General features: G+C 65.7%; 49 protein-coding genes and 1 tRNA gene (1 of these 50 running past the window's edge). 18 read left to right on the forward strand and 32 right to left on the reverse strand.

The genetic code is table 11. The annotated features are described in order from the left end of the window. Nucleotides 1-82: 82 nt before the first annotated feature. The 4 genes from phnE (ACRWQA_RS21395) to phnD all read right to left on the reverse strand — a co-directional run bounded on the left by phnE (ACRWQA_RS21395) (nt 83) and on the right by phnD (nt 3564). Nucleotides 83-892 carry a phosphonate ABC transporter, permease protein PhnE gene (phnE, locus tag ACRWQA_RS21395; RefSeq protein ID WP_263581725.1) on the reverse strand — a complete coding sequence of 270 codons (810 nt, stop codon included), beginning with the start codon at nt 890-892 and terminating at the stop codon, nt 83-85. Then, nucleotides 886-1695: a phosphonate ABC transporter, permease protein PhnE gene (gene phnE, locus ACRWQA_RS21400; RefSeq protein WP_263581726.1), complete on the reverse strand. Its 810-nt coding sequence runs from the start codon at nt 1693-1695 to the stop codon at nt 886-888. Before phnE (ACRWQA_RS21400) ends, phnE (ACRWQA_RS21395) begins: the two co-directional genes overlap by 7 nt. Further along, nucleotides 1682-2488, reverse strand: coding sequence for a phosphonate ABC transporter ATP-binding protein (gene phnC, locus ACRWQA_RS21405; protein WP_263581727.1), 807 nt, complete (start codon nt 2486-2488; stop codon nt 1682-1684). The genes phnE (ACRWQA_RS21400) and phnC overlap by 14 nt, the downstream gene beginning before the upstream one ends. A gap of 68 nt (nt 2489-2556) precedes the next feature. Then, nucleotides 2557-3564 (reverse strand): phosphate/phosphite/phosphonate ABC transporter substrate-binding protein, encoded by a 1008-nt coding sequence (phnD, locus tag ACRWQA_RS21410; protein ID WP_263581728.1) that lies wholly within the window; start codon nt 3562-3564, stop codon nt 2557-2559. Nucleotides 3565-3735: 171 nt separating this feature from the next. Here phnD and ACRWQA_RS21415 point away from each other — a divergent pair, with 171 nt between their 5' ends. The 3 genes from ACRWQA_RS21415 to ACRWQA_RS21425 all read left to right on the forward strand — a co-directional run bounded on the left by ACRWQA_RS21415 (nt 3736) and on the right by ACRWQA_RS21425 (nt 6539). After that, complete coding sequence (locus ACRWQA_RS21415) at nt 3736-4326, forward strand: histidine phosphatase family protein (protein ID WP_434231396.1); 591 nt, start codon at nt 3736-3738, stop codon at nt 4324-4326. Between the two features lie 143 nt (nt 4327-4469). Further along, nucleotides 4470-4898: a hypothetical protein gene (locus ACRWQA_RS21420; RefSeq protein WP_263581730.1), complete on the forward strand. Its 429-nt coding sequence runs from the start codon at nt 4470-4472 to the stop codon at nt 4896-4898. A gap of 105 nt (nt 4899-5003) precedes the next feature. Continuing rightward, complete coding sequence (locus ACRWQA_RS21425; protein WP_434231400.1) at nt 5004-6539, forward strand: sensor domain-containing diguanylate cyclase; 1536 nt, start codon at nt 5004-5006, stop codon at nt 6537-6539. Here the strand turns inward: ACRWQA_RS21425 and ACRWQA_RS21430 are convergent. From ACRWQA_RS21430 to ACRWQA_RS21475, 10 genes are all read right to left on the reverse strand, one after another. Then, on the reverse strand, nt 6517-7245 hold the full coding sequence (locus ACRWQA_RS21430) for an amino acid ABC transporter ATP-binding protein (protein WP_263584033.1): 729 nt from the start codon (nt 7243-7245) through the stop codon (nt 6517-6519). The genes ACRWQA_RS21425 and ACRWQA_RS21430 overlap by 23 nt on opposite strands. A gap of 51 nt (nt 7246-7296) precedes the next feature. Next, nucleotides 7297-8397: an amino acid ABC transporter permease gene (locus ACRWQA_RS21435; RefSeq protein ID WP_263581732.1), complete on the reverse strand. Its 1101-nt coding sequence runs from the start codon at nt 8395-8397 to the stop codon at nt 7297-7299. Between the two features lie 10 nt (nt 8398-8407). Then, entirely contained in the window at nt 8408-9598 is a 1191-nt protein-coding gene (locus ACRWQA_RS21440; RefSeq protein ID WP_263581733.1) for an amino acid ABC transporter permease, read from the reverse strand. Between the two features lie 115 nt (nt 9599-9713). Further along, on the reverse strand, nt 9714-10742 hold the full coding sequence (locus ACRWQA_RS21445; protein WP_263581734.1) for an amino acid ABC transporter substrate-binding protein: 1029 nt from the start codon (nt 10740-10742) through the stop codon (nt 9714-9716). A 178-nt stretch (nt 10743-10920) separates the two neighbouring features. Beyond that, nucleotides 10921-11943 carry an amino acid ABC transporter substrate-binding protein gene (locus ACRWQA_RS21450; RefSeq protein WP_412031184.1) on the reverse strand — a complete coding sequence of 341 codons (1023 nt, stop codon included), beginning with the start codon at nt 11941-11943 and terminating at the stop codon, nt 10921-10923. 232 nt (nt 11944-12175) lie between these two features. After that, nucleotides 12176-13732, reverse strand: coding sequence for an alkyl hydroperoxide reductase subunit F (gene ahpF, locus ACRWQA_RS21455; protein ID WP_263581735.1), 1557 nt, complete (start codon nt 13730-13732; stop codon nt 12176-12178). A 173-nt stretch (nt 13733-13905) separates the two neighbouring features. Then, the gene (gene ahpC, locus ACRWQA_RS21460) at nt 13906-14469 is read right to left on the reverse strand and encodes an alkyl hydroperoxide reductase subunit C (RefSeq protein WP_263581736.1); all 564 of its coding nucleotides are present in this window, start codon (nt 14467-14469) and stop codon (nt 13906-13908) included. Nucleotides 14470-14596: 127 nt separating this feature from the next. After that, nucleotides 14597-15001 (reverse strand): ribonucleotide reductase subunit alpha, encoded by a 405-nt coding sequence (locus tag ACRWQA_RS21465; protein WP_263581737.1) that lies wholly within the window; start codon nt 14999-15001, stop codon nt 14597-14599. A gap of 113 nt (nt 15002-15114) precedes the next feature. Beyond that, nucleotides 15115-16272, reverse strand: coding sequence for a ChaN family lipoprotein (locus ACRWQA_RS21470; RefSeq protein ID WP_434231918.1), 1158 nt, complete (start codon nt 16270-16272; stop codon nt 15115-15117). Between the two features lie 57 nt (nt 16273-16329). Beyond that, nucleotides 16330-17634, reverse strand: coding sequence for an MFS transporter (locus ACRWQA_RS21475; protein ID WP_434231915.1), 1305 nt, complete (start codon nt 17632-17634; stop codon nt 16330-16332). 192 nt (nt 17635-17826) lie between these two features. Here ACRWQA_RS21475 and ACRWQA_RS21480 point away from each other — a divergent pair, with 192 nt between their 5' ends. The 8 genes from ACRWQA_RS21480 to ACRWQA_RS21515 all read left to right on the forward strand — a co-directional run bounded on the left by ACRWQA_RS21480 (nt 17827) and on the right by ACRWQA_RS21515 (nt 27774). Beyond that, complete coding sequence (locus tag ACRWQA_RS21480) at nt 17827-18249, forward strand: hypothetical protein (RefSeq protein ID WP_434231912.1); 423 nt, start codon at nt 17827-17829, stop codon at nt 18247-18249. 260 nt (nt 18250-18509) lie between these two features. Next, complete coding sequence (gene fdnG / locus ACRWQA_RS21485; protein WP_487247147.1) at nt 18510-21500, forward strand: formate dehydrogenase-N subunit alpha; 2991 nt, start codon at nt 18510-18512, stop codon at nt 21498-21500. 26 nt (nt 21501-21526) lie between these two features. After that, nucleotides 21527-22456, forward strand: coding sequence for a formate dehydrogenase subunit beta (gene fdxH / locus ACRWQA_RS21490; protein ID WP_434231907.1), 930 nt, complete (start codon nt 21527-21529; stop codon nt 22454-22456). Beyond that, a complete protein-coding gene (locus ACRWQA_RS21495; RefSeq protein WP_263581743.1) occupies nt 22453-23148 on the forward strand; it encodes a formate dehydrogenase subunit gamma in 696 nt (231 codons plus the stop codon). Before fdxH ends, ACRWQA_RS21495 begins: the two co-directional genes overlap by 4 nt. Continuing rightward, the gene (gene fdhE, locus ACRWQA_RS21500; RefSeq protein WP_434231904.1) at nt 23145-24074 is read left to right on the forward strand and encodes a formate dehydrogenase accessory protein FdhE; all 930 of its coding nucleotides are present in this window, start codon (nt 23145-23147) and stop codon (nt 24072-24074) included. Before ACRWQA_RS21495 ends, fdhE begins: the two co-directional genes overlap by 4 nt. Nucleotides 24075-24177: 103 nt before the next feature. Continuing rightward, entirely contained in the window at nt 24178-25725 is a 1548-nt protein-coding gene (gene selA, locus ACRWQA_RS21505) for an L-seryl-tRNA(Sec) selenium transferase (RefSeq protein ID WP_446326227.1), read from the forward strand. Then, entirely contained in the window at nt 25722-27650 is a 1929-nt protein-coding gene (gene selB / locus ACRWQA_RS21510) for a selenocysteine-specific translation elongation factor (RefSeq protein ID WP_434231900.1), read from the forward strand. The genes selA and selB overlap by 4 nt, the downstream gene beginning before the upstream one ends. 28 nt (nt 27651-27678) lie before the next feature. Continuing rightward, nucleotides 27679-27774, forward strand: a tRNA-Sec gene (locus tag ACRWQA_RS21515). 12 nt (nt 27775-27786) lie between these two features. On the opposite strand, the gene ACRWQA_RS21520 is transcribed toward ACRWQA_RS21515, so the two are convergent. The 6 genes from ACRWQA_RS21520 to ACRWQA_RS21545 all read right to left on the reverse strand — a co-directional run bounded on the left by ACRWQA_RS21520 (nt 27787) and on the right by ACRWQA_RS21545 (nt 34777). After that, nucleotides 27787-28437 carry a L,D-transpeptidase family protein gene (locus ACRWQA_RS21520; RefSeq protein WP_434231897.1) on the reverse strand — a complete coding sequence of 217 codons (651 nt, stop codon included), beginning with the start codon at nt 28435-28437 and terminating at the stop codon, nt 27787-27789. A gap of 307 nt (nt 28438-28744) precedes the next feature. Next, nucleotides 28745-28987: a formate dehydrogenase subunit delta gene (locus ACRWQA_RS21525; RefSeq protein ID WP_263581748.1), complete on the reverse strand. Its 243-nt coding sequence runs from the start codon at nt 28985-28987 to the stop codon at nt 28745-28747. Nucleotides 28988-28994: 7 nt separating this feature from the next. Beyond that, entirely contained in the window at nt 28995-29822 is an 828-nt protein-coding gene (fdhD, locus tag ACRWQA_RS21530) for a formate dehydrogenase accessory sulfurtransferase FdhD (protein ID WP_263581749.1), read from the reverse strand. Then, nucleotides 29815-32712: a formate dehydrogenase subunit alpha gene (gene fdhF / locus ACRWQA_RS21535; RefSeq protein ID WP_434231894.1), complete on the reverse strand. Its 2898-nt coding sequence runs from the start codon at nt 32710-32712 to the stop codon at nt 29815-29817. The genes fdhD and fdhF overlap by 8 nt, the downstream gene beginning before the upstream one ends. 17 nt (nt 32713-32729) lie before the next feature. After that, a complete protein-coding gene (locus ACRWQA_RS21540; protein WP_434231892.1) occupies nt 32730-34280 on the reverse strand; it encodes a formate dehydrogenase beta subunit in 1551 nt (516 codons plus the stop codon). Further along, entirely contained in the window at nt 34280-34777 is a 498-nt protein-coding gene (locus tag ACRWQA_RS21545) for a formate dehydrogenase subunit gamma (RefSeq protein ID WP_263581752.1), read from the reverse strand. Before ACRWQA_RS21545 ends, ACRWQA_RS21540 begins: the two co-directional genes overlap by 1 nt. 194 nt (nt 34778-34971) lie before the next feature. On the opposite strand from ACRWQA_RS21545, the gene ACRWQA_RS21550 reads away from it, so the two are divergent. Next, nucleotides 34972-36045, forward strand: a complete 1074-nt coding sequence (locus ACRWQA_RS21550; RefSeq protein ID WP_446326228.1) for a substrate-binding domain-containing protein — start codon at nt 34972-34974, stop codon at nt 36043-36045. Nucleotides 36046-36063: 18 nt separating this feature from the next. Here ACRWQA_RS21550 and gbcB read toward each other — a convergent pair whose 3' ends face one another. Then, a complete protein-coding gene (gene gbcB, locus ACRWQA_RS21555; RefSeq protein ID WP_263581754.1) occupies nt 36064-37170 on the reverse strand; it encodes a glycine betaine monooxygenase reductase subunit in 1107 nt (368 codons plus the stop codon). Nucleotides 37171-37503: 333 nt separating this feature from the next. On the opposite strand from gbcB, the gene gbca reads away from it, so the two are divergent. After that, nucleotides 37504-38790, forward strand: a complete 1287-nt coding sequence (gene gbca / locus ACRWQA_RS21560; RefSeq protein WP_263581755.1) for a glycine betaine monooxygenase oxygenase subunit — start codon at nt 37504-37506, stop codon at nt 38788-38790. Between the two features lie 110 nt (nt 38791-38900). Here the strand turns inward: gbca and ACRWQA_RS21565 are convergent, their stop codons facing one another. Further along, nucleotides 38901-39140: a hypothetical protein gene (locus tag ACRWQA_RS21565; protein ID WP_263581756.1), complete on the reverse strand. Its 240-nt coding sequence runs from the start codon at nt 39138-39140 to the stop codon at nt 38901-38903. A gap of 63 nt (nt 39141-39203) precedes the next feature. Beyond that, nucleotides 39204-40397, reverse strand: coding sequence for a formaldehyde dehydrogenase, glutathione-independent (gene fdhA, locus ACRWQA_RS21570; RefSeq protein ID WP_263581757.1), 1194 nt, complete (start codon nt 40395-40397; stop codon nt 39204-39206). 280 nt (nt 40398-40677) lie between these two features. On the opposite strand from fdhA, the gene ACRWQA_RS21575 reads away from it, so the two are divergent. Together ACRWQA_RS21575 and ACRWQA_RS21580 are read left to right on the forward strand one after the other, a co-directional pair. After that, on the forward strand, nt 40678-42252 hold the full coding sequence (locus ACRWQA_RS21575) for a BCCT family transporter (RefSeq protein WP_263581758.1): 1575 nt from the start codon (nt 40678-40680) through the stop codon (nt 42250-42252). A gap of 231 nt (nt 42253-42483) precedes the next feature. Further along, complete coding sequence (locus ACRWQA_RS21580) at nt 42484-43011, forward strand: invasion associated locus B family protein (RefSeq protein WP_263581759.1); 528 nt, start codon at nt 42484-42486, stop codon at nt 43009-43011. Between the two features lie 70 nt (nt 43012-43081). On the opposite strand, the gene etfB is transcribed toward ACRWQA_RS21580, so the two are convergent. From etfB to ACRWQA_RS21625, 9 genes are all read right to left on the reverse strand, one after another. Next, a complete protein-coding gene (gene etfB, locus ACRWQA_RS21585; RefSeq protein WP_434229020.1) occupies nt 43082-43900 on the reverse strand; it encodes an electron transfer flavoprotein subunit beta in 819 nt (272 codons plus the stop codon). Further along, complete coding sequence (etfA, locus tag ACRWQA_RS21590; protein ID WP_434229018.1) at nt 43890-45164, reverse strand: electron transfer flavoprotein subunit alpha; 1275 nt, start codon at nt 45162-45164, stop codon at nt 43890-43892. The genes etfB and etfA overlap by 11 nt, the downstream gene beginning before the upstream one ends. Continuing rightward, on the reverse strand, nt 45161-47128 hold the full coding sequence (locus ACRWQA_RS21595) for a (Fe-S)-binding protein (RefSeq protein WP_434229016.1): 1968 nt from the start codon (nt 47126-47128) through the stop codon (nt 45161-45163). The genes etfA and ACRWQA_RS21595 overlap by 4 nt, the downstream gene beginning before the upstream one ends. 205 nt (nt 47129-47333) lie before the next feature. Next, entirely contained in the window at nt 47334-49406 is a 2073-nt protein-coding gene (gene dgcA / locus ACRWQA_RS21600) for a dimethylglycine demethylation protein DgcA (RefSeq protein WP_263581763.1), read from the reverse strand. Nucleotides 49407-49416: 10 nt separating this feature from the next. Next, nucleotides 49417-49962: a DUF5943 domain-containing protein gene (locus ACRWQA_RS21605; RefSeq protein ID WP_434229015.1), complete on the reverse strand. Its 546-nt coding sequence runs from the start codon at nt 49960-49962 to the stop codon at nt 49417-49419. 66 nt (nt 49963-50028) lie between these two features. After that, nucleotides 50029-51006, reverse strand: coding sequence for a dipeptidase (locus ACRWQA_RS21610; RefSeq protein ID WP_263581764.1), 978 nt, complete (start codon nt 51004-51006; stop codon nt 50029-50031). A 272-nt stretch (nt 51007-51278) separates the two neighbouring features. Next, complete coding sequence (gene gbdR, locus ACRWQA_RS21615; protein ID WP_263581765.1) at nt 51279-52436, reverse strand: choline metabolism transcriptional regulator GbdR; 1158 nt, start codon at nt 52434-52436, stop codon at nt 51279-51281. A 292-nt stretch (nt 52437-52728) separates the two neighbouring features. Continuing rightward, nucleotides 52729-54387, reverse strand: a complete 1659-nt coding sequence (locus ACRWQA_RS21620) for a thiamine pyrophosphate-dependent enzyme (RefSeq protein ID WP_434229013.1) — start codon at nt 54385-54387, stop codon at nt 52729-52731. Between the two features lie 12 nt (nt 54388-54399). Continuing rightward, on the reverse strand, nt 54400-54717 hold the full coding sequence (locus tag ACRWQA_RS21625; RefSeq protein ID WP_263581767.1) for an NIPSNAP family protein: 318 nt from the start codon (nt 54715-54717) through the stop codon (nt 54400-54402). Nucleotides 54718-54930: 213 nt separating this feature from the next. Here ACRWQA_RS21625 and yiaK point away from each other — a divergent pair, with 213 nt between their 5' ends. From yiaK to ACRWQA_RS21640, 3 genes are all read left to right on the forward strand, one after another. Beyond that, nucleotides 54931-55950 (forward strand): 3-dehydro-L-gulonate 2-dehydrogenase, encoded by a 1020-nt coding sequence (gene yiaK / locus ACRWQA_RS21630; RefSeq protein WP_434229011.1) that lies wholly within the window; start codon nt 54931-54933, stop codon nt 55948-55950. A gap of 112 nt (nt 55951-56062) precedes the next feature. After that, on the forward strand, nt 56063-57034 hold the full coding sequence (locus tag ACRWQA_RS21635) for a Bug family tripartite tricarboxylate transporter substrate binding protein (RefSeq protein ID WP_263581769.1): 972 nt from the start codon (nt 56063-56065) through the stop codon (nt 57032-57034). Nucleotides 57035-57175: 141 nt separating this feature from the next. Then, nucleotides 57176-57324: the 5' end (the start) of a tripartite tricarboxylate transporter TctB family protein gene (locus ACRWQA_RS21640; protein WP_434229009.1), read on the forward strand. 337 nt of this gene lie beyond the right edge of the window; 149 of the gene's 486 nt are visible here — the first part of the coding sequence; it begins with the start codon at nt 57176-57178; its stop codon lies beyond the right edge, outside the window.

Below are 57324 nucleotides of genomic sequence, written 5' to 3' on the forward strand. Positions count from 1 at the left end.
ATCCCATCGCGGACATTCTTCTTCAACATGGCAACCAGACCCTCCAGGGTCAACCGACTCCCGACCTTACAGGGTCAACCCACTAGAGCACCTTGCTGCGCAGCAGGCTGGTAACCGCCTCGCCCATCAGCACCAGCACGATGATGGCGATCAGGATGGTGGCCACGGTGGGCCAGGCGAAGGTGTCGATGGCCCCCTGCAGAATCACCCCGATGCCGCCGGCGCCGACCAGGCCCAGTACCGTCGATTCGCGAATATTGATGTCCCAGCGCAGGATGACGATGGCGAAGAAGGCCGGCATCACCTGCGGCACGATGGCGTAGGCGATCACCTTGGCCTTTGAAGCGCCGGTGGCCTCCATGGCCTCCACCGGGCGGCGGTCGATCTCTTCGATCGCTTCGCCCATCAGCTTGCCGATGAAGCCCACCGAGCGAAACATGATGGCAAGTATGCCCGCCAGCACTCCGGGGCCGAAGATCGCCACGAACAGTAGCGCCCAGATGATGGTGTTCACCGAGCGGCTGGCGACCAGGATGAAGCGGCCCAGCCACAGGCAGGCACGGTTGGGCGTGGTGTTCTGGGCGGCGATGTAGGAGACGGGCAAGGCGATGAAGATCGTCAGCGCAGTGGCCAGCGTGGCGATGTGCACCGTCTCGAGCAATGCGTTGGTGATGGCCGCCAGCCGCGAGGGATCGGGCGGCCACATGCGCGCACCGAGGTTCGAGATCTGATTCGGCGCGTCCCATACCCAGGGCCAGAAAATGTCGATGTCTCGCACCGCCCAGTAGACCACCATCACGGTGGCCAGCAGCACGGCGTAGCGAATCAGGCGCTGCTTGCGGTCGTAGCGCTGCCACACGCGGTCGGCCAAGGCTCCGGCATGATCTACCATATCTTCTTCCTCACCCAACCGCTGATGCCTTCACTGATCAGGATCACGGCGATGATCGTGATCAGGATCGCAAAGGCGAAATCGTAGTCGTAGCGGCCGAAAGCGTTCATCAGCGTGCCGCCGATACCCCCGGCGCCGACGATGCCTACTACCGCCGAAGCGCGCAGATTGCTGTCGAGCTGGTACATGGAGAGCCCCACCTGACGCGGCAGGATCTGCGGGAACACGGCGTAGACAAGGGTGGCGAGATAGCCCGCTCCGGCGGCCTTCATCGCCTCCACCTGGCCCCAGTCGATCTCCTCGATCTCTTCCGCCAACAGCTTGCCGACGAAGCCGATCGAATAGATCGTCAGCGTGAGGATACCGGCCAGGGGACCGAAGCCGACCGCAGCGACGAACAGGATGGCGACGATCACCGGATGGAAGCTGCGCGAGACGATGATCACCGCGCGGCCGAGCAGATAGATGGGCTTGGGGGCGACATTCTTGGCTGCCATCACCGCGAAGGGGATCGATAATGCGACCCCCAGCAGCGTCGCCAGGATGGCGATCTGGAAGCTCTCCTTGAAGCCGGTGATCAGCAGGCCGCTTCGCTCGAAGCTGGGCGGAAAGCCGCCGCCGAAGATGCGTGCCGCCCGCGGCAGGCCTTCGGCGATGCGCGCCCAGTTGAACGGCAGCGAACCAAAGGCCCATACCAGGTAGACGATCGCCACCAGCCACAGCCCATAGCGCAGCAGCGGGTTGGCGATGAAGGGCGGCTTGCGCCAAGTGTGTGGCAAGGCCGAGCGGTCAGGTCGAGTCATGCGCCACCCCTTGCGTCGTTCGCCCGGGCTCCTCGGTGATCTCCTCCTCGGCCGTCTCGATACCGCCGTAGATGGCGTCCAGTGCTTCCTTGTCGAAGTCGGCAGGCGCGCCGTCGAAGATCATCCTGCCGTGACGCAACCCGACGATGCGTTCGGTGTAGGCCTTGGCCTGGGCCACGTTGTGGATATTGATCAGCACCGGCAGCGAGAGCTCACTGGCGAGACTCTGCAGCAGTTTCATGATCTGCTCGGAGGTGCGCGGGTCGAGCGAGGCCGTCGGCTCATCGGCCAGCAGGATCTCGGGTTCCTGCATCAGCGCCCGTACCACCCCGACGCGCTGGCGCTCGCCGCCCGAAAGTTCGTCGGCGCGCTTGTTGGCGTAGTGGGCGATGCCCACTCGCTCCATCAACTGGAAGGCGCGCTCGATATCGCTCTGGGGATAGCGCCGTGTGATCGCCTGGAACAGGTTGACGTAGCCGAGCCGCCCGGCCAGCACGTTCTCCATCACCGTCAGCCGGTCGATCAGGTTGAAGCCCTGGAACACCATGCCGATCTTGCGCCGGGCCCGGCGCAGCTCTCGCCCCCTGAGGTTGACAAGTTCAGTGCCGTTGAGCCTGATCGAGCCCGACGTGGGCTCCACCAGGCGGTTGATACAGCGCAGCATGGTGCTCTTGCCGGCGCCGGAGGCACCGACGATGGACACCACGCTGCTGCCCTCCACCGTCAGGTCGAGCCCCTCCAGCACAGGCGCGTCGCGGCCGTAGCGCTTGACCAGTTTCGAAATCTCCAGCATTCAACCACCTCACGTCACAGGAAAAGGAGCGCCCCCGGTCATGCCGAGGGCCCCAGCATTCGCCAGGCTCACTCCTGCTCCAGGTCCTCGCGGGTGTAGCTCACGCCGTTGGCTTCCTGAATGGTGCGAATGACCTTCCAGTGCTCTTGGTAGTTGATGGGGATGAACTTCTCGACGCCCTCGAACTCATCGCCCAGCTCGGTGCCGGCGAATTCGAAGCTGAAGAAGGCTTCCTCGATCTTGTCGACCAGGTCTGGATGCAGGTTGTGGGCATAGTTGTAGGACGTGGTGGGGAAGCGATCCGACTCGTAGATCATGCGCACTTCCGCGGGGTCGTAGAGGCCCCGCGCGGCCATGCGCTCGACCACTTCGGAGGCCACCGGGGCGGCATCGTAGTCGCGGGCGACCACGCCCAGCATCGACTGGTCGTGACTGCCGGAATAGATCACCTCGTAGTCCTCGTCGGGCACCACGCCTTCTTCGGGGAACAAGGCGCGCGGCGCCTGGTTGCCGGAGTTTGAGGTCGGCGAGGTATGGGCGATCCGCTTGCCCTTGAGATCCTCCATCTCCTCGATGTCGGAGTCGACATGGGTGTAAACCTGCAGGGTATAGCCGAACTGGCCGTCGTCGGAGCCCATCAGCGCGAAAGGCACTGCCCCTGCGAGATTGACCGCGAACGGCGTCGGGCCGGTTGAGAAACCGGCGATGTGGAGACGCCCGCTGCGCATGGCCTCGACCTGGGCCGAATTGGACTGCACGGCAAAGAAGCGCACGTTGCGTCCGGTCACTTCCTGCAAGTGGTCGATGAAGGGCTGCCAGATGTCCGAGTAGATGGCTGGATCCTCGACCGGGGTATAGGCAAAGATCAGTGTATCGGGATCGACCCACTCGGACTCATCGGCGGGGCGGTCGGCGACAAGATCGCCGTTTTCATCACAGTAGAGGTCGTCCAGGTCGCCACGGGGGCAGTCGGCCTGGGCCTGCGCGGACGCCGACATCACCAGGGCCAGCGGCAGCAACGAGGAGAGGGCCAAGGTGGCGAAGGGGGTACGGCCGAACGTCTTTGATATTGTCATTGGCGTGTCTCTCTGTATCACTGTAATTATTTGAGTCGTTGTCGTTCATAGGCATTATGGCAGGATCGAATGACTTGGGTGATCCCGCTTATCCTGCTCGAAAGCGAACATGCACAGGCCTTGATGATCGCAAACGAAACTAATCACCAATCTAGGTAGTATGACAAGACGATGTCAATCCGATTTCACTCCACCCCCAGTCAACGCCGCAATCGCTACCTGCTGATGCGACACGGCCATAGCCAGGCCAATGCCCGGCGACTGATCATCAGCACCCCGGCCAGGGGCCTGACAGCGTTCGGCCTTTCCGAGCAGGGCGAAGCGCAGTTGGAAGCGCTGCTCGCCGAATGGCGCTGGCCGATACCGACCCGCATCCTGCACTCGGACTTCCTGCGCACCACCGAAACCGCCAGGCGAGTGGCCGCTCACTTCGGCATTGCCCTGCAACCCGAGCCGCGTCTGCGCGAGCGCGACTTCGGCGACCTCGAAGGCCTGGAGGACAGCCACTACGAGGACGTCTGGACACATGACGAAATCGACCCCGAACATGGTGAATATGGTGTCGAAAGCGTGGCCAGCGTCGCCGCCCGCATGCAGGGCGTGATCGCCTCGCTGGAGCAGGCGCTGCGTGACGAAACCGTGCTGCTGGTGAGCCACGGCGACCCGCTGCAGATCATGCTGACCGCTCTCGAAGGTCGCCTCCTGACAGAGCATCGCGGCCGCGAAGCGCTGCTTCCGGCCAGCATCACGATGCTCGACTGAACCATGCCCGCCTGAACTATGCCCGACTGAGCGAGTGCCCCAACGTAACGGCTGACGCTCGTCGCAATCTGGGTTAGCATCGAATCGTCGGCAGGGATGTCGGCCAGTTCATCGTACTGCGATGCGTCAACGGGAGGAGCCCGATGCGACAGTTCCTGTTTCCCCGCCGCCCCATGTCCCGCGGCGTCCTGCTCTTCAGCCATTTCGTGCTGCAGCTCGGCCTGCTGGCAAGCGCCGCACTGTGGCTGCTGCCACGCACCCCCTGGTTCGCCGCCATCGACTGGCACCAGGCCTGGCCCAGCCTGGCGCTGGGTGCCGGACTCTGGCTGGCCGCCACCCTGGGCCTGCGTCTGCTCGTCGAGCTCTGCCTGCTGCCTCATCATCTGGGCGCCCGGGTCGGCTTCGCCCCCGGCGATGTGGTCACCCGCTCATTCGAACGCCGGCCGGCCGTGCATGACAGCCAGGCGGCCTGGACCAGCGAGGCACGTCCGGTGGAAACCGAGCCCAGCGTTCTGGGCAATGCACGCGTGACACGGCCCGCCGAGCCCCTCAAGCCCCAGGGAAGCCTCTGATCCACACGCCACGGCCACTTAGCCTATTCGCTAAGCAAGCCGCTATGTAATCCGAAAGTAAGCCTCTGTTATGATCGGTCTACCGCCTGACGGATGAGACTTCTCATGCCGGCACCGATCCATCCCGACGCCACACGCCTCCTCACTGCCCTGGCCAGGGGCAGTCAGGCGCTGATGCAGGGGCGCTTCTGGGGCAATGGCGTCGATGCCCTGCTGGGCGAAATCGGCCGGGCTTCCGGCGCCAGCCGCGTGTGGATCTTCCAGCTCCTCGAGCTGCAGGATGAAGCCGTCATTCAGGACTACGTCTTCGAGTGGGCTGCCGCACCGCACTACCGCCAGCTCACCCACAAGCGATTTCGCTTCTTCTCCACCCTCTTCGACGACCCCCTCTATCGAAGCATGGTCGAGGAGCGCCAGCGTGGCGTGGCGCAGCACTTCATCACCGAACGGATGCCGGACGGTACGCTGCGTGAAAACCTCGCCAGCCAACGAATTCGCTCGATGGTCACGGTCCCCATCATGGTGGACGGGCGCTGGTGGGGCACGCTGGGAATCGACGACTGCGAGCGACCGCTCGATTGGAAGGGCGCCGGCCTCGAAGCCTTGGCCGTGGCCGCCGAACTGATCGCTTCGGCCATCTATCGACACCAGCTCTCCAGCCGGCGACGTCAGCTGGAGCTCTTTCAGCAGGTCGCCGACTGCGGCATCTGGGAGATCGACCTGCACAGCGGTTCGACCTGGTGTTCCCGAGCCCTGCTGCGTACGTTGGGCTACCCCGACGACTACGCTTGCCTGCCGCTGCGACGCCTGCTGGTCCACATCCTCCCAACCGATCGCCAGCGGCTCTGGGCGCAGCTGCGCGAATGCCGTGCGGGCGCGCGAAAGAGTTGTCGTCTCGACGTACGGTTGCACCGTGGCGGCGAACCGCTGCGCTGGCATGAGATCGTCGCCGAGCTGGCCCTCGACGAGAACGGCCAGCCCACTATCATCTCGGGCCTGGCCATCGACATCACGCGGCGCAAGCAGGGCGAGCAGCGCGCCATGATCGCCGCCGAATACGACGAACTCACCGGTGTGATGAATCGACGTGGACTCACGCGTCGCACGCAAGCGCTCCTGAACGGTACGCCGTCCGCGCCGTGCCATCTGCTGCTGCTGGATATCGACAACTTCAAGGTGATCAACGATTGCTATGGACACCCCGCGGGCGATGCCCTGCTGAAACTGCTGGCCACCCAACTGAGTAATGAGCTGCGCGATCAAGACGTCCTGGCGCGTGTGGGTGGAGAGGAGTTCGCCCTGCTTGTCGGTGGTCTTGACGACACCCAGGTGCTGCAACTGGGGGAACGCCTAAGGGCCAGCATCGCCGATACGCCCTTTCCCCTGCAGCTGCTTGCCAGCGACGTGAAGACCCGCCATGTCGATATCACCGTCAGCATCGGCATCGCCAGACTGCCCCATGGGCAAGACCCGCAACACGCCCAGGCGCTGGCCACCGCCCAGGCCGACCAGGCGCTCTACGCCGCCAAGCACGCCGGACGCAACCGCGTATTGATCTTTGGACGGCATGACGCTCCGCCGGACCCGCAGGATGGTACGGGCCCGGCGAATCCCTCCCTCAGTGGCCCAGGATCTGGCTGAGGAAGAGCTGGGTGCGCTCGGACTGAGGATTGTTGAAGAAAGGCTCCGGCGCGTTCTCCTCGATGATCTGGCCCTGGTCCATGAAGATCACGCGGTCGGCCACGGTCTTGGCGAAGCCCATCTCGTGGGTCACGCAGAGCATGGTCATACCCTCCTCCGCCAGCTCGACCATGACATCGAGCACCTCCTTGATCATTTCCGGATCGAGCGCCGAGGTGGGTTCGTCGAACAGCATCACGTCGGGGTGCATGCACAGCGAGCGGGCAATCGCCACGCGCTGCTGCTGGCCACCGGAGAGCTGGCCGGGATATTTCGTGGCCTGCTCGGCGATCTTGACCCGCTCCAGGTACTGCATGGCGAGCTGCTCCGCCTCACGGCGCGGCTTCTTCTGCACCCACTTCTGTGCCAGACAGCAGTTCTCGAGCACCGTGAGGTGCGGGAAGAGGTTGAAGTGCTGGAATACCATGCCCACGCTGCGGCGGATCTGTTCGATGCGCTTGACGTCCTGGGTCAATGGTACGCCGCCGACCACGATCTCGCCGGCCTGGTGCTCCTCGAGGTGATTGATGCAGCGAATCAGCGTCGACTTGCCCGAGCCCGAGGGTCCGCAGATGACGATCCGCTCGCCACTCTTCACTTCGAGATCGATATCGCGCAGTACGTGAAAGTCGCCGTACCACTTGTTGACGCCGCGCATCTCGACCATCAGGGTCTCGGCGCCGGCCTGGGTTGCCTGTTCAGTCATTGTTCTCGTTCCTTACCGCTTGTGGCCGGTATGCAGTTTTCTTTCCAAATATTGGCTGTAGCGCGACATGCTGAAGCAGAAGATCCAGAACATGAACGCGGCGAACACGTAGCCCTCCAGGGAGAAGCCCAGCCAGCGGGAATCCGACAGCGCCGCCTGCACGATGCCCAGCAGATCGAACAGACCGATGATCATGACCAGGGTGGTGTCCTTGAACAGCGAGATGAAGGTGTTGACGATGCCGGGGATCATCATCTTCAACGCCTGGGGCAGCACGATCAGTCCCATGCGCATCCAGTAGCTCATGCCCAACGCCGCCGCCGCCTCCTCCTGGCCACGGGGTATGGCCTGCAGCCCGCCGCGGATGACCTCGGCCATGTAGGCGCTCTGGAACAGGGTGATACCGATGAAGGCCCGGATCAGGCGGTCGACGCTCACGCCGGTCGGCATGAACAGCGGCAGCATCACCGACGCCATGAACAACACCGTGATCAGCGGCACGCCGCGCCAGAACTCGATGAACACCACGCAGAAGCTCTTGACGATGGGCATCTGCGAACGGCGCCCCAGGGCCAGCAGGATACCGATCGGCAATGCACCGACCATACCCACTACGGCCAGCACCAGGGTCAGCATCAGGCCGCCCCAGCGATGGGTCGGCACCTGCGGCAGGCCGAAGTGACCGCCATAGAGCATGAAGTAGGCGAAAACCGGGAATGCCACCAGCACCGCCAGCGCCACCCAGCGCTTGAACGGCAGCCGCGGGATGGCCAGCCAGGCGATCAAGGCGGCAAAGGTGACGAACGTCACATCGACCCGCCAGATCTCGCCACGCGGATAGAGTCCGTAGATGAACTGGGTGAAACGGGCGCTGACGAACACCCAGCAGGCCCCCTCGCGGGAGCAGTCATCCCGCGTGGTGCCGATCCAGTCGGCATTGATGAAGGCCCACTGAATCGTTGGCGTCAACAGCAGGTAGAGCAGATAGATCCCCAGCAGGGTGAAGAAGCCGTTCACCGGCCCGCTGAACAGGTTGGCCCGCAGCCAGGCCACCGGCCCCACCGTGTTCTTCGGCGCCGGGCGCGCCTCGATCATCTTTTGTTGAATCGTCATGGCGCCTCTCCTAGCGTTCCACCAGCGCCACGCGGGCGTTGAACCAGTTCATGAACATCGACACCAGCAGGCTGATGGTGAGGTAGACCGCCATGGTCATGGCGATGACCTCTATCGCCTGACCCGTCTGGTTGAGGGTCGTGCCGGCAAATACCGACACCAGATCGGGGTAGCCGATGGCCGTGGCCAGCGAGGAGTTCTTGATCAGGTTGAGATACTGGCTGGTCAGCGGCGGGATGATCACGCGCAAGGCCTGGGGTACCACCACCAGGCGCAGCACCAGGTTCTGCGGCAGGCTGAGCGCCTGGGCCGCCTCGGTCTGGCCGTGGGGTATCGCCTGAATGCCGGAGCGCACGATCTCGGCGATGAACGACGCCGTGTAGATCGACAGCGCCAGCCACAGGGCCAGGAACTCGGGAATGATGGTAAAGCCGCCGCGGAAGTTGAAGCCGCGCAGCTCCGGTACGTCCCAGGTCACCGGCACGCCGGTCGCCACCAGCACAAGCAGTGGCAGGCCGACGATCAGGCCCAGCGAGATCCAGCCCGCCGGCAGGCGCTTGCCGGTTGCCTCATGGCGCCGCTTGTTCCAGATCATCAGCGCGATGCTGGCCACGATGGCCACGCCAAAGGCCAGGGGGATCAGGCCGAAGCCGGACTCGAACAACGGCTCCGGCACATAGAGGCCGCGCACGTTGAGGAAGATCACTTCGCCGAGGGAGTAGCTATCCCGTGCCGAGGGCATGGCGCGCAGGACGGCGAAGTACCAGAAGAAGATCTGCAGCAGCAGCGGGATGTTGCGGAATATCTCGATATAGCCCGTCGCCAGCCTGGCGATCAACCAGTTGGGTGAAAGCCGGGCAATACCGACGATGAAACCGATGGTGGTCGCAGCGATGATCCCCAGCGCGGAAACCAGCAGGGTATTGAGCAGGCCCACCAGGAAGGTTCGGCCGTATGTGCTCTGCGACGAGTAGTCGATCAGGCTCTGGACGATGCCGAAACCGGCGGTATTGGTCAGAAAACCGAAGCCGGTGGTGATGCCGCGGGCGGCCAGGTTGGCTTGGGTATTGCCGACGATGTAGAGCAGGAAGGCCACCACCGCCGCGATCAGCAGGACCTGGAAGATCAACGCCCGCTTGGCGCGATCGCGCCAGAAAGGCGGTTTTGGGCCTATGGATGGGGCCTTGGGTCGAACGGACATGAAGGGACTCTCCGCCTGGATCCGTCAAGCAGGTATCAGCCAACCGGCCCGGGGTGTATCCGGGCCGGAGGCAGTACGAGGATCGGGGCGTCACGCGATGCCCCGGGCGGTACGATCAGCGAATCGGCGGAGCGTACTGGATGCCGCCTTCGGTCCACAGGGCGTTGATGCCGCGCTCGATCTGCAGCGGCGAGCCCATGCCGACGTTACGCTCGTAGCTTTCGCCGTAGTTGCCTACCTGGCTGATGATGTTGTAGGCCCAGTTGGCGTCGAGGCCCATGCCTTCACCGTAGTTGCCGTCCTGCCCCAGCAGGCGGGCAATGTCCGGATCCTCGGAGTTGCGCATCTCGTCGACGTTCTCGCTGGTGACGCCCATCTCCTCGGCGTTGAGCATGGCGAACAGCGACCACTTGACGATGTTGAACCACTGGTCGTCGCCCTGGCGCACCACCGGGCCCAGCGGTTCCTTGGAGATGACCTCCGGCAGGATCACGGACTGGTCCGGGTCGGAGAGCTGGATGCGCAGCGCGGCCAGCTGCGAGGTGTCGGAGGTCAGCACGTCGCAGCGCCCGGCCTCGTAGCCGCCCACGGTCTGCTCGGAGGTGTCGAAGACGATGGGGTCGAACTGCATGCCGTTGGCACGGAAGTAGTCGGCCACGTTCAGCTCGGTGGTGGTGCCGGACTGAACGCAGATGGCCGCGCCGTCGAGATCCTTGGCACTGGAGACGCCCAAGTCCTTGTTGATCATGAAGCCGATGCCGTCGTAGAAGTTCACGCCGGCGAAGTTCAGGCCCAGAGTGGTATCACGGGTGGTGGTCCAGGTAGTGTTGCGCGAGAGCAGGTCGACCTCGCCGGACTGCAGCGCAGTGAAGCGCTCCACCGCGTTCAGCGAGATGTAGCGCACCGCCTCGGCATCGCCGAACACAGCGGCGGCCACGGCACGGCAGACGTCGACATCGAGACCCTGCCACTCGCCCTGGTCGTCCGGCGCAGAGAAGCCCGGCAGGCCGTCACTGACGCCACACTGTACGGCACCACGCTCGATGGTGTTCTCCAGCGTGTCGGCGGAGGCCACGGCGGCGGTTCCCAGTGCCAGTGCCGCTGCGGAAGTGAGCAGCACCCACTTGTTCTTGTTGTCGCGCATGTAAAGATCCCTCGTAGAAAATTGGAATTCTTGAAAGCAGCATGCCGGAGCATGTGCCTGCACCTTAGCAAGGTTTGTTCCAAGGCAGGGATAGTGCAGGCAAAACTCTTATTCAACGCTCGCACCGGAGACGATCCGGCCTGAGCCGCCGCACCGCTTTGGTGCAACCAGGCATGCCTCAGCGCACCGGTGGCGCATAGTGCAGTCCACCCTCGGTCCACAGGGCGTTCTGGCCGCGGGCAATGTTGAAATCGGAGCCGGCCCCCACGTTGCGCTCGAACATCTCGCCGTAGTTGCCCACCTGCTTGACGATCTGGTAAGCCCAGTCGACGGTGAGCCCCATGCCCTCGCCGTAGTTGCCATCGCGGCCCAGCAAGCGAGCGATGTCCGGGTCTTCTGAGTTGAGCATCTCGTCGACGTTGGCCTGGGTAATGCCCAGTTCCTCGGCATTGAGCATGGCGAACAGCGACCACTTGACGATATTGAACCACTGGTCGTCGCCCTGGCGCACGGCCGGCCCCAAGGGTTCCTTGGAGATGACTTCGGGCAATACCATGGCGCTGTCGGGGTCGGCCAGTTGCATACGCTGGGCGTAGAGTTGCGAGGCATCGGAGCTGAGCACGTCGCAGCGCCCGGCCTCGAAGCCTGCTATCGACTGCTCGGGCGAGTCGAATACCACCGGCTCGTACTCTATGCCATTGGCACGGAAGTAATCGGCCAGGTTGAGTTCGCTGGTGGTGCCAGATTGGGTGCATACCGCGGCACCGTCGAGCTCCGTGGCGCTCTCCACGCCGAGGTCGCTAGCCACCAGGAAGGCCTGCCCATCGTAGTAGCTGACGCCGGTGAAGTTGAGGCCAAGCGTCGTGTCGCGGCTCGAAGTCCAGGTCGTGGTACGCGAGAGTACGTCCACTTCGCTCGACTGCAGGGCCGTGAACCGTTCCACCGAATTGAGCGGTACGAAGTGCACCTTTTCGGCATCGCCCAGCACCGCGGCGGCGATGGCCCGGCAGACATCGGTATCCAGGCCCCGGTAGTTATCCTCATCGTCCAGTGCCGAGAAGCCCGGCTGGGCAGCATTGACGCCACAGCGCACCTGATCTCGCTCGCGAACGTCATCGAGCGTGGCCGCCTGGGCCAGGCCGATGCCGCCCAGCATCAGCGTCGCCGATGCCAAGCAAGCCAGCCTGTCGTTATAGGTCATGTCGTTCCCTCGTTGTCGTTGGATGAAAGCCCTGGCAGGGCCTCGCTTATGCTTAGCGCATCCTCACGCTACCTGCACGACGCCTCGCCGCCCGTGCGGCCCTTGCCTTCAACGAAGAATATTTAGCCCACTAAGAAAACGCCCCGCAGGCCAGGCCTGCGGGGCGTTCGGGTAGCGCATCAGAAGGAAGTGTGGACGAGGGGCCCAACGCTTCTACCTGGAGCTAACGGCGTCAGTGCCGGATGAGATAGTCGAAGGCGCCCAGGGCGGCCTTCGAGCCCTCGCCCATGGCGATGACGATCTGCTTGTAGGGCACCGTGGTCACGTCGCCGGCAGCGAAGATGCCCGGCACCGAGGTCATGCCGCGCTCGTCGATCACGATCTCGCCGCGCGGCGACAGCTCGATCGGCGAGTCGGTCAGCCACTCGGTGTTGGGCACCAGGCCGATCTGCACGAAGATACCTTCCAGCTCGAGCGTCTTGATGGCGCCGCTGGCGCGCTCTTCAAAGGTCAGGCCGGTGACGCGGGTGCCGTCGCCGTTGACCTCGGTGGTGCGGGCGCCAAGTACGATCTCGACGTTGGGCAGGCTGCGCAGCTTCTTCTGCAGCACTGCGTCGGCACGCATCTCGTCCATGAACTCGATCAGCGTCACGTGGCCGACGATGCCGGCCAGGTCGATGGCCGCCTCGACGCCGGAGTTGCCGCCGCCGATCACCGCCACGCGCTTGCCCTTGAACAGCGGGCCGTCGCAGTGGGGGCAGTAGGCCACGCCCTTGTTGCGGTACTCGGCTTCGCCGGGCACGTTCATCTCGCGCCAGCGGGCGCCGGTGGAGAGGATCAGCGTCTTGCTCTTGAGGCTGGCGCCGGATTCGAATACCACCTCGTGCTCGCCGCCCTGGTCGGCCGCCGGAATCAGCTTCACGGCACGCTGCAGGTTCATGATGTCGGCTTCATACTCCTTGACGTGCTGTTCCAGCGCCGCGGCCAGCTTGGGGCCTTCGGTGTAGGACACGGAGATGAAGTTCTCGATGGCCATGGTGTCGAGTACCTGGCCACCGAAGCGCTCGGCCGCCACGCCGGTACGGATGCCCTTGCGCGCGGCATAGATGGCCGCCGCCGCACCGGCCGGGCCACCGCCCACTACCAGTACGTCGAAAGCCGCCTTCTCGTTGAGCTTGGCCGCCTCGCGCTGGGCCGCACCGGTGTCGACCTTGGCCAGGATCTGCTCCAGGCTCATGCGGCCCTGATCGAAGGGCTTGCCGTTGAGGTAGATGCTCGGCACCGACATCACCTGGCGCTCTTCGACCTCGTCCTGGAACAGCGCGCCGTCGATGGCGACGTGGCGCACGCCGGGGTTGAGGATCGCCATCAGGTTCAGCGCCTGCACCACGTCGGGGCAGTTCTGGCACGACAGCGAATAGTAGGTCTCGAAGTGCAGCTCGCCCTCGAGCCCCTTGATCTGCGCGATGGTGTCGTCGCTGACCTTGGGCGGATGGCCGCCGACCTGCAGCAGCGCCAGCACCAGCGAGGTGAACTCGTGGCCCATGGGAATGCCGGCGAACACCAGGCCGGTATCCTCGCCGGGACGATTCAGCGCAAAGGAGGGCTTGCGCGCGTCTTCGCCGTCGAGGCGCAGACTGATCTTGTCGCAGAGGCTCTCGATATCCTTGAGCAGCCCATGGAGCTCCTTGGATTTCGCGCCGTCATCGAGGGACGCGACGATCTCGAACGGCTGAGTAACCTTCTGCAGGTAGGCTTTTAGCTGGCTTTTCAGATTGTCGTCCAACATGACCGCGGTTTCCTTCATGTCTGGCTCAAGAACGACGGCAAGAAGCATCCCGAACGCGGACCGAAATCAGCGCGGCAGAAGCTTGCTCGTCTTGGAAAGAGCGCCCGGGCAGTAAAATGCCCGGGCGTGGTACACACGAGGTCAGAGGGTAGCCTCGCGGGCCGCAGGATCGGTTAGATCTTGCCGACCAGGTCTAGGGACGGAGCGAGGGTCTCTTCGCCTTCCTTCCACTTGGCCGGGCAGACCTCGTTCGGGTTGGCGGCGACGTACTGGGCAGCCTTCAGCTTGCGCAGGGTCTCAGAGACGTCGCGGGCGATCGCGTTGTCATGGATCTCCAGGGTCTTGATCACGCCTTCCGGGTTGATCACGAAGGTGCCGCGCAGGGCCAGACCGGCTTCCTCGATGTGCACACCGAAGGCACGGGTCAGCTGGTGAGTCGGGTCACCGACCAGCGGGAACTTGGCCTTGCCCACCGCCGGCGAAGTCTCGTGCCACACCTTGTGCGAGAAGTGGGTGTCGGTAGTGACGATATAGACTTCGGCACCGGCCTTCTTGAACTCCTCGTAGTGCTCGGCGGCGTCCTCGACCTCGGTCGGGCAGTTGAAGGTGAACGCGGCCGGCATGAAGATCACCACGGACCACTGGCCTTTCAGATTCTCGTTGGAAACCTCGACGAACTCGCCGTTGTGGAAAGCGGTAGCCTTGAACGGCTGGACTTCGGTGTTGATCAGGGACATTCAGTAAAGCTCCAAGTCATTGATGGGTGATCCGAATACGGGGCCTATCATATCCATCGCAACCGATAGGCGAAAATTGATTGCCGCCATGGTTCCGATAAGGCTTGTCTATGGTGGCACCCGAGCCTCATTGCAAGGCGACGGCCTCACCCTGACGGTCCAGCGCCAGGAAGCTCTGGGTATTGCCCATCTGCAGCGCTTCGACCATGCGCTGCAGCTGGCGTTCGACGGCATCGTCAGGCACGGCCTTGCCGCCGCTGCCTGATAGTGCCCCGACGAACACGATGTCCCATTCGATCCCGGTACGCTGCGACTCCCTCTCCAGCGCCGCCATGTCGCTGAGCTCCTCGGGGGCCTTGTCGACGCATAGCACCGGAGTGAGGACGCCGCCCTCCCCTTGCTCGAAGCGCTGGCGCTGCTCCGCGGTGGGGTTGTCCGGCAGCTCGGCGCGGGTGAACACGAACAGCAGCCGCTGGGGTTCGGACTGGCGCCGCGCTTCTTCCAGCAGGTCGGCAAAACGGGAAATGGCCAAGGGGACCTCCATGAATAGCAGCCCCCGGCATGGGGCGATGTGTGCGAGCGCCGGCCTGCCCGGCGCTGTTGCGGATACCATAGCGCAATCGCCAGCGGCATGCCTGACCTCGGTCAAGGTGTGGTCTGCGTTCGCGCCGGAAAACGTGCCAGCACTTCACGCGCCTCGTCGCCGCGGAGAATTTCCAGCGGCAGCAGGGTGCCGGGTGGCTGTCGCCGCACCAGCCGCGTGAGGTCGGCGGGCTGCGTCAGGCGCTCGCCAGCAGCCCGCAGGATGACGTCACCCTCCTCCAGCCCCGAACGCTCGGCCACGGAGCCTTCGAGCATGCCCTGAACCTCGACCCCGTCATCATGGGGCGCGACCAAGATGCCCAGTTGCATCGGCGCCTCGGCTTGCGTCGCGCCTTCGGCAAACGCGAACACGGCCCGCGCCAAGCCCTCGGGCGGTGGCTCGCACTCGCCCACCGGCCAGGGCAACAGCACGGCATGTGCAGTCACACCGAGATCATCGAGCTGATGAGGCACGCCGTGGTCGTACTGCAGGTGGCCTTGGCCGATCAGGCCGACCACCAGCTCGTCGGCACCAGCGGCCTCCACCAACCCGGCGGCCATCGCCCGATCCCACACCAGTTGCGCCGCGATGAAGCGCTCGAGCCCCTCGCTGTCGCTTGAGTCTGCGTGCTGAGCATGGATGGCGGCCAGGCGTTCACGATAGTCGGGCAGGGCCTCGGCCGGGGCGGAAATGCCGAAGCGCTCGGCTGCGGGCACCGCCTGCCAGCCCTCTTCGATCAGGCGCCCACGCAGTTCGGGCGTGACGTTGAGGGCCACGAGCGGCACCCGCTGCAGGCGGGCGAAGTGGAGAATCGGCAGGTAGAGCTCGGGATCGAAGCCCCAGGCGCTGTACCATTCGCTCGCTTCGAGAAAGCCCACCTCGTCGAGCTCCCCGGCGACCCAGGCGTCCAGCGCCGGCTGGGCCTCGCGGGGCAGCATCTCCAGACCGATCACCATGTCGGGGCGATGGGCGTGCAGCCCGGCCAGAGTGTGCAACTGCCAGCGGTGGTGGTCCATGCGGTCGTGCTGTTCACCGAGCAGCACCACGTCGCGCCCGGCCAATTCGGCGAACAGCGCAGCGCCATCCTGGCGCTCACCGCCGGGCAGGTACCATTGGCCAGGGTCGGGGCAGGTATCGGCACGCACCGGCAGGGGCGCGAGCATCAGGAGCAGGCAGACCCGCATGGCCAGCACGCGAAACCAGTTGGACGAGTGTCGCATCGGCATCTCCAATCGAACTGCCGACAATGATGCCGCATTGCGCCCCGCCAGGCAGCATCAGGCCGCCCCCTCCTGCACCGCGTCGCCAGCGCTCTCCTCGAAGTGAAACTCCAATTGGGTCGGCTCCAGGCGCGGATCGAGCTCGGCGAAGTGCGGCGTCTCCAGCGTGGGCACCGCCACGAAGGGCTCCTGCTCGATCTCTTCCACCGGCACGCCGGGACGACGGCGCAGACGCAGCGCCACGAACAGCGCCAGGATGAGCGAGGCGCCGCCGAGGAAGACCCACAATCCATCGGGACCGATCGCCTGCATCACCAGCGAGGCCGAGAACGGACCGATGATCGAGCCGATACCATACCAGATCATCAGCTTGGCATTGGCGGCCACGATTTCGCCGGGCTCCAGCCAATCGTTGGTGTGGGCCAGGCTCAGCGCATAGAGAGTGTGCAGCATGGCGGTATGGAAGCAGGCCGCCAGCACCAGCATCCAGAAGTCGATGCGTACCATCATCGACACGAAGGCCCCCGAGATCGTCATCACCACGGCCATGCCGAGGATTACCTTGCGCCGGTCGATGCGATCGGAGAGTCGGCCCAGCCCCCACTGGGCGAACAGCGCCACCATGGTGGTGATCGCCATGAAGCGGGCCGTCTCGCCGGTGGTAAGGCCAATCTCCTGGCCATAGAAGGGCGTCATGGCGAAGAAGGCCTGCACCATCATGCCGGCGGTGAAGGCGCCCACCAGCCCCACCGGAGCGCGCTTGAACAGTGCCTTAAGGCGAATCTTCCGGGGCTGGATGTCGTGGGTCTGGCGCGGGCCGTGGATGCGCACGATCGACAGCGGCACCAGGGCCAGGGCGAACAGCATGCCAACGATGGAGAACAGCGCCGGCCCGGCCGGGTCGGACAGGTTGAGCATCCACTGCCCACCGGCCAGCGACAGGGTCGAGATGATCATGTAGAGCGCCAGCACCCGGCCGCGGTTGTCGTTGGTCGACTCGCCCGACACCCACGACTCCATCACCATCAGCATGCCCGCCGTCGCCACCCCGCCAAGCAGCCGCCAGGCCAGCCAGGCCCAGGGGTTGACCCACAGGCCATGGAGCATGGCGGTGACCGCCAGGATCCCCGCGCAGGCGGCGAAGACGCGGATATGGCCGACGCTGCGGATGCGCTTCTCCAACGCATAGCTGCCCAGCACGAAGCCCAGCGAGAAGCTCGACATCAGCAGGCCCGCCATGTGCGAGGGGAAGCCCTCGATGGACATACGCACCCCGAGCAGGGTCATGATCAGGCCGTGGCCGAGCAGGAAACTGATTTCGCAGACGAACAGGATCGGAAGGGTCGCCGGTAGACTGCGCAAGATGTCACTCCATTGACGTGGCCGAATGCATCCCGGGCGAACGCCTGCCCGGGGCCAAGAAATCGCTGGCCTGAGTGTAGGAAGCCCTCTCCCTTCCGCGCCAGTCTGCCCATGGCGCATTGCCGTTCCCATTGAGTGCGGTCTACGCTGAAATGACCATGCATACCTCGATCAGGCTTATGGAGGTGTTAGATGGCAGGGATGCACAACGCGGCATGCCGTCGCCTGGGCTGGCTCGCCGCCCTGCTGGGCATCGCCTGGCTGACTGCCGCCGGCGCGGAAGAGCGTACGGCGTCACCCGATGAGGGCGCGGCGGACCCCGCCGAGACCATCGAGCCGCCCGACATCGACACCGGCCAGCACGGCACCAGCAGCGGCATTACCCAGTCGGACATGAATCAGGAAGAAGAGGGCTCCGGCAGCGGCCAGACCCAGGGCGACGACATGCGCCAGACCCCCGCGGCGGGCTCCGATGCCGGCCCTTCTCACGAAGTCCAGACGCCCGAAGGCGAAGAAGAAGATAACGAAGAGCAAACCATGCCCGACGAGCCGCTGGGCGCCGAGGACGAAGGCCGGCGAGAGGATGGCGAGCCGCAGAGCAGCAACGAAGGTTAGGCAGTGCCGTGACGCCGCGTCCCGAGTCGTCCGGCAGCGCCTGCCAAGAACCGCTACGCTTTGCGTAGGACAGGCACAGGCGGCGCAATGCCTGCCGCGTGCGGCGAATGACAAGACGGTGACAAGACCGACCGTGACAGCCACCAGGCAGAACAAGAGGGTACAGAAACCAGGCAGGAGGCCCCATGACCCTTCGGGTGACACGCAGACAATTCTTCAAGCTAGGAGCGGCGGGAATGGCCACGTCCAGCATGGCCATGATGGGCTTCGCCCCGGAACCCGCCGTCGCCTCGATACGCCATTTCAAGCTGACCGGCGCCAAGATCACGCGCAGCAACTGCACCTACTGTTCGGTGGGCTGCGGCGTGCTGCTCTACAGCCGGGGCGATGCGGCGATCAACAATGTCGACGACATCTACCACGTGGAGGGCGACCCGGACCATCCGGTGAGCCGCGGCTCGCTGTGCCCCAAGGGCGCCGGGCTGCTCGACTATATCCAGAGCGACTCCCGGCTGCGCTATCCCCAGGTGCGTGAAGCCGGCAGCGACGAGTGGAAGCGGATCGGCTGGGACGAGGCGCTGGATCGCATCGCGCGCCACATGAAGGACGACCGCGACGCCAACTTCGTCGCCGACGCCGGTGGCAACACCGTCAATCACTGGATCTCGACGGGCATGCTGGCGGCCTCCGCGTCGACCAACGAGACCGCCTATCTGACCCACAAGGTGGTACGCAGCCTCGGCATGGTGGCCTTCGACAACCAGGCGCGCGTCTGACACGGACCGACGGTGGCAGGTCTTGCCCCAACATTCGGTCGCGGTGCCATGACCAATCACTGGGTCGATATCCGCAACGCCGATCTGATCATCGCCATGGGCGGCAACCCCGCCGAAGCGCACCCCGTGGGCTTTCGCTGGGTGATGGAGGCGCGCGAGCACAACGATGCGCGGCTGCTGGTGGTGGATCCCCGCTTCAACCGCACGGCGGCGGTAGCGGATTTCTACGCCGAGATCCGGACAGGTACCGACATCGCCTTCCTCGGCGGCTTGATCAACTACCTGATCGAGAGCGGCCGGTTCCAGCAGGACTACGTGCGCGCCTATACCGATGCCAGCCTGGTCGTCAGCCCCGAGTTCGGCTTCGACGACGGCCTGTTCACCGGCTACGACGCCGACAGCGGCGAATACGACAAGTCGAGCTGGCAGTACGATTACGACGACGACGGCCACGCCCGGCGTGACGAGACGCTGCAGCACCCGCGCTGCGTCTTCCAACTGCTGCGCCGGCACTACAGCCGCTACACCCTCGACGTGGTGCATTCCGTGTGCGGCACGCCGAAAGAGAAGATCCAGCGGATCTGGGACATGGTTGCCGAGACGGCCGCGCCCGACAAGACCATGACCTTCCTCTACGCGCTGGGCTGGACGCAGCACTCGATCGGCTCGCAGATCATCCGCACGGCGGCCATCGTCCAGCTGCTGCTGGGCAACATGGGCATGCGCGGTGGCGGGGTCAACGCCCTGCGCGGGCACTCCAACATCCAGGGCCTGACCGATCTCGGCCTGCTCTCCAACCTGTTGCCCGGCTACCTGAGGCTGCCTCGCGCCGACGAGCAGGAGTACGAAGCGTACATCCTGGAGCGGGCACGGCCGCCCCTGGTGGAGGACGAGGTCTCCTACTGGCGCCATTACGAGCGCTTCCACGTCAGCCTGATGAAGGCGTGGTTCGGCGATGCCGCCAGCGAGGGGAACGACTGGTGCTACGACTGGCTACCGAAGCTGGGCGAGGATCTCTACGACATCCTGCACACCTTCGAGCGCATGCATCGGGGCGAGGTGAACGGCTATATCTGCCAGGGCTTCAACCCGCTGGCGGCCTTCCCCCATAAGGCCAAGATCACCGAGTCGTTGTCGCAGCTGAAATACCTGGTGGTGATCGATCCACTGCGCACCGAGACGGCGGAGTTCTGGAAGAACCACGGCGAGTTCCACGACGTGGACCCGGCCACGATCGACACCGAGGTGTTCCGCCTGCCCACCACCGCCTTCGCCGAAGAGGACGGTACCATCGTCAACAGCTCGCGCTGGCTGCAGTGGTTCTGGGCCGCGGCGCCCCCTCCGGGTGAGGCGCGCTCCGACACGGCGATCATGGCCGGCATCTTCCTGCGCCTGCAGCGTCTCTACCAAGAGGAGGGAGGTGCCTTCCCCGATCCGATCCTCAACCTGCACTGGCCCTATCGCCGCCCCGAGGAACCGAGCCCCGAGGAGCTGGCACGCGAGTACAACGGCTGGGCGCTGGAGGACGTCTTCGACGAGGAGCGCAACCTGGTGATCCGTGCCGGCGAGCAGGTCGAAGACTTCGGCATGCTGCGCGCCGACGGCTCCACCGCCTGCGGCTGCTGGCTGTTCGCCGGCTGCTGGACCGAGGACGGCAACCAGATGGTGCGGCGCGACAACTCCGATCCCTACGGCACCGGGCAGACACTGGGCTGGGCCTGGTCGTGGCCCGCCAACCGCCGCATTCTCTACAACCGCGCCAGTGCTCGTCCCGACGGTACGCCCTGGGCGGCGCGCAAGGCCGTGGTGTGGTGGAACGGCCAGCGCTGGGTCGGCAACGACGTGCCCGACTTTCCGTCCACTTCCGCCCCCGGCGACGGCCAGGCGCCGTTCATCATGAACCAGACCGGGCGCGGTCAGATCTTCGCCCGCGATCGCATGAACGAAGGGCCGCTCCCCGAGCACTACGAGCCTTTCGAGACGCCGATCGCCAACAATCCGCTGCACCCGGACAATCCCCTGGCCAAGCACAACCCGGGGGCCAGGGTATTCGAACAGGACCGCGCGAACTTCGGAACCTTCGAGGAGTTCCCCCACGCCGCGACCAGCTATCGCCTGACCGAGCACTTCCACTACTGGACGATGCACAACCGGCTCAATGCCATCGCCCAGCCGGAGAAGTTCGTCGAGATCGGCACAAGCCTGGCCGAGGAGCTGGGCATTGCCAAGGGCGACCGCGTGCGGGTCAGCTCCAAGCGCGGCTTCATCGAGGCTGTGGCGGTGGTGACCAAGCGCATCCGCCCGCTGCAGGTCGCCGGCCAGACCGTGCATCAGGTCGGTATCCCGCTGCATTGGGGCTTCCTCGGCGAGACGAAGAAGTCCTACCTGACCAACACCCTGACGCCATCCGTCGGCGACGCCAATACCCAGACGCCGGAATACAAGTCGTTCCTGGTGCGGGTCGAGAAGCTATAGGGCAAGGCACAAGGAGGCGAAACGACATGAGAGGCGACCAGATCAACCTGCAGAACGTCATCGCCCGGTCGGCGACTCAGGTGCCCTCGCCCCGGGAGCGCAGCGGCGGTGTCGACCGCGTGACCAAGCTGATCGACGTGTCGCGCTGCATCGGCTGCAAGGCGTGCCAGGTGGCCTGCGCCGAGTGGAACGACCTGCGCGACGAGGTCGGCGAATGCGTCGGCGAATATGACAACCCGCTCGATCTCTCGCCGGATACCTGGCAGGTGATGCGCTTCGACGAATACGAGGACGAGCAAGGCAACCTCGAGTGGCTGATCCGCAAGGACAACTGCATGCACTGCGCCGAACCGGGCTGCCTCGAGGCGTGCCCGGCGCCCGGCGCCATCGTCCAGTACGCCAACGGCATCGTCGACTTCAATTCGGAGCACTGCATCGGCTGCGGTTACTGCGTATCGGGCTGCCCCTTCGACGTGCCGCGCATCTCGAAGAAGGACCACAAGGCCTACAAGTGCACGCTGTGCTCCGATCGGGTATCCAACGGCCTGGAGCCGGCCTGCGTGAAGTCCTGCCCGACCGGCTCGATCATGTTCGGCACCCGCGACGACATGCTCGACCTGGCCGAGACCCGCACGAGCTTCCTCAAGCGCCGCGGCTACGACAACGCCGGGGTCTACAACCCCGAAGGAGTCGACGGCACCCATGTGATCTACGTGCTGCAGCACGCCGACAGGCCGGGGCTCTACAGCCACCTGCCGGAGGATCCTCGCATCAGCCCGCTGGTCGACGCCTGGAAGGGCGTGACCAAGCCGCTGGCATCGGTGGCGATCGGCCTGGCCGCCCTGACCGGCTTCTTCCACTACGTCACCGCCGGCCCCAAGGAGCATGGCGAGGAGGACGAAGCGGCGGTGCGCGAGGACGACGCCCGCGAACGTGAACGGGAGGAACGCCCATGAGCCTGGCCAAATCGGACCCTGAACTGCAGCGCTACAGCGTATGGAACCGCCTCAATCACTGGCTCGTCGCGATCAGCTTCGTGCTGCTGGTATTGAGCGGGCTGCCGTTCTTCCACCCCTTCTTCTGGTCGCTGACGGCACTGTTCGGCGGGCCGACCATGACCCGTATCCTGCATCCCTACATCGGCCTGTTCATGACCCTGATGTTCCTCTTCATGGCGGTCGCCTTCTTCAGGGAGAGCCTGATCCGCCGTCGCGACGTCCAATGGCTCAGGCAGATCCGCGACGTGCTGGCCAATCGCGACGAGAAGCTGCCGCCGGTGGGCAAGAACAACGCCGGCCAGAAGCTGGTGTACTGGATCATGCTCGGCTGCATCGCCCTGCTGCTGGTCACCGGCCTGCTGATCTGGCAGCCCTACTTCGCCGGGGCCGTCCCCATCACCCTGCGTCGGCTGGCGTCGCTGGGGCACGCCCTCTTCGCCTTTCTCGCCATCATCACCCTGATCATCCACGTCTACTCGGGAATCTGGGTCAAGGGATCGTTCCAGGCCATGGTGCGTGGCCGGGTCAGTTGGGCCTGGGCACGCCATCATCACAGTCTGTGGTACGAGGAGGAGCGCGAGAGGGCGCGCAAGCACCGCGCGATCAGCCGCCACCACGCGGCACCAACGAACCGACAGGAGTCGCCGTGACACACGCCTTCGGCAATGCCCCCACGGGGGTGATGCATCCCCCCGAGGTCCGCCTGCCCAACGACGACCATTTCGCCCGCCGCGCCCGGCGTTTGGGGGCACTCGCCGACCGCGTCGCTTCGCTGGACGACTTCCTGCGCTTCATGGCGCAACTGACCCGGGCCCAGCAGGTTGCGCTGGAGCATGCCACGCCGCGCTGGCAGCCCCAGCCCGACGCCTTCGCCCCGGCGCTGGAGCACGGCATGCCGCCGCTCAACGTTCAGGCACTGCGCGGCGACATCGACCTCGAAGCCGAGCTCAACGCCCTGTTGAGCGCGCTCGAACTCCACGTCGGCCAGGCCCAGCGCCCCCTGCTCGACATCCTGCGCCAGCTGTCGGCGGCAGAGGTCGATCGGCTGGCGGGCGAGGTGCTGGCAGGCGAAGCCGGCAACGAGCGAACCCGCGGCCTGATGCCACTGGTGGCCGCCGCGCTGCAGGTGGCCTGGCTTCGCATGGCACTCACGCTGCCCCAGGCACCGGCGCGCCCCATCGGCGAGGTACGCACCCTTTGTCCCAGCTGCGGCTCGCCACCGCTGGCCAGCGTGATCGAGTCCGATCCGCAGTACCACGGCGTGCGCTACCTGCAGTGCGGGCTGTGCGCCACCCAGTGGTACCTGGAGCGCTCCATCTGCAGCGTCTGCGAGCAGAGCGGTAAGCTCGACTACCTGAGCCTGGCGCAAGGGAGCGATGGAGCCGTCCCCCTGCCGGCGCAGGCCGAGGCCTGCGGCGACTGCGGCAGCTACCTCAAGATTTTCCCGCGTTCGCTCGACCCCGAGGTCGAACCGCTGGCCGACGACCTGGCCAGCCTCGCGCTCGACCTGCTGCTCGACGAGGAGGGACGCTACCGGCGCAGCGGGGCCAACCCACTGCTGATCGTCGAGAGCTGAGACAGTGCAGTTGGACGCCTTCCGGTCCGACATGCTATGCCATGAAAGATGACTATCCTTGTGGATGACTCTCCCTCGTAGGCAGGGAATGACCGACACCGGCATGGACATGACGACAATGGACGTTCGACGCAGCCTGCCCGCGGTGGATGCACTGCTGGCCCATCCCGATGTGCACGAGGCCCGACAGCGATTCGGTCATCGCCTCACCCGCCGCGCCGTGCGCCAGACCCTGGACGAGGCCCGCCACGACCTGGCGCAGGCGGGCTCTTCTCCCGACGAACCCGCCCTGGACGACCTGGCACGACGGGTGCTGAGCCGCCTGGTCGAACTGGCCCGGCCCGCCAGCCGCGCGGTGTTCAATCTCACCGGCACGGTCATCCACACCAACCTGGGCCGTTCGCCGCTCGCCGAGGCGGCCATCGAGGCCATGGCGCAAGCGGCGCGCCACCCGGTGGCGCTGGAATACGACCTCGACAGCGGCGGCCGCGGCGATCGCGACCGGCTGGTAGAAGGGCTGCTGTGCGAGCTGACCGGCGCCGAGGCGGCCACCGTGGTCAACAACAATGCCGGCGCCGTACTGCTGGCCCTGGGGGCGCTGGCCGCGGGCCGCGAGGCGTTGATCTCGCGTGGCGAACTGATCGAGATCGGCGGCGCCTTCCGCATGCCCGACATCATGGCCGCGGCGGGCTGCCGCCTGCGCGAGGTGGGCGCCACCAACCGCACCCACGCGAGCGACTTCGAGACGGCCATCGGCGAGCATACCGGGCTGATCGTCAAGGCCCACACCTCCAACTACGCCATCACCGGCTTTACCAGCAGCGTCCCCGAGACCCGCCTGGCCGAGATCGCCCACAGCCACGGCATTCCCTTCCTGATCGACCTCGGCAGCGGCGCGCTGGCCGACTTCACCGCGCTCGACCTGCCCTACGAGGCGCAACCCGGTGACGCCATCGGCGCCGGCGCCGACGTGGTCACCTTCAGCGGCGACAAGCTGCTGGGCGGCCCCCAGGCCGGCATCATCGTCGGCCGTCACGAGGCCATCGCCACCATCAAGCGTCATCCACTCAAGCGCGCCCTGCGCCTGGACAAGCTGACCCTGGCCGCACTCGAGGCGACACTACGTCTCTACCGCGACAGCGACGCCCCGCAGCACGACATTCCCACCCTGGCGCAGCTGACCCGCCCGGAGGCCGCCATCGCCGCCACCGGCGAGCGGCTGCTTCCGCATGTGCAGCGCTTGCTTCCTGGCATTGCGGTGACGCTGGAACAGTGCCTGAGCCAGCTCGGCAGCGGTTCGCTGCCGGTCGACCGCCTGCCCAGCAGGGCGCTGGCATGGCGCCCCGAGGTCAACCAACGTCGCCTGCGCGAGCGCTGCCTGCGACGCCTCGAGTCGGCCCTGCGCGCCCTGCCCCGCCCCGTCATCGGCCGGCTCAGCGACGGTGCCCTGTATCTCGACCTGCGCTGCCTGGCCGGAGCGGCCGACGAGACGGCCTTCCTGGATCAGCTGGAAGAACTGCAACGGCGCTACGCGACCAGCACGTCGAGCAGCATGGCCAACGAGGGAAGGAGTGCGGCCAGCGAAGGGGCAGGACGCAGTGCGACCAACGAGACAGAGAGCGTCAGCGTCATACACGGAGGCACGCCTTGATCGTCGGCACCGCCGGCCATGTCGACCATGGCAAGACTGCCCTGATCCAACAACTCACCGGTATCGACACCGACCGCCTGAAGGAGGAGAAAGCGCGCGGGCTGACCATCGAGCCCGGCTTCGCCTATCCCGAGGTGGCCGACGGCGTCGAGCTCGGTTTCGTCGACGTGCCCGGACACGCCCGCTTCCTCCACCACATGCTGGCGGGCAGCGCCGGCGTCGACACGGTACTGCTGGTGGTGGCCGCCGACGACGGCGTCATGCCGCAGACCGTCGAGCACCTGCAGATCCTTACCCTGCTGGGGCTCGACCGCGGCCTGGTGGCGCTGACCAAGATCGACCGGGTCGACGCCGCGCGCCGCCGCCAGGTGCGTGAGGAGATCGCCGCGCTGCTGGCCGCTACACCGCTGGCCGGAGCGCCGATTGTCGAAGCCTCCAGCCACAGCGGCGAAGGCGTGGAAGCGCTGCGCGACAGGCTATGGACCCTGGCGGCCACCCAGCGTGCCATCCCGACCCAGGGCCATTTTCGTCTTGCCGTCGACCGGGTCTTCACCAAGTCCGGCGCCGGGCTGGTGGTGACCGGCACGGCCTTCGCCGGCCAGGTGTGCCAGGGCGACGGGGTACGCCTGGTACCGGCCGGCCTGACCGCGCGAGTGCGGGGAATACGGCGGCAACACCGCGACAGCGAGCGGGCGCAGCAGGGCGATCGCGTGGCGCTCAACCTCGCCGGGCCGGGCATCAACCGCGACGCGATTCAGCGCGGCGACTGGGTCGTGGCCGAAGCGCTGGAGACGCCACCGCTGCGACGCCTCGATGTCCAGCTGCAACTGCTCGACGGCGCGCCGGCACTCAAGCACTGGGCGCCGATCCATGCACACCTGGGTGTGGCCCGGCTCAGCGGACGAATGTCGCTGCTCGAGGGTCAGCGGCTTGCGCCGGGCGAGCGCATGCTGGGCCAGTTGGTGCTCGACGCCCCGGTGCACGCCTGCCTCGGCGATCGCTTCGTGATCCGCGACCCCGGCGGGCGCCTCACCCTGGGCGGCGGCGTGGTGCTCGACGGCGCCCCGCCGCGCCGCGGCCAGCGCCGTCCCGAGCGCCTCGCCTGGCTTTCGGCACTGGCCGAGTGCGCCGTCGCCGGGCCGCCGTTCGACCTCGACCCGCTGCTGCGCCAAGCACTGGATCGACGGCCCGAAGGGTTCGACTTGATCGCCATGGCAAGCAATGCCAATGCGGAGGCGGCGGAGCTGACCGCGCGGACCAAGGCGCTGGGCGGCCAGATCATCGCCACCCAGGGCCAGCTCCGCGGCTTCTCGCAGGGAACCATCGTCGCGCTGCTGGAACGCCTGCTCGGTGCCGTCGCGGCCAACCACGCGCACGAACCTTCGATGCTCGGCACCGAGCGCAGTCGGCTGGCGCGCCAGACCATGCCTGAACTGCCCGCGCCGGTTTGCCGGGAACTGCTGAGGATATTGGTCGAGCGCGGGGCGCTGGTCGCCCACGGGCCCTTCGTCGCCCTTCCGGAACATCGCGCGGCACTGAACGAGGTCGACGAAACGCTGTGGCAGCAACTCGAACCGCTCATCGCCGCCACTCCCTTCCAGCCGCCGAGGGTGCGCGACCTGGCCATGAGCGAAAGCCTTGATGAGGCGCGTATCCGCGAAGTCCTCATCGCCTGTGCCCGTCTGGGCCGGCTATATCAGGTGCGCCGCGATCACTTCTACCTGGCCGAGACGGTGACCGAAATGGCGGCCATCGTGCAGGCGCTGGCTCAGGAGCAAGGCCGGATACGCGCGGCCGCCTTTCGCGACCGCCTCGGCACCGGCCGCAAGCTGTCCATTCACATTCTCGAATTCTTTGATAGGGTAGGCTTTACGCGCCGCATCGGTGACGAGCGTGTGATTCGCCACGCCGACATGTGGCAGTAGCCCGGAGCACTGTCGGCGAAATGCTCAAGGAAGAGGATCGACCCCCGGTGGGGCGGCCAGACTTCAAATCTGGCAGGGGCTGCCAGCGGTCCCTGGTGGGTTCGACTCCCACGCTCTTCCGCCAGCTTCCCCGCGCTTAACCGCTGATCACCACCCTGGTGCCGATCCGCAGCCACGGATCCAGCGCACGGATCTCCTCGTTGCTGACCGCCACGCAGCCTTCGGTCCAGTCGAAGCTGCGATGAACGTCGGGGTCACCTCGGCCCAGGCCATGAATACCGATCAGCCCGCCCAGCGAAGTGGTATGCGGCGCCCGGCCGTGGCGCGCGCGGTAATTCTCGATGTACCAGTACTCCTGCGGCGTGATCCTGCCGAGCCGCAGCGCTTCCTCGGCGACCTGAACATTGGGATAGTCGAAGCCGAAGAACAGCCCGAAGCGCGAGGCGCGGTTGATGCGATCGACGCGGAACTCGCCCAGCGGCGTCATCGAGCTGCCCTTGGCCCGCAGCGGCGCCGCGCCGCCTGCCCCGAAGGCCAAATGCTCGATGCGTGTGATCACCGTCTCGCCGCGCATCACCCGTACCTGGCGAGTGCGCAGATCGATGCTGAGCCAGACCTCGTCGGCCGTCAGTCCTTCGGGCATGACCACCGCATCCAGCACCTGCCAGAGCGTCGGCTGGCCAGCCTGCATGCCATCGAGAGAAGCGGGAAGATTGGCCTGTGCCGCCGGCCCAAACGTCAAGAAGCCTGCCGTCAAGGCGGCAGCCTGGAAAAATGCCCTGTTCATGAGCCCCTGCCCCGTGCGTAATGGAGTTATAGCTGTCGGCTTGGAACCGATCGGTTATTTATTCAGGCCAGCCGTGGCCCGCGCCACGATGGTCATGGCACGACTCCCTTCGACGGATGCTTCACATGGCAAGGACGTGAAAGAGCGCTCTGCGGCGCTCTTGGAGTTGGCCTTCGCTTCGGACCCAGGGCCCGGCTGCACGGCCATTGGCCGGGCCATGAGACGCATAAGTCGAATATAGCACAGGGCGATTAAGGCGAAAGAGGGGGGGGCGCCTGGTATCGTTGAAAAACGTGATCCCGCCGGCTCAAGCACTCGCCGGCCTGGCTTCTCCCTGGCTTTGCCCCAGCCGCTCGATGGCCTGCCTGGCCAGAGGAGAAAGTTGGCTGCCGTCCTCGCGCAGGTAGTCGATGATCTGGCGCTTCATGCTGCGAGCCCAGAACTTCTTCAGGTGGGTATGGATGCGTTCAGCGGCGTCGCCGTAGTGCGCATTGTTGATGGCGATCTGGTTCGCCATATGGATCAGGGTGTCGAGCTGGCTGCGGCTCATGGCGACATCAACCTCCGCTGGCATGGAATGCCGGCACCGTCTCGGTAGCCGGCTGATGATAGATGACGTGGCGTCCCGGGCGGGCGAAGCCGACCAGTTTCAGCCCCGCCTGGCGCGCCAGCTCGATGGCAAGCGAGGTGGACGCCGATACCGCGACCAGGCAGCCGATGCCGGCACTGGCGCACTTCTGCACCATCTCGTAGCTGGCCCGGCTGGAGACCAGCACGAAGCCGTGGTGCGGGTCGAGACGACGCTTCAGCATGGCGCCGATCAGCTTGTCCAGGGCGTTGTGGCGGCCGACGTCCTCGCGCGCCAGCTGCACCTGCCCGTCGAGATCGCACCAGGCGGCACCGTGGGTGGCACCGGTCTCGCGCTGCAGCGGTTGATGCCACTTCAGGGCATCCAATGCATGCTGGATGGCAGCGTCTTCCACCCTCGGCGCCGTTACCGAAACCACCGGGCGAATCGCCTGTTCCAGCGACTCGGTACCGCACAGGCCACAGCCGGTGCGGCCCGCCAGGCTACGCCGGCGCTGCTTGAGTTCCATGAAGCGCTGGGCAGCGATATCGAGGTGCACGGCAATGCCGGCCGCTTCTTCTCGCACCTCGATCCCGTAGAGTTCCTCGGGCTCTTCGAGGATCCCTTCGGTAAAGCTGAAGCCGAGGGCGAAGTCCTCCAGGTCGGCGGGCGTGGCCATCATCACGGCATGGGAAATGCCGTTGTAGACCAGCGCCACCGGGGTCTCCACCGCGATGCTGTCCTCCAACCGCTCGGCGCCGCCACCTCCCCGACGCACATCCACCGGGGCCCGGCAGCGGCTGGGGTCGTCACTCATTCGCACGCTCCGCTGAGGGCTGCTTGCCTTCGTTCTTGCCACCGCGAAGCAACTCGAGCTGCAGCCGGTCGAAGCTCTGGAACTGGCGCTGCCAAGTTGACGGCTGGCTGACCTTCTCGACCTGCACGGCGGTCACCTTGTACTCCGGGCAGTTGGTCGCCCAGTCGGAGCTGTCGGTGGTGATCACGTTGGCCCCGCTGCCCGGGTGGTGGAAGGTAGTGTAGACCACTCCCGGCGGCATGCGGTCGCTGACCCGGGCGCGCAGTACCGTCTGACCGGCGCGGCTGGTGATGCCGACCCAGTCGCCGTCGCGCACGCCGCGCAGCTCGGCGTCAGATGGGTGCAGCTCGAGCACGTCCTCGTCGTGCCAGGCCTGGTTGTCGGTGCGCCGGGTCTGGGCGCCGACGTTGTACTGGGAGAGGATGCGCCCGGTGGTGAGCAGCAGCGGGAAGCGGCGGTTGGAGCGCTCTTCGCTGGCCACGTAGTCGGTGATGGCGAACTGGCCGAGACCGATGGGAAAGTCCTCGATGTGCATGGTCGGCATGCCCTTCGGGTACACCTCGTTGCACGGCCACTGGATGCTGCCCAGCTCGTCGAGCCGCGCGTAGCTGACGCCGGTGAAGCTCGGCGTGAGGCTGGCGATCTCGTCCATGATCTGCGCCGGGTGGTCGTAGTGCATGGGGTAGCCCAGCGCATTGGCCAGGTCCACGGTCACTTCCCAGTCCTGCTTGCCGGCCAGCGGCGGCATCACCTTGCGCACCCGGTTGATGCGCCGCTCGGCGTTGGTGAAGGTGCCGTCCTTCTCCAGGAAGGAGGAGCCCGGCAGCAGCACGTGGGCGAACTTGGCCGTCTCGTTGAGGAAGATGTCCTGCACGATCAGGCACTCCAGCGAGCGCAGTGCCAGCTCGACGTGCTGGGTGTTGGGGTCGGATTGGGCGATATCCTCGCCCTGCACGTAGAGCGCCTTGAATTCGCCGGCAACCGCGGCATCGAACATGTTGGGGATGCGCAGCCCCGGCTCGTCGTCGATGGGCACGCCCCAGGCTGCCTCGAAGCGTTCGCGCACCGCCGCGTCGCCGACGTGCTGATAGCCCGGCAGCTCGTGGGGGAAGGAGCCCATGTCGCAGGAGCCCTGGACGTTGTTCTGTCCGCGCAGCGGGTTGACGCCCACGCCCTCGCGACCGATGTTGCCGGTGGCCAGCGCCAGGTTGGCGATCCCCATCACCATGCTCGAGCCCTGGCTGTGCTCGGTGACGCCGAGACCGTAGTAGATCGCGCCATTGGGTGCGTTGGCATAGGTGCGCGCCGCACGGCGCACCTGCTCGGCGGGCACACCGGTAATCGCCTCGACGTTCTCGGGCGAGTGGCGTTCCTCGAGGATGAACTCGCGCCAGGCCAGGTAGCCCGACTCATCGCAGCGCTTGGCGATGAACTCGCGATCCTCCAGTCCCTCGCTGATCACCACGTGAGCCAGGGCGTTGACCATCGCCACGTTGGTGCCGGGACGCAGGGCAAGATGCTGGGCGCCGTGATGATGCGGCGTCTTGAGCAGATCGATACGCCGCGGATCGACGACGATCAGTTCGGCGCCCTGGCGCAGGCGCCGGCGCATCTGTGAGGCGAACACCGGGTGGGCGTCGGTGGGGTTGGCGCCGATGACGACGATGGCATCGGCCTTCATCACCGAATCGAAGGTCTGGGTGCCGGCGGACTCGCCCAGGGTCGCCTTGAGGCCGAAGCCGGTGGGCGAGTGACACACCCGCGCACAGGTGTCGGTGTTGTTGTTGCGGAAAGCCGCGCGCACCAGCTTCTGCACCAGGTAGGTTTCCTCGTTGGTACAGCGCGACGAGGTGATGCCGCCGATGCTCTCGCGGCCATACTTGGCCTGGATCGCCTTGAGCCGCTCGGCGGCGAAGGTGATCGCCTCTTCCCAGCCCACCTCGCGCCAGGGCTGGTCGATCGACTCGCGGATCATCGGCGTTTTCAGACGATCCGGATGGGTGGCATAGCCGAAGGCGAAGCGACCCTTCACGCAGGAGTGGCCGTGGTTGGCGTCGCCACCCTTGTACGGCACCATGCGCACCACCCGATCGCCCTGCATCTCGGCCTTGAACGAGCAGCCCACGCCGCAGTAGGCGCAGGTGGTGACCACGCTGTGCTCCGGCTGGCCCTGCTCGATCACCGACTTCTCCATTAGCGTCGAGGTCGGACAGGCCTGCACGCAAGCACCGCAGGAAACGCACTCGGAATCCATGAACGCCTCGCTCTGCCCGGCGGCGACCTTGGACTCGAAGCCGCGCCCCTCGATGGTCAGGGCGAAGGTGCCCTGCACCTCCTCGCAGGCGCGCACGCAGCGTGAGCAGACGATGCACTTGCTGGGGTCGAAGCTGAAATAGGGGTTGGAATCGTCGGTCTCGGCCGCCAGGTGGTTCTCGCCGTCGAAGCCATAGCGCACCTCGCGCAGGCCCACCGCGCCGGCCATGTCCTGCAGCTCGCAGTCGCCGTTGGCCGGGCAGGTCAGGCAGTCCAGCGGGTGATCGGAGATGTAGAGCTCCATCACGTTGCGCCGCAGCTTGGCGAGCCGCGCGTTCTGCGTAGTGACCTGCATGCCGGCCTCGACCGGCGTAGTGCAGGAGGCCGGTAGCCCGCGCCTGCCCTCGATCTGCACCGCGCACAGGCGGCAGGAGCCGAACGCCTCGAGGTTATCCGAGGCGCACAGCTTGGGAATGTTGATGTCGGCGAGTGCCGCGGCGCGCAGCACCGAGGTGCCCTCGGGCACGGTGATCTCGGTGCCATCGATCTCGAGGGTGACGAGCTTTTCCGAAAGCCGCGCCGGGGTGCCGTAGTCGCGCTCCGGTGAAACGTGCTTGGGATCGTAGTAGTGCAACATGTCGTACCTCCTCCCGCTCAACGCTGCTGCGCGTCGCGTTGCAGGTCTTCGGGAAAGTGATTCATCACGCTCTGCACGGGGAAGGGCGTCATGCCGCCCATCGCACAGAGGGAGCCGTCAACCATGGTCTCGCACAGGTCACCCAGCAGCGCCAGATTGGCCTCGCGGTTGTCGCCTGCGCGAATGCGGTCGATCACCTCGACGCCGCGCACCGCGCCGATACGGCAGGGGGTGCATTTGCCGCAAGACTCCACGGTGCAGAACTCCATGGCAAAGCGTGCCTGTTCGGCCATGTCCACCGTGTCGTCGAACATCACCACGCCGCCGTGGCCGACCCCCGCGCCGACTTCGGCGAAGGCCTCGTAGTCGAGCGGCAGGTCCCACTGGCTTTCGGGCAGGTAGGCGCACAGCGGGCCGCCGACCTGCACCGCGCGCAGCGGCCGTCCGTTGAAGGTACCGCCACCGAAGTCCTCCATCAGCTCGCGCAGAGTGGTACCGAAAGCGAGCTCCACCAGCCCGCCGCGCTTGACGTTGCCGGCCAGTTGCAGTGCCAGAGTGCCCCGCGAGCGGCCCATGCCGTAGTCGGCGTAGGCCGTGGCCCCGTGGGCGAGAATGAAGGGTACCGCGGCCAGCGACAGGACGTTGTTGACCACCGTGGGCTGGCCGAACAGCCCCTCGATCGCCGGCAGCGGCGGCTTGAAGCGCACCATGCCGCGCTTGCCTTCGAGGCTCTCGAGCAGTGAGGTCTCCTCGCCGCAGATGTAAGCACCGGCACCGAGTCGCACTTCGAGATCGAAGCGCCGGCCGCTGCCGAGAATATCGGCGCCGAGATAGCCGGCGGCCTCGGCGCGGGCAATCGCCTCATCGAAGATCTCGTGAGCCAGTGGGTATTCCGAACGCAGGTAGATGTAGCCCTGAGTGGCACCCACGGCGAGGCCGGCGATGGCCATACCCTCGATCAGCAGGTAGGGGTCGCACTCCATCACCAGGCGGTCGGCGAAGGTACCGGAATCGCCCTCGTCGGCGTTGCAGACGATGTACTTCTGTTCGGCGGGGGCAGCGAGTACCGTCTGCCACTTGATGCCGGTAGGGAACGCCGCCCCGCCGCGACCGCGCAGGCCGGAGGCCTTGACCTCGTCAACGATGGCCTGGGGCTCGAGCGAGAGCGCCCGTTCCAGGCCGCGGAAGCCGTCGTGGGCCCGGTAGTCGTCGATGGAGAGTGGATCAGTGACGCCGATGCGCGAGAAGGTCAGGCGCTGCTGGGCCTGCAGGTAGGGAATCGACTCGGTCGGTCCCTGGCAGAGGGGTGGCATGTTGCTGCCTTCGAGCAGCCCGGCGTCGAACAGGCCGGCCACGTCGCCGGGCTCGACCGGCCCGTAGGCGATGCGCCCCGCGGCGGTCTCGACCTCCACCATCGGCTCCAGCCAGAACAGCCCGCGGGAGCCGTTGCGCACCAGCTCGACCTCGGCACCGCGTGCGACCGCCTCCGCCTCGATGCGTGCGGCAACCTCGTCGGCACCGAGCGCGAGCGCCGTGGTTTCGCGGGGAACGAAGATTCTGACGCTCATCAGCTCACCTCCAGCACTTGGGTGGTCATCTCGTCGACCAGGCGATCGAATTTCTCGGGCGTGACCCGGCCGTGGATGCGGTCACCGATGCGCAGCGACGGGCCGCAGGCACAGTTGCCCAGGCAGTAGACCGGCTCCAGGGTGATCTCGCGATCGGCGGTGGTCTGGTGGTAATCGATACCGAGCGTCGAGCGCGCATGCATCTCCAGCGCCCGCGAGCCGCGCGCCTGGCACGCCTCGGCGCGGCAGATCTGCACCACATGGCGTCCCGGTGGCGCGCTGCGGAAATGGTGATAGAAGCTGATTACGCCGTGCACCTCGGCACGCGTCAGCTGCAGCGATTCGGCGATGATCGGCACTGCCTCGCGCGGTATGTAGCCGCAGCGATCCTGGATCGCATGCAGGATGGGCAGCAGGGCTCCCGGTTTGTGCTTCAGGGCGTCGATCTCGTCCCGAACCAGTTGGGGGGTCCACGGTTGGAAGGTGCTGTTGAGCATGGCCTGGCCTCGAAGCGAACGTATGGCGCCTATTCCTGCACCGGTACGTTCGAAGCTGCTGGTTACGGTCTAGTTATGTACTACAGTGCATATATTGGTTAAAGTGCCCGTAGTATCACTTGCTCGTGCGTAGTTGTACGTACTTGTGAAGGTAGCAGCACTGCTCCCGTTTCGAAATATGAAAAACACAGCATATGAAACGCATTAGAATCGAACCGGCCTGGTCGTTCACCGACGAGGCCGGTAACCGCCTGGATCCACAGCTGTTCGGGCTGCTGCAGGGCATCCATCGCAGCGGCAAGCTGACCGCGGCCGCCGCCGAGGCCGGCATCTCCTACCGCCACGCCTGGAACCTGCTCAACAAGTGGGCGGACTTCTTCGGCGCTGCGCTGGTGGAGATGCAAAAGGGGCGCGGCGCGCAGCTCTCGCCGCTGGGCGACAAACTGCTGTGGGCACGCCAGCGAGTGGCCGCCCGGCTCGGCCCGCAGCTCGAGAGCCTGGGCTCGGAGCTGAACCTCGAACTGCAGCAGCTGTTCGAAGGCGTCGAGCCAGTACTGCGCATGCACGCCAGCCACGGCTATGCGGTGGCGTTGCTGCCCCGGTTCGCCAGCGACTTCCAGCTCGACCTGCAGTACTGCAGCCCGCAGGAGGCGCTGGCCGCGCTGAATCGAGGCGCCTGCGACGTGGCCGGCTATCACATGCCGACCTCGGCGACCCGCGGCCCGCTGATGCAGGGCTACCGCCGCCAGCTGCGCCCGCGCAGCCACTGCATCATTCGGTTCATCACCCGCTGCCAGGGGCTCATGGTGCGGCCGGGCAACCCCAAGGGCATCGCCGGCCTGGCCGACCTGTCACGCGGCGATGTGCGTTTCATCAACCGTCAGAAGGCATCGGGCACCCGGGCGCTGCTCGATATCCTGCTGCGCGACGCCGGGCTCTCGTCGCAACGGATCCCGGGCTTCGAGCTGGAGGAGTACACCCACTCCGCCGTGGCCGCCTACATCGCCGCCGGCATGGCCGACGTGGGCTTCGGGGTGGAAGCCGCCGCACATCAGTTCGGCCTGGCCTTCCTGCCCCTGGCTCAGGAGCACTATCTGCTGGTGTGCCAGCGGCGGAGCCTCACCGACCCCAGCGTCAAGCGCCTGCTGGAGATGATCCGCAGCGAGCCGTTCCTGCAAGCCGTCAGCGAACTGCCCGGCTACTCGCCGAATCGCTGCGGCGAGGTATGCAGCGTCGACGAGTTGTTCGACGAGACCGGAAACGCCTGAGCCTCGCCGGGGTCGACCTCAGTAGTCGACCACCACGTTGCCCAGCGGCTTGCTGCAGCAGGAGAGAATGTAGCCCTCGGCGACATCTTCATCGGTAATACCGCCATTGTGCTCCATGTCCACTTCACCGGACTTGAGCCCCACTCGGCACGTGCCGCAGATGCCCATGCCGCAGGCCTTGGGAATGTGCAGGCCCAGCTTGGCGGCGGCGGCGTGCACCGTCTCGCCCGGTTGAATGCGCACGCTCTTGCCCGAGCCGGAGAACTCGACGCTGAGCATGTCGGCGACATCGATCTCCTCGGCCTCGGCCTCGGCCTGTTCGGCCAGCTCCAGCACATCCTCGCGCACCTCCAGCGGTGTGGCGCCGAAGGACTCCTCATGATAGTGGCTCATGTCGAAGCCGTTATCGCGCAGGATGCGCTTGATCGCGTTCATGTAGGGAGTGGGGCCGCAGCAGAAGATCTCCCGATCCAGGAAGTCGGGCGCCATCAACTCCAGCATCGGCTGGGTCAGATACCCTCGATAGCCGGCCCAGGCCTCGCCGATGTCGTCCTTTTTTTCGCAAACGATATGCAACTTGAACTCGGGGATGCGCGAGAACATGTGCACGAGTTCGCGATGGTAGATGACGTCGCGCGGAGCACGGGCACTGTGGATGAACTCGACGTCGACGCTGGCGTTGGTGTCGAAGAACCAGCGAGTCATCGACATCAACGGCGTAATCCCCACGCCGCCGGAGAGGAACAGCACCTTGTCGGCGGGAAAGTCGATCGAGTTGAAATTGCCCACCGGACCATGCACCGCCAGCTCGTCACCGACCTTCATGTTGTCGTGGAGCCAGTTGGACACCCGGCCACCCGGCACCCGCTTGACGGTGATCGAGAAGCTGTAGGGAATCGATGGCGAGCTGGAGATCGTGTAGGAGCGCATGATCGGCTCCCCGTCGATCTCCAGTTCCAAGGTCACGAACTGCCCCGGTTTGAAAAAGAACAGCACCGGCTGCTCGGCCATGAAGCAGAAGGTGCGAACGTCCCAGGTTTCCTGGATCACCTTGACGCAACGCACCAAGTGGCGGCCGTTGGTCCAGGTCTGGGTCGTGACGGGGTTGAGAAAGTTCATGGTCATGTCGTGTCGCCTGGCATTGATCAGCGTGGAAGGCTCCGACTGCGGAACACCGCCTGCCGTTGAACGAATTCTGCGCCAGGCAGCAAGGCCACGACTTGCCTGACTACGACACGGGCATGCCCATGCTCCCCACCCGATGTGTCTTTTCTTCCTCCGCGCGTCGCGCCTGCATTCATCCTTGTCGTCGGCAGACAACTGGGCGCCCGGCGGCTGATCCACACTCGCCGTATTCGTACCCCGGCACCCACACAATGACGACGCCGAATCCCTGACGACATCAACACCAACAATCCGACCGATGCCGCAGACGCGGCCAGCAATGAGGAAGCTTCCATGGACACACTCTCCCCGGCCCCCCTGGACGACCCCCTGGATCCGGCGCGTCAGGCCACCGCCAAGATGCTTGCCGAGCGCACGCGCAACTTCTCGCTGCCCCAGCCCTTCTACAACGATGCCCGCCTGTTCGCCCTGGACATGCAGGAGATCTTCGGCAAGGAGTGGCTGTTCGCCGGCATGGCCTGCGAGATCCCGGCCAAGGGCAACTACATGACCCTGCAGGTCGGCGACAACCCGGTGATCCTGGTGCGCGGCGACGGCGGTGCGATCCATGCCTTCCACAACGTCTGCCGTCACCGCGGTTCGCGGCTATGCGTCAGCGACAAGGGCAAGGTCGCCAAGCTGGTCTGCCCCTACCACCAGTGGACCTACGAACTCGACGGCCGCCTGCTGTTCGCCGGCAGCGACATGGGCGAGAATTTCGATCTCTCCGCCTACGGCCTCAAGCCGGTCCACGTGCGCACCGGCGGCGGCTTCATCTTCATCAGCCTGGCCGAACAGCCGCCGGCCATCGACGACTTCCTGCTCACCCTGGAGCACTATCTCGAGCCTTACGAGATGGACAACGTCAAGGTCGCCGTGGAGTCGAGCATCGTCGAGCAGGCCAACTGGAAGCTGGTGATCGAGAACAACCGCGAGTGCTACCACTGCAACGGCGCCCACCCGGAGCTGCTCAACTCGCTGCAGGAATTCGACGACACCGACGACCCCCGCGCTACGCCAGCCTACAAGGCGCTGGTAGCCAAGAAGCAGTCCGAGTGGGACGAGGAGCAGATCCCTTGGCAGCTCAAGCGCTTCGGCAAGCGCAACCGGCTGACCCGCACCCCGCTGCTGGATGGCGTGGTCTCCATGACCATGGACGGCAAGCCGGCCTGCCGCAAGCTGATGGGCCGCCTGACCAGCCCCGACATGGGCTCGCTGCGCATCCTGCACCTGCCCAACTCCTGGAACCACTTCATGGGCGATCACTCCATCGTGTTCCGCGTCCTGCCGCTTGGGCCGCAGGAAACGCTGGTGACCACCAAGTGGCTGGTGCACAAGGATGCCGTGGAGGGCGTCGACTACAACCCCGACGAGATGCGCCGGGTGTGGGATGCTACCAATGCCCAGGACAAGCGCCTGGCCGAGGAGAACCAGCGCGGCATCAACTCCAAGGCCTATCAGCCGGGCCCCTACTCGGAAACCTACGAGTTCGGCGTGATCGACTTCATCGACTGGTACAGCGAGCGGATGCAGGAGAACCTGGGCCACAGCGCACCGCACCTGCATCTGGTAGGCGGCTAAGCCTCTCGTTTCACCCGACCGCAAACAATCGCCCCCGGCCTTGAGCCGGGGGCGATTGCGTTTTACTCGGGTTCGGACAGCGGTACGGGGACGCAGCCTGGGCTATGCGGCTAGCCGATAGCAGGCCGCAGATGGCTCGACAGCGCCTCACGCACCTCAGGCTGCATGACGCCGGTCTGGGCCTCCAGCTCGGCGACCAGCGCCGGCAAGCCGGGAACCCCCACCTCGGCTTGCCGCTGAGCGACAAGCCGAGCACATGTGTCGGGATCGGCATCGGCAGGTAGATCGATGCCCAGTGCCACCAGACGCTGACGGAAGTCTTCCGCATCGATCAAGTCGGCGTACATCATCTCTCTCACCACCTCCCGCTGTCGCTAGCCGTCGTTTACTCCTCTACATTACCCGCTCGGGCGTCAGGCAGCCACGCTGCCGTGGGGGTCGATGACGAATTTCTTCGCCGCACCGCCGTCGAAGTCGGCATAACCCTGCGGTGCCTGATCCAGCGAGATTATCTGCACGTTGACCGCATCGGCGATCTTGACCTTCTCGAACAGGATCGCCTGCATCAGCGGGCGGTGATACTTCATTACCGGGCACTGGCCGGTATGGAAGGAGTGGGACTTGGCCCAGCCCAGGCCGAAGCGCATGCTCAGCGCACCCTGCTTGGCGGCATCGTCCACGGCACCCGGGTCCTCGGTCACGTAGAGACCCGGAATGCCGATCTGGCCACCGGCACGCGTCATCTGCATCGCTGAGTTGAGTACGGTGGCGGGAGCCTCCTTGCCGTGGTTGCAACCACAGGCATGGGCCTCGAAGCCGACGCAGTCGACGAAGGCATCGACTTCGCGCTCGCCGAGAATCGCCTCGAGCTTGTCGGCCATGTCGCCATCCTGGGTCAGGTCGATGGTCTCGCAACCGAAGCTGCGCGCCTGGGCCAGACGCTCCTCGATCATGTCGCCGACGATCACGCAGGCCGCCCCCAGCAGTTGGGCCGAAACCGCCGCCGCCAGGCCCACCGGACCGGCTCCGGCGATATAGACGGTGCTGCCCGGCCCGACACCGGCCGTCACGCAGCCGTGGAAGCCGGTGGGGAAGATGTCCGAGAGCAGGGTCAGGTCACGGATCTTGTCCATGGCCTGGTCGGCATCCGGGAATTTCAGCAGGTTGAAATCGGCGTAGGGCACCATGACGTATTCCGTCTGGCCACCGACCCAGCCACCCATGTCGACGTAGCCATAGGCCGCGCCTGGACGCGCCGGGTTGACGTTGAGACAGATCCCGGTGCGGCCTTCCTTGCAGTTACGGCAACGCCCGCAGGCGATGTTGAAGGGTACCGAGACCAGATCGCCCGGCTGGATGAATTCGACGTCGCGTCCACACTCGACCACCAGGCCCGTGATCTCGTGGCCCAGCACCAGGCCGGACGGGGCGGTGGTGCGTCCGCGCACCATGTGCTGGTCGCTACCACAGATGTTGGTGGTGACCACCTTCAGGATCACGCCGTGGTCGCATTTGCGATTGCCGAGAGCGAGTTCCGGGTAGGGAATGGATTCGACGTCGACCTTGCCCGGGCCCTTGTAGACGACTCCGCGGTTGGCTTGGCTCATGGCTGGCTCCTTACGTTGTTATGCGGCTGACCGGACTGGATCACGGCGCCGAGGGGATGGCGCGAGGCCACCGAGCCAGCCTACGCCACACCTTGCACACCCCGTATACGCATAGGCGACGTCGTCATGCGTGATATCGCCATGTTCAAGCCTCCCCCAGATAACCGCAGGTCGCTTTCACGACACCACCGACTTCTCAGGAGGCGAACAATGAGCGGCCCGGGCGCACCAACGCCCCCGGCACCCGCGCAACACCAAGAATAATCACGAGGAACCCCCCATGAAGCATGACGATGCACCGATCCTCAAACCGGGGCAGGACAATGCCCAGGTGCTGGGGATGGATTTCCATCATCCCGTCTTCCCTCTCTCGGCCCTGGCCATCCTGGCCTTTATCCTCTATGCCCTGATCTATCCCGATGCCGCCAACAGCCACCTCACCGCGGCCCGCGGCTGGTCGATCGAATATTTCGACTGGCTGTTCATGATCGCCGGTAACCTCTTCGTGCTGCTGTGCCTGGCGCTGATCGCCATGCCGGTGGGACGCATTCGCCTGGGCGGCAGTCAAGCCCGGCCGGAATACTCCACGCTCTCCTGGTTCGCCATGCTGTTTGCCGCCGGCATGGGCATCGGCCTGATGTTCTGGAGCGTGGCTGAGCCGGTGGCTTACTACACCGACTGGTATGGCACCCCGCTCAATGCCGAAGCGCACACCCCGGCCGGAGCCAGCGCAGCCATCGGCGCCACCATGTTCCACTGGGGCCTGCACCCCTGGGCAATCTACGGCGTGGTAGGGCTGTCGCTGGCCTTCTTCGCCTACAACCGCGGCCTGCCGCTGACCCTGCGCTCGGCCTTCACGCCGATCCTCGGCGAGCGCGTGCGCGGCTGGTTCGGCCACATCATCGACATCGTCGCGGTGCTGGCCACCATCTTCGGCCTGGCCACATCGCTGGGCTTCGGTGCCTCCCAGGCGGCGGGCGGACTCAACTACCTGTTCGACATACCCAATACCATCGGCACCCAACTGGCCATCATCGTGGTGGTCACCGCCGTGGCCCTGTTCTCGGTGTGGCGCGGCATCGACGGCGGCGTCAAGCTGTTCTCCAACATCAACATGGTGATCGCCCTGGCGTTGCTCACCTTCGTGATCGTTACCGGAGGCGTGCTGCTGTTCGTCAACAACCTGTGGAGCACCACCCTGGCCTATGTCAGCCATATCGTCCCGCTCTCCAACTGGATCGGCCGCGACGACACCACCTGGTACCACGGCTGGACGGTATTCTACTGGGCCTGGTGGATCTCCTGGTCGCCCTTCGTCGGCATGTTCATTGCGCGGGTTTCCCGCGGGCGCACGGTGCGTGAGTTCCTGATTGCCGTGCTGCTGGTGCCGACCCTGGTTACCCTGGTGTGGATGAGCGCCTTCGGCGGCACCGCCCTGGGGCAGTCGGCCGCTGGCGTCGGCGCCCTGGCAGACGGCATCAGCGACGTCTCGCTGGCGATGTTCCAGATGCTCGAGCACCTGCCGCTGACCACTGTGACCTCCAGCCTGGCGATCCTGCTGGTGCTGATCTTCTTCATCACCTCGTCGGACTCCGGCTCGCTGGTGATCGACAACATCACCGCCGGCGGCAAGACCGACGCCCCCCGCGGCCAGCGTGTGTTCTGGGCGGTGCTGGAAGGCGTGATCGCCGGCATTCTGCTCTACGGCGGCGGCAGCACCGCACTGGGTGCGCTGCAGGCCGGCGCCGTGGCTACCGGGCTGCCCTTCACCCTGGTGCTGCTGGGCATGGCCTTCTGCCTGGTGAAGGGGTTGCTGGAAGAGCAGCGTGGGCTGGTGGCAGCCAAGCCGGCCTGATTCGCAAGCTTCCCTTCCTCTAACGCAACAGCCCCGGCTTCGGCCGGGGTTGTTGCGTTGTAGGCTTCTCGCCACGCCACCTCAGATCGGGCTCGACCTCGAGGGAACGAACGGGCATGGTAGTGGTTTCCATCCTGACCCCTCGTCGAGGTGGCAAGTGTGCCCCTCCCTGTCGTGTGGTCACGACGCGACGAGAGCCCATGGTCACCCAAGTCGAAGGAGGTAACACTGATGTCGACCCGGTTCACCCGATGCCTGGGCCTGGCCGGCCTGTTGTCGCTGCTGACCCTGCCCCCCCCTGCCTTCGCCCAGCAGACCTCGCCGGGGGCCGCCGATGCCGAAGTCACCACCGAGCAATTCCGTGACTGGGAGGTCGCCTGCCCAAGCGAGGGCGGAGGCATCTGCACGATGGGCCAGGTGGTCAACGAACCGGACAGCAACCAGCCTGTGATGGAGGTCGTGATGGCGTATCCGCCGCAACTCGACGGCCCGGCGATGACCTTCCTGCTACCGCTGGGGGTGCATCTCGCCTCGGGCCTGCAGCTCCAGGTAGGTGACGGAGAGCCGGTCCAGTTCCCCTACCAGACCTGTGTGCAACAGGGCTGCCGTGCCGACCTTCCCGTTCAACCATCCCTGCTGCAGGCATTGCGCAGCGGCAGTACGGCCACCCTGAGCCTGTTCGGCCCACGCGGCGACCGCATCGATCTGGATATCTCCCTGATGGGCTTCACCGACGCCAGCACCCGCATCTCGCCCTGAAGGCGGGGCCTCTCATACGAGAGCCCCGGCATTGCGCCGGGGCTCGTCGGGTCGCGGGTGACGCTTGCCGTTACCGCAGCACACCCTCCTCCTTCAATAGCTTGAAGATCGCCTCGGCGCCCTGCTCCGGCGTCACGTCGGTCAGCACCTGGCCACTGCCCCCTTCGGCCTTGGCCGCCGCGGCCTTGAAGCGCTCCCGCGCCGATGTCGCCTTGACGATCTTGAGCCGCTTGGGGCGTTTGCGGGCCGGGGCCACGCTCCACTCCGCCTGGGCCTCGTCCCACTCCACCGCGGCGGCTTCGACCTCGATCTCACCGCGCCGGGCCGGCCCGAAAGCGCTCTGGCGGGCCGTCGCGGCGGCGGCGTCGACGGTGACGATGGCCGGCAGCCGCACCTGAAGCCGGCGGCGCTGGCCGCGCGGCAGGGCCTGGAGCAATGTCGCCACGCCATTCTCGACTTTTTCCACGCCGGCCAGGCCACTGACCAGCGGCCAACCCAGCTGTTCGGACAGCAGGTAAGGCAGCATTCCGGAGCCCTCCCCCTGTTCGGCACGCTCACCGGCGATCACCAATTGCGGCCTTGCCTCTTTCAGCGTACCGGCCAGGGCGGGAATCACGTCGGCGCCGGACGGTTGCTCGACCAGGGTCAACTCCGGCAGGCCCATGCCCAGGTAGCCGCGCAAGGCATCCTCGCTCTGCTCGTCGAGCGTACCCGCATGCAGCAGTGTGATATTCGCTTGGCCGAGGGACATGGCCAGTTCCACACCACGGGCGTCCTGATCGGCGCGACGCGCACGACCGGTCACGGGATGCCGGCCGACCGAGACCAGTACCGCCACCTCGAGCACCGCTTTCTCCTGGGCTCCAGGTTGTTGAGCTTCAGGCTGCATCGCGCTTCTCCTCTCGTAGCCGCTCCACCATCTCGACCAGTGCCGCAAGTATGCCCGCCGAGTCACCGATTACCGCCAGGTCGGCGCGCTTGATCATGTCGCAACCCGGATCGAGATTGATCGCCACCACCTTCTCGCAGCTCTGGATCCCCTGCAGGTGCTGGATGGCACCGCTGATACCCACTGCCACGTAGACCCGGGCGGTGACCCAGGTACCGGTGGCGCCCACCTGGCGGTCGCGCGGCATGAATCCGTCGTCCACCGCCACCCGCGAGGCGCCTTCGGTCGCTCCCAGCACCTTGGCGGCATGATGGAATCCTTCCCACTCCTTGACGCCGTTGCCGGCGGAGAGGATGAACTCGGCTTCGGCCAGGGCCACGCCGGCCGGATCGACGGCCACCTGGCCGCGATCCTCGATACGCGCCAGCAGGGCAGGCAGCGGCTGCGGCAAGGCGAGCGACTGCGCCGCATGACGGGTCTCGGAGACCGGCTCGGCACATTCAGGCAAGGCCAGGGCGACACGCGGCAGGGCACGCTGGATATCGGTGGTGCCGGCGGCACCCCGACCCGTACAGCGCCAGCCCAGCGGGGCCGCAGCGTCGGGCTCGATCTGCCAGACGCCAGCGGCGGGCCGCTCCTGTAGGCGTGCCGCCAACCGCCGTCCCAGGTCGGCGCCGCCCAGCTTGGAGTCGGGCAGCAACCAGTGAGACGGGGCGTATTCAGCCTCGACGGCGGCGAGCGCCGCCAGGCGGGCCTCGGGTGCATAACCATCGAACAGCGCATCATCGAGATGCAGCAGGCGGTCGATGCCCGCCTCGCCAAATGCCTCCTCCTTGTGCTCGCCGAACACCACGGCCAGCACGGCGCCGGGGCGTTCGGGGTCGGCATCGGCCAAGCGCCGGGCCAGGCCCAGTAGGTCCTTGTCGTGGCCGGAGAGGCGGCCGCCGGGAAGTTCCGGCACCACCGTCACCAGGAAGGCCGGATCATCGATCGTCACCTGACGGCGGCTGTCCTTCGTCTCCGCCGTGCCGGTGACGGCAGGCCCACCCTGCTGGGCGCCGCTACGGTCGATGCGCTTGATGCCATTGGGGCCGATGAAACCCACCGCGTGTGGGTTCCTGCGGATCACCCCGTTGGGGCCCATCCACTCCGTCGCTACGGACGTGCCCTCGCCGAGTTCTGCCAGCACGCTCAGATGGTCGGGGTGCAGGCGGTTTCTGGCAATCCACTCCTTACGCGGATCGCGGCGCGGGATGTCGCTCATGGTGTCACCTCCTCGACGGATGGCTGCGCGACTCGGCTGTTACCTGAAGCAGCGGAACGCTCCACCAGGGCATCGGCCACCAGTTCGGCGATGTCGCGTACCTCGGCCGGACCGTCCACCACGCCTTCGAGCATGGCGGTGCACTGCGGGCAACCCACCGCGACCAGCTCGGCCCCGGTTTCGCGCACGTCGTTCATGCGCATGTCGGGGATCCGCTGCTTGCCGGGAATATCGGTAATCGGCGCGCCGCCGCCACCGCCGCAGCAGCGCGAGCGATAGCCCGAGCGTGCCATCTCGGAGACTTCGATGCCCAGCGCCCTGAGCACGTTGCGCGGGGCCTCATACTCGCCGTTGTAGCGGCCGAGATAGCAAGGGTCGTGATAGGTGACCTTGCCGCCTTTCCAGGGCGCAAAGTGCAGGCGCCCCGCCTCATACAGTTCGGCGATGTAGGTGCTGTGATGGCGCACTTCATACTTTCCGCCCAGTTCGCCGTACTCGTTGCCGAGCACGTGGAAGCTGTGCGGGTCGCAGGTGACGATGCACTGGAAGCGGTACTGCGACAGGGTCGCGATGTTGCGCCTGGCGAGCGACTGGAAGGTCGCTTCGTCACCCAGGCGGCGCGCCACGTCGCCGCTGTCGCGCTCCTCATTGCCGAGCACGGCGAAGTCGACCCCCGCCGCACGCAGCACCTTCACCAAGGCCCTGAGCGTCCTCTGGTTGCGCATGTCGAAGACACCATCGCCCAGCCACAGCAGCACGTCGACCTGACCCACCTCGCGCATCAGGGGCAGGTTGAGGTCCGCCGCCCAGTGCATGCGCGAGCCGGGATCGAAGCCGCCCGGGTTGTCGGTGGCGATCAGGTTGTCGAGCACCTCGGCCCCCTTGTTGGGGGTGTTGCCATGCTCCAGCGTCAGGAAGCGGCGCATGTCGACGATGGCATCGACGTGCTCGATCATCATCGGGCACTCCTCGACACAGGCGCGGCAGGTGGTGCAGGACCACAGCGTTTCGGCATCCACCAGCGCGGTGCCCTCGCGAGCCACGATCGGGCCGTGCGGGCTCCCGGCATGCTCACCGATCGGTTTGTCCGGGTAGGGGGAACCGGCGTAGTTGGCATCGCTGCCACCGGCCATGCCGACGACCATGTCCTGGATCAGCTTCTTGGGATTGAGCGGCTGGCCGGCAGCGAAGGCCGGGCAGGCCGCCTCGCAGCGGCCGCACTGGACACAGGCATCGAAGCCGAGCAGCTGGTTCCAGGTGAAGTCGCTGGGCGTCTCGACGCCGAGCGGGGCCTTGGGATCATCCAGGTTCAGCGCCTTGAGGCCGGTGGAGCGGTTGCCCTCACCGAAGCGCTCGGGGCGGCGATGGAAGGCCAGGTGCAGGGCACCGGCGAAGGCGTGCTTCATCGGCCCGCCCCAGGTCATGCCGAAGAACATCTCGCCCAGGCCCCAGGTCAGCACCGCGACCAGCGCCAAGGCGAGGATCACGCTACCCGTACCTTCGGGGAGGACGCCGACCGTCGGCAGGGTGATCAGGAAGACACTCAACGAAAACGCCATCAGGCTCTTCGGCAGCCGCATCCACGGCCCCTTGGAGAGCCGTGCGGGCGGATTGCGCCGCCGTTTGGCGACGAACAGGCTGCCCACGAACATCAGCGCACTGGCAGCCAGCAGCAGCCCGCCCAGCATGGGGTTGGCGAATCCCAGGCCATGCACCAGGATCATCAACACGGCAGCCGCCACGAAGCCGCCGGCGGTCGCCACGTGGGTATTGGACATGACCTTGTCGCGCGCCACCACGTGGTGCAGGTCCACCAGGTAGCGGCGCGGCATGGCCGCCAGGCCTTGAAGAATCGGGACTGGCGACGGCCGCCCCTGGCGCCACAGGCGAACGCGGCGGACGGCGCCGATGACCGCCAGTGCCAGGGCGGAGAAGATCAGTATCGGCAGGAGGGTGTCGAGCATGGTGCTCACCTCGTCTCATAAGCCGTTGGCTTTGGCATTAGCATTAGCGCCGGGGCTTTACCGGCGGCAACAGAGGCCGGCACGGTGAAAGCGTCATGCGCGACGGCCAGGCTAGGCGAAGTTCGGCGAGTCAGCGGAGTGGACTGCTTGCTCCATGAGCATGACGAGCCGAACTTCAACAACGCCTGGCCGAGCGCAATAGCTTTCAGAGGTCCTTGCACAGCCGCAGGGCGTCATAGATGGCCGCGTGCGTATTGCGCGGCGCGGTGCAGTCGCCCAGTCGGAACAGCAGGTAGCCGTCGCCGTCTGCGCTCAGGCAGGGCTGTGCCTTGGCGGCATAGAGCGCCTCGAGGTCCACCTGCCCGCCATTGCGCGAGCGATCCTTGAGCGCGTAGTAGAGTGCCTCGTCGGGCCGCACGCCGTTCTCCACCACCACCTGGTCGACCACCCGCTCTTCCAGGGCACCGGTGTACTCGTTCTCGAGCACCGCCACCAGGCCGCTGCCCTCGCGGTAGACCTTGTGCAGCATCAGGTCGGAGGTCATGATCACCTCCTTCTCGTAGAGGCTGCGGTAGTAGGTGGGGAAGGTGGTGCCGCCCACCGCCGCACCCGGCTTGATGTCGTCGGTGACGATCTCGACCTTGGCGCCCTTGTCGGCCAGGTAGTCCGCCGCCGAGACACCGGAGAATTCGCAGATGGCGTCGTAGATCAGCACGTTCTTGCCCGGCGCCACCTTGCCCGAGAGGATGTCCCAGGTACTCACCACCAGGCTCTCCTCGGGGTTCTCCGAATAGCCCCACTCGGGGAACTGGCTGAGGAAGGGCTGGCCACCGGTGGCGAGAATCACGACGTCGGGGCGCAGGTCCTCGAGGGTTGCCTCGTCGGCACGGGTACCCAGGCGCAGGTCGACACCGAGGCGCGCCAGTTCGAGCTGGTACCAGCGGGTGATACCGGCGATCTGGTCGCGCTGCGGGGCCTGGGCGGCGATGGTGATCTGGCCGCCCAAGGCCTCCGCGGCCTCGAACAGGGTCACGTCGTGGCCGCGCTCGGCAGCGACGCGGGCGGCCTCCATGCCGCCGGGCCCACCACCCACCACCACGACCTTGCGCTTGGGACCTTCGCTCTTCTCGATGATATGCGGCAGGCCCATGTATTCCCGGGATGTCGCGGCATTCTGGATGCACAGCACATCGAGACCCTGGTACTGGCGGTCGATGCAGTAGTTGGCGCCGACGCACTGCTTGATCTGGTCGATCTGGCCCATCTTGATCTTGGCGATCAGGTGCGGGTCGGCGATGTGCGCCCGGGTCATGCCCACCAGGTCGACGTAGCCGCCTTCGAGGATACGCTGGGCCTGGTTGGGGTCCTTGATGTTCTGGGCATGAATCACCGGTACGGTGACCACTTCCTTGATGCCCGCCGCCAGGTGCAGGAAGGGTTCCGGCGGGTAGGACATGTTGGGAATGACGTTGGCCAGGGTGTTGTGGGTATCGCAGCCGGAGCCGATCACGCCGAAGAAGTCGACCTGGCCGGTGGCGTCGTAGTAGGCGGCGATCTTCTTCATGTCATCGTGGGTCAGGCCGTCCGGATGGAACTCGTCGCCGCAGATGCGCATGCCGACGACGAAGTCGTCGCCTACTTCTGCGCGCACCGCCTTGAGCACTTCCATGCCGAAGCGCATGCGGTTCTCGAAGCTGCCGCCCCACTGGTCGGTGCGCTTGTTGACCCGTGGGCTCCAGAACTGGTCGATCAGGTGCTGGTGCACGGCGGAGAGCTCGACGCCATCCAGGCCACCCTCCTTCGCCCGCCGCGCGGCCTGGGCGAAGTCGCCGACGATGCGCCAGATCTCCTCCTCCTCGATGGTCTTGCAGGTGGAGCGGTGCACCGGCTCGCGTATACCCGAGGGCGACACCAGGGTCGGCCAGTCGAAGCCGTCCCAGCGCGAGCGACGCCCCATGTGGGTAATCTGGATCATGATCTTGCCGCCGTGCTTGTGCACGGCATCGGCCAGATTCTGAAAGTGCGGGATGATGCGGTCGGTGGAGAGATTCACCGAGCTCCACCAGCCCTGGGGGCTGTCAATGGAGACCACCGAGGAGCCGCCGCAGATGCACAGGCCGCAGCCGCCCTTGGCCTTCTCCTCGTAGTACCTGACATAGCGCTCGGTGGTCATGCCGCCGTCGGTGGCGTGCACCTCGGCATGGGCGGTGCTGACCACGCGGTTGCGGATGGTCAGCTTGCCGATCTGGATCGGCTCGAAAATCGCGTCGAATGCCATGGAAACCTCCTCAACCCCGGGCGTCGGGCAACGGCTTGACGGTGAAGATGCCCACGTCGCAGCCGGGCTCGGCGGCGCTCTGGGTCTGCTCGGCAACGGTACGCAGGCTGCTGCCGCGGGCGGCGAGGATCTGGTCCATGGCGCCGGCGAACCAGCCGGTGAACATGTACTCCTCCTTGTGCCCCGTCTTGCCGAGCTGGTAGACGAAGGCACTATGCTCCAGGCGAACGCGAGCGGTGCCGGCATCGAGGTCGATCTCTTCGGTCACGAACTTGCCCCAGCCGCGCTGGGAGAGCCGCAGCATGTAATGCTCGAACACTTCCACGCCGGCCAGGCCGTGCAGTTCGGCTTCCTTCTCGCACCAGTGCCAGGCGCTCTTGTAGCCGGCGCTGTAGAGAATCTCGGCGTACTTGTCCACACCCAGCGCCTCGGCGACGGCAGTGTGGTTGTTGATAAAGAAGTGGCGCGGTACGTAGAGCATCGGCAGGGCGTCGGTGGTCCACACGCCGGTTTCGCTATCCACTTCGATGGGAAGCTCAGGGGCCATCTTGGTCACGGTTGGTTTCCTCAAAAATCGTTGTTCTTGGCAATCATCGGGACTTTCCCGGAGCAGCCGTTATCGTCACTCGCCCCAGACGTCCTTCAGTATGCGCACCCAGTTCTCGCCCATGATCTTGCGCACCTGTGTTTCACTGAACCCACGGCGCAGCAAGGCTTCGGTCAGGTTGGGGAACTCGCCGATGGTGCGGATACCCTCGGGGTTGATGATCTTGCCGAAGCTGGTCAGGCGACGGGCGTAACCCTTGTCGTGGGTCAGCCACTCGAAGAAGTCCTTGCCATGGCCCTGGGTGAAATCGGTGCCGATGCCGATGGCGTCCTCGCCGACGATGTTCATCACGTATTCGATGGCCTCGACATAGTCGTCGACGGTGGCGTCGATGCCGGCGCGCAGGAAGGGCGTGAACATGGTCACACCGACGAAACCGCCATGCTCGGCGATGAAGCGCAGCTCCTCGTCAGACTTGTTGCGCGGGTGCTCCTTGAGGCCGGATGGCAGGCAATGGGAATAGCAGACCGGTTTCTTGGACTCGAGGATGACCTCCTCGGAGGTCTTGGAACCGACGTGGGAGAGGTCGCACATGATGCCCACGCGGTTCATCTCGGCGACGATCTCGCGGCCAAAGCCGGAGAGCCCGCCGTCGCGCTCGTAGCAGCCGGTGCCCACCAGGTTCTGGGTGTTGTAGCACATCTGCACGATGCCCACGCCGAGCTGCTTGAAGATCTCGACGTAGCCGATCTGGTCCTCGAAGGCATGGGCATTCTGGAAGCCGTAGATGATACCGGTCTTGCCTTCCTCCTTGGCCCGGGTGATGTCGGCGGTGGTACGCACCGGGCGCACCAGGTCGCTGCACTCGGCCATCAGTTGGTTGGACTTGACGATATTGTCGACGGTGGCCTGGAAACCCTCCCAAACCGAGACGGTGCAATTGGCCGCAGTGAGCCTGCCGCGGCGCATGTCCTCGAACAGCTCGCGGTTCCACTTGGCGATGATCAGGCCGTCGATGACGATGGCGTCGTCGTGCAGGTCTTGGGGAGTCATGGGGGCGTGCTCCGAATCGGGGTTGACTGATGGCAGCATAGCGCCGGCCAGGCCTACCCCGACTTCTGGAAGCGACGGTGATAATCCCAAAAACGTCATCTCTGTCGCGACTGCGACGAACGGCACAGCGCTGCCCCCGGATATGCAGGAAAACGTGAACATGACAATGTTCCTCCCCGCAGAAACGGAAGAGGGCGGCATCGAGGCGGGAAGAGGAGGAAGCGAACGGCTCGCGGCGACCTGGCCACGAGCCGCTGCTTCAAGGGTTCAGGTCAATGGTCCAGGCGTACGCTGGCGTAGGTCGGCTCGCCACGGGCCTGGTCGAGCGCCATCAGCGCCGCCGAGATCGGCTGTTCCGGCACGGGCTGGAAGGCGACCGGTTGCAGCAGCAGGCTGCCGGTTGGCTGTTCGGCCAGCACGGGGGGGCGCAGCGGGCTGGTGCCCAGGCGCTCCTCCCGCGGCGGCAGGCCGAAGAACTCCCGATAGCACTTGGAAAAATGGGGCGTGGAGACGAAGCCGCAGGCCGAGGCGACCTCGATGATCGACATCGAGGTCTGCTTGAGCAACTGGCGCGCTCGGGTGAGTCGCAGCTTGAGGTAGTAGCGCGACGGCGAACAGTGCAGGTATTTCTGGAACAGCCGCTCGAGCTGGCGGCGCGAGACATCGACGTACGCGGCCAACTCCTCGAGCGCGATGGGCTCCTCCAGGTTGGCCTCCATCAGCGCGACGATCTCCAGCAGCTTGGGCTGAGTGGTGCCCAGCACATGCTTGAGCGGCACGCGCTGATGATCGTTCTCGCCACGCATGCGCTCGCAGATGAACATTTCGGAGATGCCCGCCGAGAGTTCGCGCCCATGCTCGCGTCCGATCAGGGTCAGCATCATGTCCAGCGGCGCGGTGCCACCGGAGGCGGTGGCCCGGTCGCGATCGATGGAGAACAGCCGCGTGGTCAGCACCGTGCGGGGGAACGACTCGCGCATCGCCGCCAGACATTCCCAGTGTACGCTGGTCTCGTAGCCGTCCAGCAGCCCTGCCTTGGCCAACGCCCAACTGCCGGTACAGATACCGCCCAGCCGGCGCGAAAGGCGCGCCTGGGACTGCAGCCAACTGACGTGCTCGCGCTGCACGGCACGAGACGGCCCCACGCCGCCGCAGACGATGACCATGTCCAGCGCCAGCGGCATGGTGATGGCACCGTCAGGAGTGACCTGAAGCCCATCGCTGGCCGAGATCGGCCCGCCGTCCACGCTCAGCGTGAACCAGCGATACAGCTCTCGCCCGGCCAATTGGTTGGCCATGCGCAGCGGCTCGATGGCCGAGGCCAGCGAGAACAGCGTGAAGTTTTCCAGCAGCAGGAAACCCAGCGTCTGGGGAGCCGGTTCCTTGCACGAAGCCTGGGTTGAGGACGAAGCCTGGGGGGACGTGGCCATGTTCATACTCCGATGCCGTGTATCGTTATGGTTATCGGCATGTTTACCCGTAAGGGTGCTGTGTCAGGGTCATGGGTCGGGCTTGGATCAGTACCTTTGAGGTGTCGCGATCAGGCAAGCCCTTATCTCCAAGATATTCCATGTTGTCGCTCTCGGATACGTTTAAAATCCGTCATTCGCGAAAAGGCCGCCAGTCAGGCGGCCTTGCAGTGTCGCAACCAGATGTCGTAAGCGTCGTTTTTGGGCAAGAACTGCGAGAGGCGGGAGCGACGAACGGATTGGAAGGCTGCTTTCACACCTTGGGCGGCGTGGCATGTGGCGTGTCGGCGGACATGCGAATTTCCAATAGCGCCGAGCCCGCCTGGGCCTGGTAGCGGGCCAGCGCCTCCGGCAGCTGGTCGTTGCGCTCGATGGCTTCGCCATGCAGCCCGAACCCGCGAGCCAGGGCCACGAAGTCGGGATTGACCAGCTCGGTTCCCGAGACGCGTCCGGGGAAGCGACGCTCCTGATGCATGCGGATCGTCCCGTAACTGCCGTTGTTGACGACCACGAACAGGATCTTCAGCCCCAGCATGCGGGCCGTCGCCAGTTCCTGGATGCTCATCAGAGCACAGCCATCGCCACCGTAGGCGACCACGCTGCGCTCAGGATGAGCCAGCTTGGCGGCGATGGCCGCGGGGAAGCCATATCCCATGGCACCGCTGGTCGGTGCCAGTTGGGTACGGAAGACATGAAATGTCAGGTAACGCTGCAGCCACAGGGTGTAATTGCCCGCACCGTTGGCGTAGACCGTATCCCTGGGCAGGGCCTCGGCGATCGTCGCCACGACGGCCTGCATGTCCAGGTCGCCCTCGGCGGGCCCGACTTTCGTGTAGTCCTCGAAAGCCTGCCTCGCCTGAGCCAGATAGGCACGACGCGCCATCTCGCCCCGCGGGGGTAGCGTCGCCAGCGCTTCGGCGAACTCCGGCGAGGTCGCGTTGATCGTCAAGCCGTGGTAGACCCGGCCCAGCTCGCCGATATCCGCATGCACGTGGATGAATCCTTGTCGCGGCCGTGGGGGTACCAGCAGGGTGTAGCCCTGCGTGGTGGCCTCGCCCAGCCTGGCACCCAGCGAGATGACCAGATCGGCCTGCTCCACCAGCGCGTTGGCCTGTGCCGACGCACCCAGGCCGAGACGCCCCACATAGGCCGGCGAATCGTTGTCGACGAAATCCTGGCAGCGGAACGAGGCCAGGATCGGCACCTGATGCGCCTCGGCGAACTGTCGCAGGTGCTCGCCGGCCCGAGCGCTCCAGTCGCCACCGCCGACGATCAGTACCGGACGCTGCGCCTCTTCCAGGGCGCCAGAGACACGCACCAGCGACTGCGGATCGGGAACGATGGGGATGCGGCTCGCGGCCGGGGCATCTTCGACGCGGACAATATCATCGAGCATGTCCTCGGGCAGCGAGACGACCACCGGGCCGGGGCGGCCGGAGATTGCCGTCTGGAAGGCACGCGCCAGCAGTTCCGGCAGCCGCCTGGCATCGTCGACCTCGGTGACCCACTTGGCCACCGGCCCGAACATCTGGCGATAGTCGATCTCCTGGAAGGCCTCTCGCTCGCGCATGTGCCGCGCGACCTGGCCGATGAACAGAATCATCGGCGTCGAGTCCTGGCGTGCGGTATGCACGCCGATGCTGGCGTGGCACGCCCCCGGTCCGCGCGTGACGAAGCAGATGCCCGGCTGCCCCGTCATCTTGGCGTAGGCTTCGGCCATGTTGGATGCCCCCGACTCATGCCGGCAGGTCACCAACTTCAGGCGCTGCCGATGATCGTACAGCGCGTCCAGTACGCTGAGATAACTTTCGCCGGGTACGGCGAAGGCCTGCGTCACGCCGTTGTCCAGCAATGCATCGACCAGCACCTGCGCGCCCGTGCGTGGGGCCTGGTCCTCGTACGAGCCAGCCATAGACACCTCCATTCAGATGGGGGAGAAGCGAGTGGGGCGCAGCAGCTTGTTGCTCTGGTGCTGGACATTGCCCGCCTCGGCGCTCTTCTTACGGTAGGCGATCCAGTCGGGGTCCTTCTCCATCGCAGTGCGCCGGGCATCTCGGTCCGCTGCGCTCTCGTAGCCCCACAGGTGCACGACCTGGTTCAGCTCCCCCGTTTCGGTAACGAAATAACCCAACAGGTTACCCAGATGGCGCTGCTGAATCGGCAGCCCTTCGCGCTCGTAGAGTTCGAGATAAGCGTTCAGACGGCCCGGGACCATCGTGTAGGTACGTAGATCGACGAACATGATAATGACCTCTTTCGGGAATTGACGTTTCGGGATCGGGAATCTCGACCTTTAGTAATACATACTATGTATTACTATCTTTGCAACCCCTGTGTGAATCTTCATTCGACCGGGAAACTCTCCATCGCCCTCCTGCTACTAAAGGCGCATATCTGAACGAGCACTTGGCCGCTACGGTATTTGTATGATGTATGACTTAATGGAAACGACACGATGACAGCGGTTCCCTTCACCACTCTGCTCCATACCCTGGAGCGCGTTCTGCAGCGCGCCGGACTGACGAGCGCGGATGCACGGCTCTGCGCCCGCCTCCATGCCGAGAGCACCTGGGACGGTGTCGCCTCGCATGGCGTCGGCCGTATCGCCCGCTTCGTCGATTACGTTCGCCGCGGCTGGGTCGACCCGAGCGCCACGCTGGAGCGGGTTCACGCCCTGGGTGCGCTTGAAGTCCACGACGGCCACTTCGGCATCGGGGTTCGCAATGCCTTGCAGGCCACCGAACGCGCCATGTCGCTCGCCGAGGAGCATGGCATGGGAGTCGTGGCCCTGCGCGACACCACCCACTGGATGCGCGGTGGCAGCTATGGCTGGCATGCCGTTGAGCGAGGCTATGCCGCACTGATGTGGACCAATACGGAATCGTGCATGCCGGCCTGGGGGTCGTCGCAGCAGAGTATCGGCAACAACCCTCTGGTGATGGGCGTGCCGGGCGAGAGCCCGCTGGTGCTCGACATGGCCATGTCGCAGTTCTCCTACGGCAAGCTCCAGACGCTACGCCAGCAAGGCAAGCCACTTCCCGTCGACGGCGGCTTCGATGCCCAGGGCGAGCTGACCCGGGAGCCCGCAGCGATCGAAGCCACGCGCCGCATCCTGCCCACCGGCTATTGGAAAGGCTCCGGCCTGGCCATCCTGCTCGACGCTCTTGCGGCGCTGCTGGCCCAGGGCCGGCCCAGCCACGAGATCGACAAGCTGCAGCGAGGCAGCGGTACCGGCTGCTGCCAGGTATTCATGCTCTTCGACCCCCGCCAACTGGGCGGACAGGAGCTCTGCCACCACCTGGTGGATGGCATCACCGCCCACCTGGCTTCGGCCGCGCCGGACGAGAGCGGCGCCCCCGTGCGCTGGCCGGGCAAATCGACCGATGAGCGACGGAGGCGAGACAGGTATGCGCCGGATGCGGCCGTTGAAGTCGACGACGCAACCTGGAACGAGATCCTCTCTCTCGCGGAATGACGCCCCTTAACGCAACAAGCAGTCAAGTAGCAAGGAGTATGGCGGCTCGCCCGTTGGGCACCGCCCCTGACGACAACGAAACGACGAAGCCAACAACAAGAGGAGTATCACCATGCTCAAGAAAACCCTGGGTCTTGCCTGCATCATGACGCTGGTGACCGCGACGGCCAACGCCGCGGAGGAGTATCCGACCCGAGATATCCGCATGATCGTGCCATGGGGCGCCGGCGGCGGCACCGACGGCATCGTGCGCAAGATCACCGACCTGGCGGAAGAGTCGCTGTCCGGCACCGTCTACGTCGAGAACATCGAGGGCGGCATGAGCGGCAACGGGCTGATCCAGCTGATCAACGCCAAGGCCGATGGCTATACCCTCGGCGCCCTGACCTACGACAGTGTCATCACCGTGCCGTGGCAAGACATGCTGCCGGGCTACAGCGTCGACGAGATGGACCTGATCGCGCGCATTACCAGCGAGCCCGATGCCCTCATCGTGCCGGCCGACTCGGAACACGACAGCATCGAGGCCCTGATCGAGGCGGCCAAGGCCGAGCCCGGCCGCATTCGCGCCGGCATCCAGAACATGGGGGCGCGCACCCACCTGACGCTGCTCCAGCTGATGGACGCAACCGGGGCCGATTTCAAGATCATCTCCTATCCGGGCGGCGCCGCGCCGCAGAAGGAGGCGCTGCTGAACGGCGAGATCGACTTCGCGATCACCAGCCTGGGCGATTTCGCTTCGCTCATCGAGGGCGGCGATGCGCGTGGCCTGATCGAGTTCACCGACGTGCAGAGCCAGTCATTCCCGGACGTGCCGCCCGCCTCCGAACGCGATCTCGATATCCAGATGGGCAGCTTCATCATCCTGGCCGCCCCGGCCGGTACGCCGGAGCCGATCCTGGACGAGCTCGAGGCGGCGTATCAGGAAGCCTACGAGAGCGACGAGTTCCAGGGCTGGCTGGTCGACGTCGGCGTGACCCCCAACTGGCTGGGACGCGATGAAGTCACCGAGTGGGTCGGCACGACCCAGGAGGAGATCTTCGTCACCATGGAGGAACTCCAGGAGCAGGGCATCCTCGACTAGGCCGCGCAGACGCGCTTGCCATCCACCCGGCGCCCAACGCGATTTCCCGCCCCCGCCGTGCCGCCACGCGGCGGGCTATCCCCTACAGCAAGAGAGGTGGAACCTTTGAAGCTCCCCTACTCATTCAGTGGAAAGTGGGTCGTGCCCGCCCTGCTGCTGGTCGTCACCACGATCTATCTCGTGGAAGCCCTGCAGATGATGCCGCCGATCAAACGCGGCGATATTACGGCCTCGTTCTTCCCGGTCGTGCTCGCCGCGATCATGTACCTCTCGATCGGCATCGTGATCTG

This window comes from Billgrantia sp. C5P2 (assembly GCF_051062895.2).

What these genes read in the sequence shown, in the direction of transcription:
- etfB (WP_434229020.1), bottom strand. Translation starts at nt 43,900, where the DNA reads ATGCAGCCTGAAGCTCAACAACCTGGAGCCCAGGAGAAAGCGGTGCTC.
- ACRWQA_RS21540 (WP_434231892.1), bottom strand. Translation starts at nt 34,280, where the DNA reads ATGAGCGTCAGAATCTTCGTTCCCCGCGAAACCACGGCGCTCGCGCTC.
- ACRWQA_RS21520 (WP_434231897.1), bottom strand. Translation starts at nt 28,437, where the DNA reads ATGAACAGGGCATTTTTCCAGGCTGCCGCCTTGACGGCAGGCTTCTTG.
- fdhA (WP_263581757.1), bottom strand. Translation starts at nt 40,397, where the DNA reads ATGAGCCAAGCCAACCGCGGAGTCGTCTACAAGGGCCCGGGCAAGGTC.
- ACRWQA_RS21565 (WP_263581756.1), bottom strand. Translation starts at nt 39,140, where the DNA reads ATGATGTACGCCGACTTGATCGATGCGGAAGACTTCCGTCAGCGTCTG.
- ACRWQA_RS21425 (WP_434231400.1), top strand. Translation starts at nt 5,004, where the DNA reads ATGCCGGCACCGATCCATCCCGACGCCACACGCCTCCTCACTGCCCTG.
- ACRWQA_RS21480 (WP_434231912.1), top strand. Translation starts at nt 17,827, where the DNA reads ATGGCAGGGATGCACAACGCGGCATGCCGTCGCCTGGGCTGGCTCGCC.
- gbca (WP_263581755.1), top strand. Translation starts at nt 37,504, where the DNA reads ATGGACACACTCTCCCCGGCCCCCCTGGACGACCCCCTGGATCCGGCG.
- ACRWQA_RS21450 (WP_412031184.1), bottom strand. Translation starts at nt 11,943, where the DNA reads ATGACCTATAACGACAGGCTGGCTTGCTTGGCATCGGCGACGCTGATG.
- ACRWQA_RS21625 (WP_263581767.1), bottom strand. Translation starts at nt 54,717, where the DNA reads ATGTTCGTCGATCTACGTACCTACACGATGGTCCCGGGCCGTCTGAAC.
- ACRWQA_RS21610 (WP_263581764.1), bottom strand. Translation starts at nt 51,006, where the DNA reads ATGACTCCCCAAGACCTGCACGACGACGCCATCGTCATCGACGGCCTG.
- etfA (WP_434229018.1), bottom strand. Translation starts at nt 45,164, where the DNA reads ATGAGCGACATCCCGCGCCGCGATCCGCGTAAGGAGTGGATTGCCAGA.
- ACRWQA_RS21495 (WP_263581743.1), top strand. Translation starts at nt 22,453, where the DNA reads ATGAGCCTGGCCAAATCGGACCCTGAACTGCAGCGCTACAGCGTATGG.
- ACRWQA_RS21445 (WP_263581734.1), bottom strand. Translation starts at nt 10,742, where the DNA reads ATGCGCGACAACAAGAACAAGTGGGTGCTGCTCACTTCCGCAGCGGCA.
- ACRWQA_RS21545 (WP_263581752.1), bottom strand. Translation starts at nt 34,777, where the DNA reads ATGCTCAACAGCACCTTCCAACCGTGGACCCCCCAACTGGTTCGGGAC.
- gbcB (WP_263581754.1), bottom strand. Translation starts at nt 37,170, where the DNA reads ATGACCATGAACTTTCTCAACCCCGTCACGACCCAGACCTGGACCAAC.
- phnE (WP_263581725.1), bottom strand. Translation starts at nt 892, where the DNA reads ATGGTAGATCATGCCGGAGCCTTGGCCGACCGCGTGTGGCAGCGCTAC.
- ACRWQA_RS21580 (WP_263581759.1), top strand. Translation starts at nt 42,484, where the DNA reads ATGTCGACCCGGTTCACCCGATGCCTGGGCCTGGCCGGCCTGTTGTCG.
- ACRWQA_RS21435 (WP_263581732.1), bottom strand. Translation starts at nt 8,397, where the DNA reads ATGACGATTCAACAAAAGATGATCGAGGCGCGCCCGGCGCCGAAGAAC.
- phnE (WP_263581726.1), bottom strand. Translation starts at nt 1,695, where the DNA reads ATGACTCGACCTGACCGCTCGGCCTTGCCACACACTTGGCGCAAGCCG.
- ACRWQA_RS21550 (WP_446326228.1), top strand. Translation starts at nt 34,972, where the DNA reads ATGAAACGCATTAGAATCGAACCGGCCTGGTCGTTCACCGACGAGGCC.
- ACRWQA_RS21415 (WP_434231396.1), top strand. Translation starts at nt 3,736, where the DNA reads ATGTCAATCCGATTTCACTCCACCCCCAGTCAACGCCGCAATCGCTAC.
- selA (WP_446326227.1), top strand. Translation starts at nt 24,178, where the DNA reads ATGGACATGACGACAATGGACGTTCGACGCAGCCTGCCCGCGGTGGAT.
- fdhF (WP_434231894.1), bottom strand. Translation starts at nt 32,712, where the DNA reads ATGTTGCACTACTACGATCCCAAGCACGTTTCACCGGAGCGCGACTAC.
- ACRWQA_RS21470 (WP_434231918.1), bottom strand. Translation starts at nt 16,272, where the DNA reads ATGCGACACTCGTCCAACTGGTTTCGCGTGCTGGCCATGCGGGTCTGC.
- fdhD (WP_263581749.1), bottom strand. Translation starts at nt 29,822, where the DNA reads ATGAGTGACGACCCCAGCCGCTGCCGGGCCCCGGTGGATGTGCGTCGG.
- ACRWQA_RS21420 (WP_263581730.1), top strand. Translation starts at nt 4,470, where the DNA reads ATGCGACAGTTCCTGTTTCCCCGCCGCCCCATGTCCCGCGGCGTCCTG.
- ACRWQA_RS21595 (WP_434229016.1), bottom strand. Translation starts at nt 47,128, where the DNA reads ATGCTCGACACCCTCCTGCCGATACTGATCTTCTCCGCCCTGGCACTG.
- ACRWQA_RS21620 (WP_434229013.1), bottom strand. Translation starts at nt 54,387, where the DNA reads ATGGCTGGCTCGTACGAGGACCAGGCCCCACGCACGGGCGCGCAGGTG.
- ACRWQA_RS21575 (WP_263581758.1), top strand. Translation starts at nt 40,678, where the DNA reads ATGAAGCATGACGATGCACCGATCCTCAAACCGGGGCAGGACAATGCC.
- ACRWQA_RS21430 (WP_263584033.1), bottom strand. Translation starts at nt 7,245, where the DNA reads ATGGTCGAGATGCGCGGCGTCAACAAGTGGTACGGCGACTTTCACGTA.
- gbdR (WP_263581765.1), bottom strand. Translation starts at nt 52,436, where the DNA reads ATGGCCACGTCCCCCCAGGCTTCGTCCTCAACCCAGGCTTCGTGCAAG.
- phnD (WP_263581728.1), bottom strand. Translation starts at nt 3,564, where the DNA reads ATGACAATATCAAAGACGTTCGGCCGTACCCCCTTCGCCACCTTGGCC.
- ahpF (WP_263581735.1), bottom strand. Translation starts at nt 13,732, where the DNA reads ATGTTGGACGACAATCTGAAAAGCCAGCTAAAAGCCTACCTGCAGAAG.
- dgcA (WP_263581763.1), bottom strand. Translation starts at nt 49,406, where the DNA reads ATGGCATTCGACGCGATTTTCGAGCCGATCCAGATCGGCAAGCTGACC.
- ACRWQA_RS21525 (WP_263581748.1), bottom strand. Translation starts at nt 28,987, where the DNA reads ATGAGCCGCAGCCAGCTCGACACCCTGATCCATATGGCGAACCAGATC.
- ACRWQA_RS21635 (WP_263581769.1), top strand. Translation starts at nt 56,063, where the DNA reads ATGCTCAAGAAAACCCTGGGTCTTGCCTGCATCATGACGCTGGTGACC.
- phnC (WP_263581727.1), bottom strand. Translation starts at nt 2,488, where the DNA reads ATGCTGGAGATTTCGAAACTGGTCAAGCGCTACGGCCGCGACGCGCCT.
- ACRWQA_RS21440 (WP_263581733.1), bottom strand. Translation starts at nt 9,598, where the DNA reads ATGTCCGTTCGACCCAAGGCCCCATCCATAGGCCCAAAACCGCCTTTC.
- ahpC (WP_263581736.1), bottom strand. Translation starts at nt 14,469, where the DNA reads ATGTCCCTGATCAACACCGAAGTCCAGCCGTTCAAGGCTACCGCTTTC.
- yiaK (WP_434229011.1), top strand. Translation starts at nt 54,931, where the DNA reads ATGACAGCGGTTCCCTTCACCACTCTGCTCCATACCCTGGAGCGCGTT.
- fdxH (WP_434231907.1), top strand. Translation starts at nt 21,527, where the DNA reads ATGAGAGGCGACCAGATCAACCTGCAGAACGTCATCGCCCGGTCGGCG.